At 68.1% G+C, this 56,487-nt stretch carries 53 protein-coding genes, 1 tRNA gene, 1 pseudogene and 1 riboswitch (1 of these 56 only partly in view); of the genes and pseudogenes, 30 read left to right on the top strand and 25 right to left on the bottom strand.

The features are described 5' to 3' along the window. The 3 genes from AB4112_RS32460 to AB4112_RS32450 form a co-directional block, all read right to left on the bottom strand. A protein-coding gene (locus tag AB4112_RS32460) for a xanthine dehydrogenase family protein molybdopterin-binding subunit (RefSeq protein WP_309799698.1) crosses the window boundary here: on the bottom strand, positions 1-962 show its 5' portion. Its footprint begins 1,405 nt before the window's first position; the window shows 962 of its 2,367 coding nt (coding positions 1-962); the start codon lies at positions 960-962; its stop codon lies off the left edge, out of view. Positions 963-975: 13 nt separating this feature from the next. After that, complete coding sequence (locus AB4112_RS32455) at positions 976-1,467, bottom strand: (2Fe-2S)-binding protein (RefSeq protein ID WP_309799697.1); 492 nt, start codon at positions 1,465-1,467, stop codon at positions 976-978. Between the two features lie 153 nt (positions 1,468-1,620). Beyond that, complete coding sequence (locus tag AB4112_RS32450; protein ID WP_441725965.1) at positions 1,621-2,403, bottom strand: SRPBCC family protein; 783 nt, start codon at positions 2,401-2,403, stop codon at positions 1,621-1,623. Positions 2,404-2,578: 175 nt separating this feature from the next. On the opposite strand from AB4112_RS32450, the gene AB4112_RS32445 reads away from it, so the two are divergent. Genes AB4112_RS32445 through AB4112_RS32435 form a run of 3 tightly spaced genes read left to right on the top strand, consistent with a single transcriptional unit; the run spans position 2,579 to position 5,262 of the window. Next, entirely contained in the window at positions 2,579-4,027 is a 1,449-nt protein-coding gene (locus AB4112_RS32445) for a sodium:proton antiporter (RefSeq protein ID WP_309799693.1), read from the top strand. Positions 4,028-4,031: 4 nt separating this feature from the next. Then, positions 4,032-4,607 (top strand): GrpB family protein, encoded by a 576-nt coding sequence (locus AB4112_RS32440; RefSeq protein ID WP_309799690.1) that lies wholly within the window; start codon positions 4,032-4,034, stop codon positions 4,605-4,607. Further along, the gene (locus tag AB4112_RS32435) at positions 4,594-5,262 is read left to right on the top strand and encodes a class I SAM-dependent methyltransferase (RefSeq protein WP_309799688.1); all 669 of its coding nucleotides are present in this window, start codon (positions 4,594-4,596) and stop codon (positions 5,260-5,262) included. The genes AB4112_RS32440 and AB4112_RS32435 overlap by 14 nt, the downstream gene beginning before the upstream one ends. Here AB4112_RS32435 and thiQ read toward each other — a convergent pair. The 3 genes from thiQ to thiB are packed head-to-tail and all read right to left on the bottom strand — an operon-like array spanning position 5,259 to position 8,647. After that, positions 5,259-5,987, bottom strand: a complete 729-nt coding sequence (gene thiQ / locus AB4112_RS32430) for a thiamine ABC transporter ATP-binding protein (RefSeq protein WP_309799686.1) — start codon at positions 5,985-5,987, stop codon at positions 5,259-5,261. The two genes, AB4112_RS32435 and thiQ, sit on opposite strands and share 4 nt — an antisense overlap. Continuing rightward, positions 5,974-7,620, bottom strand: coding sequence for a thiamine/thiamine pyrophosphate ABC transporter permease (gene thiP / locus AB4112_RS32425; protein WP_309799685.1), 1,647 nt, complete (start codon positions 7,618-7,620; stop codon positions 5,974-5,976). Before thiP ends, thiQ begins: the two co-directional genes overlap by 14 nt. Before the next feature lie 22 nt (positions 7,621-7,642). Next, the gene (gene thiB / locus AB4112_RS32420; RefSeq protein WP_441725959.1) at positions 7,643-8,647 is read right to left on the bottom strand and encodes a thiamine ABC transporter substrate binding subunit; all 1,005 of its coding nucleotides are present in this window, start codon (positions 8,645-8,647) and stop codon (positions 7,643-7,645) included. A gap of 56 nt (positions 8,648-8,703) precedes the next feature. Then, positions 8,704-8,808, bottom strand: a riboswitch (TPP riboswitch). Between the two features lie 163 nt (positions 8,809-8,971). Here thiB and AB4112_RS32415 point away from each other — a divergent pair. Further along, positions 8,972-9,640 carry a peroxiredoxin gene (locus AB4112_RS32415; protein WP_309799679.1) on the top strand — a complete coding sequence of 223 codons (669 nt, stop codon included), beginning with the start codon at positions 8,972-8,974 and terminating at the stop codon, positions 9,638-9,640. Between the two features lie 21 nt (positions 9,641-9,661). Here AB4112_RS32415 and lepB read toward each other — a convergent pair whose 3' ends face one another. The 7 genes from lepB to AB4112_RS32380 form a co-directional block, all read right to left on the bottom strand. Continuing rightward, complete coding sequence (gene lepB, locus AB4112_RS32410; protein ID WP_441725955.1) at positions 9,662-10,351, bottom strand: signal peptidase I; 690 nt, start codon at positions 10,349-10,351, stop codon at positions 9,662-9,664. Beyond that, complete coding sequence (locus tag AB4112_RS32405; RefSeq protein ID WP_441725953.1) at positions 10,348-11,286, bottom strand: acetamidase/formamidase family protein; 939 nt, start codon at positions 11,284-11,286, stop codon at positions 10,348-10,350. The genes lepB and AB4112_RS32405 overlap by 4 nt, the downstream gene beginning before the upstream one ends. Before the next feature lie 74 nt (positions 11,287-11,360). Further along, a complete protein-coding gene (locus tag AB4112_RS32400) occupies positions 11,361-12,212 on the bottom strand; it encodes a carbohydrate ABC transporter permease (RefSeq protein WP_309799673.1) in 852 nt (283 codons plus the stop codon). Between the two features lie 4 nt (positions 12,213-12,216). Next, positions 12,217-13,140: a carbohydrate ABC transporter permease gene (locus AB4112_RS32395; protein WP_441725950.1), complete on the bottom strand. Its 924-nt coding sequence runs from the start codon at positions 13,138-13,140 to the stop codon at positions 12,217-12,219. Positions 13,141-13,286: 146 nt separating this feature from the next. Further along, positions 13,287-14,555, bottom strand: coding sequence for an ABC transporter substrate-binding protein (locus AB4112_RS32390; RefSeq protein ID WP_309799668.1), 1,269 nt, complete (start codon positions 14,553-14,555; stop codon positions 13,287-13,289). A gap of 34 nt (positions 14,556-14,589) precedes the next feature. Then, the gene (locus AB4112_RS32385; RefSeq protein WP_309799666.1) at positions 14,590-15,765 is read right to left on the bottom strand and encodes an aminotransferase class I/II-fold pyridoxal phosphate-dependent enzyme; all 1,176 of its coding nucleotides are present in this window, start codon (positions 15,763-15,765) and stop codon (positions 14,590-14,592) included. Further along, complete coding sequence (locus AB4112_RS32380) at positions 15,758-16,498, bottom strand: FadR/GntR family transcriptional regulator (RefSeq protein ID WP_309799664.1); 741 nt, start codon at positions 16,496-16,498, stop codon at positions 15,758-15,760. The genes AB4112_RS32385 and AB4112_RS32380 overlap by 8 nt, the downstream gene beginning before the upstream one ends. 299 nt (positions 16,499-16,797) lie before the next feature. On the opposite strand from AB4112_RS32380, the gene AB4112_RS32375 reads away from it, so the two are divergent. The 9 genes from AB4112_RS32375 (at position 16,798) to AB4112_RS32335 (ending at position 24,851) form a co-directional block, all read left to right on the top strand. Next, positions 16,798-17,112 carry a co-chaperone GroES gene (locus AB4112_RS32375; protein ID WP_309799662.1) on the top strand — a complete coding sequence of 105 codons (315 nt, stop codon included), beginning with the start codon at positions 16,798-16,800 and terminating at the stop codon, positions 17,110-17,112. A gap of 36 nt (positions 17,113-17,148) precedes the next feature. Further along, positions 17,149-18,777, top strand: coding sequence for a chaperonin GroEL (gene groL / locus AB4112_RS32370; protein ID WP_309799660.1), 1,629 nt, complete (start codon positions 17,149-17,151; stop codon positions 18,775-18,777). 196 nt (positions 18,778-18,973) lie between these two features. Then, entirely contained in the window at positions 18,974-19,291 is a 318-nt protein-coding gene (locus AB4112_RS32365) for a hypothetical protein (RefSeq protein ID WP_441725944.1), read from the top strand. 108 nt (positions 19,292-19,399) lie between these two features. Then, positions 19,400-20,236 (top strand): lytic transglycosylase domain-containing protein, encoded by an 837-nt coding sequence (locus AB4112_RS32360; protein WP_309799656.1) that lies wholly within the window; start codon positions 19,400-19,402, stop codon positions 20,234-20,236. 96 nt (positions 20,237-20,332) lie between these two features. Next, complete coding sequence (locus AB4112_RS32355; protein WP_309799654.1) at positions 20,333-20,797, top strand: hypothetical protein; 465 nt, start codon at positions 20,333-20,335, stop codon at positions 20,795-20,797. Between the two features lie 144 nt (positions 20,798-20,941). Continuing rightward, positions 20,942-21,580, top strand: a complete 639-nt coding sequence (locus AB4112_RS32350) for an OmpA family protein (protein WP_309799653.1) — start codon at positions 20,942-20,944, stop codon at positions 21,578-21,580. Positions 21,581-21,723: 143 nt separating this feature from the next. Next, positions 21,724-22,692: a thiamine pyrophosphate-dependent dehydrogenase E1 component subunit alpha gene (locus AB4112_RS32345; protein ID WP_309799652.1), complete on the top strand. Its 969-nt coding sequence runs from the start codon at positions 21,724-21,726 to the stop codon at positions 22,690-22,692. Positions 22,693-22,704: 12 nt separating this feature from the next. Then, a complete protein-coding gene (locus AB4112_RS32340) occupies positions 22,705-23,736 on the top strand; it encodes an alpha-ketoacid dehydrogenase subunit beta (protein WP_309799650.1) in 1,032 nt (343 codons plus the stop codon). Next, the gene (locus AB4112_RS32335) at positions 23,733-24,851 is read left to right on the top strand and encodes an acetoin dehydrogenase dihydrolipoyllysine-residue acetyltransferase subunit (RefSeq protein ID WP_441725938.1); all 1,119 of its coding nucleotides are present in this window, start codon (positions 23,733-23,735) and stop codon (positions 24,849-24,851) included. The genes AB4112_RS32340 and AB4112_RS32335 overlap by 4 nt, the downstream gene beginning before the upstream one ends. A 10-nt stretch (positions 24,852-24,861) precedes the next feature. Here the strand turns inward: AB4112_RS32335 and AB4112_RS32330 are convergent, their stop codons facing one another. Further along, a complete protein-coding gene (locus tag AB4112_RS32330) occupies positions 24,862-25,386 on the bottom strand; it encodes a GNAT family N-acetyltransferase (RefSeq protein WP_441725935.1) in 525 nt (174 codons plus the stop codon). A gap of 228 nt (positions 25,387-25,614) precedes the next feature. Between AB4112_RS32330 and AB4112_RS32325 the strand changes: the two genes are divergently transcribed. The 4 genes from AB4112_RS32325 (at position 25,615) to AB4112_RS32310 (ending at position 30,269) form a co-directional block, all read left to right on the top strand. Further along, complete coding sequence (locus AB4112_RS32325; protein ID WP_441725932.1) at positions 25,615-27,111, top strand: ankyrin repeat domain-containing protein; 1,497 nt, start codon at positions 25,615-25,617, stop codon at positions 27,109-27,111. Positions 27,112-27,309: 198 nt separating this feature from the next. Beyond that, positions 27,310-28,341: an ABC transporter substrate-binding protein gene (locus AB4112_RS32320; protein ID WP_441725929.1), complete on the top strand. Its 1,032-nt coding sequence runs from the start codon at positions 27,310-27,312 to the stop codon at positions 28,339-28,341. A 182-nt stretch (positions 28,342-28,523) separates the two neighbouring features. Then, positions 28,524-29,378 carry an ABC transporter ATP-binding protein gene (locus AB4112_RS32315; RefSeq protein ID WP_441725926.1) on the top strand — a complete coding sequence of 285 codons (855 nt, stop codon included), beginning with the start codon at positions 28,524-28,526 and terminating at the stop codon, positions 29,376-29,378. 24 nt (positions 29,379-29,402) lie between these two features. Then, positions 29,403-30,269, top strand: a complete 867-nt coding sequence (locus tag AB4112_RS32310; protein ID WP_441725923.1) for an ABC transporter permease — start codon at positions 29,403-29,405, stop codon at positions 30,267-30,269. Positions 30,270-30,300: 31 nt separating this feature from the next. On the opposite strand, the gene AB4112_RS32305 is transcribed toward AB4112_RS32310, so the two are convergent. Genes AB4112_RS32305 through AB4112_RS32295 form a run of 3 tightly spaced genes read right to left on the bottom strand, consistent with a single transcriptional unit; the run spans position 30,301 to position 32,994 of the window. Then, on the bottom strand, positions 30,301-30,930 hold the full coding sequence (locus AB4112_RS32305) for a C39 family peptidase (protein ID WP_441725920.1): 630 nt from the start codon (positions 30,928-30,930) through the stop codon (positions 30,301-30,303). A gap of 7 nt (positions 30,931-30,937) precedes the next feature. Further along, the gene (locus tag AB4112_RS32300) at positions 30,938-32,326 is read right to left on the bottom strand and encodes a sensor histidine kinase (protein ID WP_441725918.1); all 1,389 of its coding nucleotides are present in this window, start codon (positions 32,324-32,326) and stop codon (positions 30,938-30,940) included. Then, entirely contained in the window at positions 32,323-32,994 is a 672-nt protein-coding gene (locus tag AB4112_RS32295) for a response regulator (protein WP_309799632.1), read from the bottom strand. Before AB4112_RS32295 ends, AB4112_RS32300 begins: the two co-directional genes overlap by 4 nt. A gap of 242 nt (positions 32,995-33,236) precedes the next feature. Between AB4112_RS32295 and AB4112_RS32290 the strand changes: the two are divergent. Together AB4112_RS32290 and AB4112_RS32285 are read left to right on the top strand one after the other, a co-directional pair. Next, a pseudogene (locus tag AB4112_RS32290) lies at positions 33,237-33,413 on the top strand (DUF6538 domain-containing protein); the annotation flags it as partial. A 102-nt stretch (positions 33,414-33,515) separates the two neighbouring features. Then, a complete protein-coding gene (locus AB4112_RS32285) occupies positions 33,516-34,853 on the top strand; it encodes a site-specific integrase (RefSeq protein WP_441726030.1) in 1,338 nt (445 codons plus the stop codon). Positions 34,854-34,863: 10 nt separating this feature from the next. Here the strand turns inward: AB4112_RS32285 and AB4112_RS32280 are convergent, their stop codons facing one another. From AB4112_RS32280 to AB4112_RS32255, 6 genes are all read right to left on the bottom strand, one after another. Continuing rightward, positions 34,864-35,562 (bottom strand): DUF4145 domain-containing protein, encoded by a 699-nt coding sequence (locus AB4112_RS32280; RefSeq protein WP_441725914.1) that lies wholly within the window; start codon positions 35,560-35,562, stop codon positions 34,864-34,866. Between the two features lie 101 nt (positions 35,563-35,663). Beyond that, entirely contained in the window at positions 35,664-36,434 is a 771-nt protein-coding gene (locus AB4112_RS32275; protein WP_441725911.1) for a hypothetical protein, read from the bottom strand. A 404-nt stretch (positions 36,435-36,838) separates the two neighbouring features. Then, entirely contained in the window at positions 36,839-37,402 is a 564-nt protein-coding gene (locus AB4112_RS32270; protein ID WP_441725908.1) for a hypothetical protein, read from the bottom strand. A 352-nt stretch (positions 37,403-37,754) separates the two neighbouring features. Then, positions 37,755-38,021: a hypothetical protein gene (locus AB4112_RS32265; protein WP_441725905.1), complete on the bottom strand. Its 267-nt coding sequence runs from the start codon at positions 38,019-38,021 to the stop codon at positions 37,755-37,757. Positions 38,022-38,039: 18 nt separating this feature from the next. Then, positions 38,040-39,131 carry a hypothetical protein gene (locus tag AB4112_RS32260; protein WP_441725902.1) on the bottom strand — a complete coding sequence of 364 codons (1,092 nt, stop codon included), beginning with the start codon at positions 39,129-39,131 and terminating at the stop codon, positions 38,040-38,042. Positions 39,132-40,219: 1,088 nt separating this feature from the next. Continuing rightward, positions 40,220-40,831: a recombinase family protein gene (locus AB4112_RS32255; protein WP_441725899.1), complete on the bottom strand. Its 612-nt coding sequence runs from the start codon at positions 40,829-40,831 to the stop codon at positions 40,220-40,222. Positions 40,832-41,978: 1,147 nt separating this feature from the next. Between AB4112_RS32255 and AB4112_RS32250 the strand changes: the two genes are divergently transcribed. After that, a complete protein-coding gene (locus AB4112_RS32250) occupies positions 41,979-42,521 on the top strand; it encodes a hypothetical protein (protein WP_441725896.1) in 543 nt (180 codons plus the stop codon). Positions 42,522-43,118: 597 nt separating this feature from the next. Here AB4112_RS32250 and AB4112_RS32245 read toward each other — a convergent pair. After that, a tRNA-Gln gene (locus AB4112_RS32245) sits at positions 43,119-43,192 on the bottom strand. 193 nt (positions 43,193-43,385) lie between these two features. Between AB4112_RS32245 and AB4112_RS32240 the strand changes: the two genes are divergently transcribed. From AB4112_RS32240 to AB4112_RS32215, 6 genes are all read left to right on the top strand, one after another. Beyond that, complete coding sequence (locus AB4112_RS32240; protein WP_309799630.1) at positions 43,386-44,432, top strand: Ppx/GppA phosphatase family protein; 1,047 nt, start codon at positions 43,386-43,388, stop codon at positions 44,430-44,432. Between the two features lies 1 nt (position 44,433). Further along, the gene (locus AB4112_RS32235) at positions 44,434-45,180 is read left to right on the top strand and encodes an RlmE family RNA methyltransferase (RefSeq protein ID WP_309799628.1); all 747 of its coding nucleotides are present in this window, start codon (positions 44,434-44,436) and stop codon (positions 45,178-45,180) included. 65 nt (positions 45,181-45,245) lie between these two features. Beyond that, a complete protein-coding gene (gene guaB, locus AB4112_RS32230; RefSeq protein WP_309799625.1) occupies positions 45,246-46,706 on the top strand; it encodes an IMP dehydrogenase in 1,461 nt (486 codons plus the stop codon). A 214-nt stretch (positions 46,707-46,920) separates the two neighbouring features. Further along, positions 46,921-48,948, top strand: a complete 2,028-nt coding sequence (locus tag AB4112_RS32225) for a prolyl oligopeptidase family serine peptidase (protein ID WP_441725891.1) — start codon at positions 46,921-46,923, stop codon at positions 48,946-48,948. Positions 48,949-49,232: 284 nt separating this feature from the next. Beyond that, positions 49,233-49,811, top strand: coding sequence for an NUDIX domain-containing protein (locus tag AB4112_RS32220; protein WP_441725888.1), 579 nt, complete (start codon positions 49,233-49,235; stop codon positions 49,809-49,811). A gap of 2 nt (positions 49,812-49,813) precedes the next feature. After that, entirely contained in the window at positions 49,814-50,722 is a 909-nt protein-coding gene (locus AB4112_RS32215; protein ID WP_441725885.1) for a LysR family transcriptional regulator, read from the top strand. A gap of 2 nt (positions 50,723-50,724) precedes the next feature. Here the strand turns inward: AB4112_RS32215 and AB4112_RS32210 are convergent, their stop codons facing one another. Continuing rightward, the gene (locus AB4112_RS32210) at positions 50,725-53,055 is read right to left on the bottom strand and encodes a xanthine dehydrogenase family protein molybdopterin-binding subunit (protein ID WP_441725882.1); all 2,331 of its coding nucleotides are present in this window, start codon (positions 53,053-53,055) and stop codon (positions 50,725-50,727) included. Between the two features lie 211 nt (positions 53,056-53,266). On the opposite strand from AB4112_RS32210, the gene secG reads away from it, so the two are divergent. The 4 genes from secG to AB4112_RS32190 all read left to right on the top strand — a co-directional run. Next, positions 53,267-53,587 carry a preprotein translocase subunit SecG gene (gene secG / locus AB4112_RS32205; protein ID WP_441725879.1) on the top strand — a complete coding sequence of 107 codons (321 nt, stop codon included), beginning with the start codon at positions 53,267-53,269 and terminating at the stop codon, positions 53,585-53,587. Between the two features lie 102 nt (positions 53,588-53,689). Continuing rightward, entirely contained in the window at positions 53,690-55,318 is a 1,629-nt protein-coding gene (locus tag AB4112_RS32200; protein WP_309799618.1) for a CTP synthase, read from the top strand. Positions 55,319-55,338: 20 nt separating this feature from the next. Next, positions 55,339-56,181 (top strand): 3-deoxy-8-phosphooctulonate synthase, encoded by an 843-nt coding sequence (kdsA, locus tag AB4112_RS32195; RefSeq protein WP_441725876.1) that lies wholly within the window; start codon positions 55,339-55,341, stop codon positions 56,179-56,181. Between the two features lie 111 nt (positions 56,182-56,292). After that, positions 56,293-56,487: helix-turn-helix domain-containing protein (locus AB4112_RS32190; protein WP_441725873.1), on the top strand; the 195-nt coding region annotated here is incomplete at its 3' end.

The following is a 56,487-nucleotide window of genomic DNA, read 5'->3' as shown; positions in this document are numbered from 1 at the left end:
GTGGTGTGGACGCGCAGGGCCAGGAACTTGCCGTCCTGGTCCATCGCCAGCTCGGCATGGGTGACATGGTCGCGGCCATGCGCATCGGCCAGGAAGCTCTCGCTGCGCTCACCGGTCCACTTCACCGGCCGGCCGACCTTCTTGGCCGCCCAGACGCAGACCGTCTCCTCGGCATAGATGAAGATCTTCGATCCGAAGCCGCCGCCGACATCGGGCGCGATCACCCGCAGCTTGTGCTCCGGCGCGATGCCGATGAAGGCGGACAGCACCAGCCGCGCCACATGCGGGTTCTGGCTGGTGGTGTGCAGGGTGAAGCTGTCCGAGCCGCGGTCGTATTCGCCGATCGCCGCGCGCGGTTCCATCGCGTTCGGGATCAGCCGGTTGTTCTCCAGGTCCAGCTTGGTGACGTGGGAGGCGCGGGCGAAGGCGGCCTCGACATCGGCCTTGTTGCCCAGCTCCCACTCATAGACCGTGTTGGCGGGGATATCGTCATGCACCAGCGCGGCGCCGGCCTTGCGGGCCGAATTGGTGGCGACGACGGCCGGCAGCTCCTCGTAGTCGACCTCGATCTTCTCGGCCGCGTCCTTGGCCTGGTCCTTGGTCTCGGCGATCACCACCGCGACATGGTCGCCGACATAGCGAACCTTGCCCTGGGCCAGCGCCGGGTGCGGCCCGGCCTTCATCGGCTCGCCGTTCTTCGACTTGACCATCCAGCCGCAGATCAGGCCGCCGATCTTGTCCTTGGCCAGGTCGTCGCCGGTGAAGATCGCGACCACGCCAGGCGCAGCCGCGGCCGCGCTGGTGTCGATGCTGCGAATCCGGGCATGCGCCACCGGCGAGCGCAGGAAATAGGCGAAGGCCTGGCCGGGACGGTTGATGTCGTCGGTGTAGTGACCGTTGCCGGTCAGGAAGCGGAAATCCTCCTTGCGGCGCAGCGGGGCGCCGATGCCGTCATGTGCCATGGTGCCGCCCCCCTCATTCTGCTGCGATGCGCTGGCCGCCGGATTTGGCGGCGCAGTCGAGGACGGCCTTGACGATGTTGTGATAGCCGGTGCAGCGGCAGATGTTGCCTTCCAGCCACTCGCGGACCTCGTGCTCGGTCGGCTTGGGGTTGTTCTGCAGCAGGTCGACCGCGCTCATCACCATGCCGGGCGTGCAGAAGCCGCATTGCAGGGCGTGATTCTCGCGGAAGGCCTCCTGCATCGGGTGCAGGGTGCCGTCATCGGCGGCCAAGCCCTCGATCGTGGTGACCGAACTGCCCTCGGCCTGGACGGCCAGCATGGTGCAGGACTTGACCGACCGGCCGTCGACATGGACGACGCAGGCGCCACACTGGCTGGTGTCGCAGCCGACATGCGTTCCGGTCAGAAGCAGTTGTTCGCGCAGAAGCTGGACGAGCAGTGTGCGCGGTTCAACCTGCCGCGTCACCGACCTCCCGTTCACCGTCAGGGTCACGGTGGTGGTCATCAATTCCTCCCAAGCTGGCATCCATCCGGCTGATCGACCCCGGCCACGGCTGTTGTTCGTGCCGCTTGCAGGCGATCGATCAGGCCACCCGGGGGGAAGGCTAGGTTTCGTCCGACCTTCGGTCAAGCCGGCCGAAGGTCGGTCGCGACGATGTCACAGATAAAGATACAGCAGCAGCAGGACGATCACGATCAGGGCGGAGATCCAGATCGCCGGGCTCAGGCCTCCGCGGCGGTCCTCGGCGACCGGTGCCGCGGCCGGCAAAGGCCGCGSCACGGCGGTTTGCGGAGCCGGCTCGGGCACCGGTCGCGGCGCCGGGATCGGCTGGGCGGAGGCCGCGGCCGGTGCCTCGGCCGGGCTGGGCGGGTTCACCACGGCCTCGGCCGGGACCGGCGGCGGGACATCGGCGATCGCCGCCGCCGCTTCCGGCAGAATCGGTGCGGCGCTGATCGGCTCGACCGCGACCGCTGCCGCGGCGGCCGGAACCGCACGGGCGCGCTGCTCCATCAGGGCTGCGAAGCGGGCGAAGAAGTCGTCGGCCATCTTCTTGGCGGTGCCGTCGATCAGCCGGGCGCCGAGCTGCGCCAGCTTGCCGCCGATATTGGCCTTCACCGCATATTGCAGCAGGGTGCCGTCGCCATCCTCGACCAGCTTGACGTCGGCGCCACCCTTGGCGAATCCGGCGGCGCCGCCCTTGCCCTCGCCGGAGATGGTGTAGCTCTCGGGCGGGTTCAGGTTGGACAGGGTGACCTGGCCGCCGAAGCTGGCCTTGACCGGCCCGACCTTGGCGGTGACGGTCGCCGTCATCTCGGTCGGCGACGTCTTTTCCAGGGTGTCGCAGCCGGGAATCGACTGGCGCAGCACCTCCGGGTCGTTGAGGCCGTCCCAGACCACCGACCGCGGCGCCGCGATCCGATGCTCGCCTGTCATCTCCATGGTCCGGCTCCCTTGTCCTGCGCGGATTGGCTCGATTCTCTCGAAGCTAGTGCGGGCCGTGCGTCGCGACAACCCTACCTTCGGTCGGATGGATCCGACAGGCCGGAAAAGGTTGGCCGCCCGGTTTCGCGCCGCCATACTCCCGCCGCCCGAAACCGGACCGAGAAGGATCTTCATGCCGGTGCTCCGACATGCCCGCCGCTCCCTCGCCTTGACCGCGGCCGGGCTCGTCGCCTCCGGGGCCAGCTTTCCGGCCCGGGCCGCGGCGGAGGGTGCCCCGCATCTCGACGGCGCGACGCTCGGCCTGGCCTGGCTGATTCCCTTCGTCGGCATCCTGCTGTCGATCGCGCTGCTTCCGCTGGTCCGGCCGCAGTTCTGGCACCATCACTTCGGCAAGGTCGCGGCCTTCTGGGGCCTGGCCTTCCTGCTGCCCTTCGCCGCCTTCCGCGGCCTCGACCTCGCGCTGTACGAGGTGCTGGCCGTGGCGCTGACCGAGTATTTGCCCTTCATCATCCTGCTGGCGGCGCTGTTCGTCGTCGCCGGCGGCGTCCGTCTCAAGGGCACGCTGGTCGGCACGCCCGCCGTCAATCTCGGCATCCTGCTGACCGGCACCATCATCGCCAGCTGGATGGGCACCACCGGCGCCTGCATGCTGCTGATCCGGCCGCTGCTGCGCGCCAATGAGAACCGGCGCTTCCGGGTCCACACCGTGGTGTTCTTCATCTTCCTGGCCGGCAACATCGGCGGCGCCCTGTCGCCGCTGGGCGACCCGCCGCTGTTCCTCGGCTTCCTGCAGGGCGTGTCCTTCTTCTGGCCGACGCAGCACCTGTTCCTGCCGATGCTGTTCTGCTCCGCGGTGCTGCTGGCGCTGTACTTCGCGATCGACACCGTGCTGTTTCGGCGCGAGCACCGGTTGCGCGAGGTGCCGCCGGAGGCGCGGGTGCCGTTCGGCCTGGAGGGCGGCATCAACCTGCTGCTGCTGGCCGGCGTGATCGCCGCGGTGCTGATGAGCGGGGTCTGGCGTCCGGGCGTCGAACTGGCCGTCTATCATGTGCCGGTGGCGCTGGAGAATCTGGTGCGCGACCTGCTGCTTCTGGCCATCATCGGCCTGTCCTGGGGGCTGACCAGCCGGGACAGCCGCAGGCTGAACGACTTCAACTGGTTCCCGATCGTCGAGGTCGGCAAGCTGTTCGCCGCGATCTTCCTCACCATCGTGCCGGCGATCGCCATCCTGCGCGCCGGCCGCGACGGGGCGCTGGCCGGGCTGGTCGACCTGGTCGGCGGCGCCGGCGCGCCCAACAACCTGGCCTATTTCTGGCTGACCGGCGGGCTGTCGAGCTTTCTCGACAACGCACCGACCTACCTCGTCTTCTTCAACATGGCCGGCGCCGACCCGCAGCACCTGATGGGCGAATGGGCGGTGACGCTCGGCGCCATCTCGGCCGGCGCGGTGTTCATGGGCGCCAACACCTATATCGGCAACGCCCCGAACTTCATGGTGCGGTCGATCGCGCAGGAGCGCGGCGTCGCCATGCCCAGCTTCTTCGGCTACATGGCCTGGTCCTGCGGCATCCTGCTGCCGCTGTTCGCGCTGGTGTCGCTGATCTTCTACGCCGGGGCGTGACGGCATGGGTGGTGACAGGATTCCTCGGCCCCGGTCCATCGAAGTCGTCGACTACGACCCGTCCTGGCCGGCTGCGTTCGAGGCGATCCGGGCCGGGTTGGAGGGCCTGCTCGCGGGGCTGGTGCTGGAGATCCACCACATCGGCAGCACCGCCGTGCCCGGCCTCTGCGCCAAGCCAAAGATCGATGTTGACATCGTGCTGCACTCAGCCGCGGCGGTCCCCGAGGCGATCGAGCGGATGCAGGCGACGGGCGACTACCTCTATCACGGGAATAGGTACCAGGACGGCATGTGGGCCTTCACCACCGGCCGAGGCTCGCGCGGGCAGCGGCTCTATCTGTGCGCCCCGGACACGCAGACGCATCTGCACCGGCTGCTGTTCCGCGACCATCTCCGCCGCCATCCCGAGGCGGCCGCGGCCTATGCCGCGCTGAAGCGGAAGCTGGCGACCGAGACCTGGGATGACTGGGATCACTACACCGGCGGCAAAGGCCCCTTCGTCGCCGAGATCGTGCGGCGGGCGACGCTGGAAAGGGGCGATCTGGGCCCGATGACCAGGGGTTCCGATGTACGACTATGACGCACAGTACCGCCGCCTGCGCGACGCGGGATCCCCGGGATGGGCGGGCGATCAGTATCAGCGGGGGCAGGCCCGGCTGACGGAAGCGCTCGACCGGCTGGAGCGCGAGGGCGCATTCCCGCTGCTGCCGGCCCGCATGCTCGAGCTCGGCTGCGGCAACGGCAGCTCGTCCTTCCTGATGGCGCGGAAGGGATACGAGGCCCATGGCGTCGACATTTCGGAAACCGCGATCGCGTGGGCCCGGGAGCGGTTTGCCGCCGCCGGCCTTTCCGCTGTGCTGCGCCAGGGCAGCGTCTGCGCGATGCCGTTCTTCGGCGACGGCCGTTTCGACATCGTGATCGACGGAAGCTGCCTGCACTGCCTGATCGGCGACGACCGGGCCTGGTGCCTGGCGGAGGTCCGGCGTATCCTGCGGCGCGATGGCGTGTTCGTCGTCAGCAGCATGTGCGGGCTGCCCAAATCCGACGACGCCCAGGCCCGGTTCGACCCGCGGACCGGCTGCCTGATCGACAATGGTGAGCCCTATCGGACCCTGAAGCCGCTGGCGGAGATCGAACTCGAGCTGTCGGCTGCGGGCTTCGCGGTGAAAGACCGCTCGGTTGCCGTCAACCCGTGGTGGGACCACGCCACGCTGGTCTGCGGCCGACGCGGTTAGGCCGCAGGCCCGGCATAGCCGAGGTAGTCCGCGATCTCCGGCAGCGGCGGATGGATCAGCAGCTCCGTCGCCGTGCCGGTGGCGGCGATGCGGCCATCCGCGACGAAGGCGGCCTGGGCCGCGATGCCGGGCAGGGCGTCGAGCTGGTGGCTGACCATCAGCACCGTCAGCCCGCGCTCCTGCCTCAGGCGGTCGACCAGCCCGACCATCTCGCGCCGCTGCGCCGGGCCGAGTGCCGCGAAGGGTTCGTCCAGCAGCAGGATCGGGCGGTCGCGCACCAGGCTGCGGGCCAGGGCGACGCGCTGGCGCTCGCCGCCGGACAGCTGCGCCGGCCGGCGCGCCTCCAGCCCGGCCAGGCCGACATGGGCCAGCGCCTCCGCCACCTGTGCTCTCTCGGCCGGGTTCAGGCGACCCGGATGCAGGCCGAGGGCGACGTTCTGCGCCGCGGTCAGATGCGGGAACAGGTTGTGGTCCTGGAACAGCGTCGTCACCGGCCGGGCGGCTGGGGCGGTGCCGAGCACGTCACGGCCGAGCAGGCTCAAACGTCCGGACACCGGCGCCTCGAAGCCGGCGATCAGGTTCAAGAGCGTGCTTTTGCCGGCGCCGCTGGGCCCGAACAGGATGATGAAGGCGCCCGCCGCCACCGCCAGGCTGAACCGCATCTCCATCGTCTCGTAGCGATAGACCAGGTCGTCGATGTCGATCGCCCGCTCAACCCCGTTCACGGCCACCGAGACTCCTTTCGATCAGGGCGAACAGCAGCAGCCCGAACAGCACCAGCAGCAGCACCACGGTCGACGCCTCCTGCAGCCGGTAGGCGCCGAGCAGCTGTGCCACCAGCACCGGCAGGGTCTCGTTGCCGTCGCTGCCGAACAGCGCGGCGACACCGAGGTCGCCGAAGGCCAGGCCGGTGGCCAGCGCCAGGGCGAAGCCCGCCGGCCGGCGCAGCAGCGGCCATTCCACCAGCCGCAGCCGGGCCCAGCCGGACAGGCCCAGGCTGTCGGCCAGCCGGCCATGGCGGTGCTGCGCCAGCTCGGCGGCGCCGACCAGCAGCCGCAGCACGAAGGGCAGGGCCATCAGCGCGTTGACCAGGGCGACGATGACCAGCGCCCAGCGCCGCAGGTCGGTGGTGCCGAGCAGGGTGACGAACAGCCCGGCGCCGATCGCCAGCGGCGGCACCACCAGCACCACGGTGCCGCTGAGTTCGAACAGTCGCGCCAGCCTTCGGCGCCGCCCTTGTCCAACCCCCGGGCCGATGCGCAGCGCCGCGATGCTGTGGGCCAGGGCCCAGCCGAGCGCCAGGGCGATGAGGCCGGCGCCGAGCGCCACGGCCAGGCTGCGGCCGGCGGCGCGCCACAGCATGGCGCTGGCCAGGATCGGCTTGCCGAGGCCGCCCAGCCCCTCGACCAGGATGGCCAGCAGCGGCATCACCACGAAGCCGGCGGCCAGCGCCAGCGCGGTGGTGTCGATCGCCCTGGCCGTCCGGGTGCCGCCATCGGTGCGCAGCACCGGCCGGCCGATGCCGCCCTCGTCGGCGACCCGCCCGGTCAACCGCATCGCCGCCAGCACCATCAGGGCGCACAGCGCGACCTGCAGCAGCGACAGGGCGACGGCGCGGCCGGGGTCGAAGTCGAAGCGCAGCGCCTGGTAGATGGCGATCTCGATGGTCGCCGAGGCCGGGCCGCTGCCCAGCGTCAGCACCACGGCGAAGCTGGTGAAGCACAGCAGGAAGATCAGGGCGGCGAGGCCGGGCAGCTGGCGCCGCAGCACCGGCCATTCGACCAGCCGGAACAGGTCGCTGCCGCGCAGGCCCAGCATGGCGGCCAGGCGCCAGCTTTCGGCCGGGATGGTGGCCCAGGCGGCCAGCAGCACGCGCACGGCGAAGGGCATGTTGAAGAACACATGGGCCATCAGGATGCCGGTCAGCCCGTAGATGTTCGGCCGCAGCGGCCAGCCCAGTGCCGCCGTCAGCTCGGCCAGCAGGCCGGAGCGGCCGAACAGGGTCAGGATGCCGAAGGCGCCGGCCACCGCCGGCACCACCATCGGCAGGCCGAACAGGCGCAGCAGCAGCGTCCGGCCCGGGAAGCGGCGGCGCGACAGGGCGCGGGCGACCGGGATCGCCACCGCGATGCTGATCAGGGTGGACAGCCCGGCCTGCAGCACGGTGAAGCGCAGCACCGACCATAGATAGGGGTCGGTCCAGGCCGCCAGCAGGTCGAGATCGGTCGCGGCCCGGACCAGCCCGGTGGTCGCCGCGCCGATCACCGCCAGGATGGCAAGGAGGGCGATCAGGCCGGGGAGGGAGGGGATGGGGCGGCGAGGGCGGCCGGATGTTGGGTTCGCGATCCGCGAACCCAACCCATGCGCACTCGAATTCAACTTACTTGCTCATCGCCTGCAGCCATTCGGTGATCCAGCCGGCGCGCTTGGCCGCGACCTCCTCGGACGGGTACAGCAGGGCCTTGGGCGGGGTCGGCAGCGCCTTGTAGGCGTCGGGCAGGCCGGCCGCGGTCTTCACCGCCGGGTACATCCACTGCGTCGTCGGCAGCGTGTCCTGGAAGGCGGCGGTCAGCATGAAGGCCAGGAACTTGTCGGCCAGCTCGGGGTGCTGGGCCGAGGCGAGCTTGCCTGCGACCTCGACCTGCAGGTAGTTGCCCTCCTCGAACACCGCGGCGCCGACATTGTTGTCGTTCTCTTCCATCACATGGTAGGGCGGCGAGGTCAGGTAGCTCAGCGTCATCGGCACCTCGCCCTTGCGGAACAGGCCGTAGCTCTCGCTCCAGCCCGGGGTGACGGTGAGGATGCGCGGCTTCAGCTTGGCCCAGGCTTCCGGCGCCTTGTCACCATAGACCTGCTTCACCCACAGCAGCAGGCCGAGGCCCGGCGTGCTGGTGCGCGGGTCCTGGATGGTCAGCTCCAGGTCGCTGTTTTCCACCAGGTCGCGCAGGCTCTTCGGCGGGTTCGGCACCTTGGTCTTGTCGTAGACGAAGGCGAAGTAGCTCCAGTCATAGGGCACGAAGATCGGGTCGGCCCAGGCGATCGGCAGCGAGAGGTCGTCCAGCTTGCCGGCATGCGGCGCGAACAGCCCGGTCGCCGCGGCCTCGGCGGTCAGGTTGGTGTCGAGGCCCAGCACCACATCCGCCTGGCTGGCCTTGCCCTCCAGCTTCAGCCGCGACAGCAGGGCGACGCCGTCCTCGACCGAGGTGAACTCGACGGTGCAGCCGCATTCGGCCTCGAACGCCTTCTTGATCTGCGGGCCCGGCCCCCATTCGGCGGTGAAGGATTCATAGGTGTAGACCTTCAGCACCGGGGTCTCGGCCGAGGCGGGCAGGGCCGGGGCGAGGGCGATCGCCGTCAGCAGGGTGGCGGCAAGCAGGCGCAACATGGTTCCTCCACGCGGGGGCCGCTGCCGGGGTGGAGAAATGAACCGTGTCGATGCCTGAGGCAGCGTCTCGTTCTCCCTCCGCCGGCATGACCCGGATCAGGTTCGTCGGGTTGGCGCTGGCGCGCCTCTCAGCCCCCGATCGGGCGCCCCGGCAAGACGCGCGCATCATGGGAGGGCGCCCAACCTGTGTCAACGACGGCCCCTGTCAACGCGACCCGTGTCAACCCGCCGCGCGGCGATCGGCACTTGGCGCCGCGCGGGTTTTCGTGACAGGGTTGTCGCCACGCGGTAAAATTACAAAATTAACGTTAATTGGAGGTAAAAATGGCCGGACCGCTCGCGATTGGTGAGGACGCGCCCGATTTCGAAGTCGAGACCACGGAGGGGCGGATCCGCTTCCACGAGTGGCTCGGTTCGTCCTGGGGCGTGCTGTTCTCGCACCCCAAGGACTTCACCCCGGTGTGCACCACCGAACTCGGCGCCGTCGCCCGGATCAAGCCGGAATTCGACAAGCGCGGGGTCAAGGTCATCGGCCTCAGCGCCGACCCGGTCGACCGCCATGCCGGCTGGGCGGCCGACATCGAGGAGACCCAGGGCCACGCCCCGAACTTCCCGGTGATCGCCGATTCCGAGCTGGTGGTGTCGAAGCTGTACGGCATGCTGCCGGCCGATGCCGGGACCACCTCGGAAGGCCGCACTGCGGTCAACAACCAGACCGTGCGCAACGTCTACGTCGTCGGGCCGGACAAGAAGATCAAGCTGCTGATCTCCTACCCGATGACCACCGGCCGCAACTTCGACGAGGTGCTGCGGGTGATCGATTCGCTGCAGCTGACCGCGAAGCACAAGGTCGCGACGCCGGCGGACTGGAAGAATGGGGAGGATGTCATCATCGTCACCTCCGTCACCGACGAGGAAGCCCGACAGAAGTACCCGGCCGGCTTCAAGACGCTGAAGCCTTATCTCCGCACTGTTGCCCAGCCGCAAGACTGACAGCTCGACTAGGTCCCGGGCTCAGTCGAGCTCGGGAACCGTCTCCGGCGGCACCAGCCAGCCGGAGTTCGGCCGCAGCCGGTAGACGACGCGGCCGACGATGTTGCCGATCGAGATCGGGCCCATCTCGGCAACACGGCTGTCCATCGAGTTGTCCCGGTTGTCGCCCAGCACGAACACGGCGCCTGCTGGCACCACGCTTTCGGAAACGTCGTCCAGCATCCCGGCATCCGACATCTCGGCGATCTCGTAGGGCCGGACGCCGCTCAACGCCTCTTCGTAGACGGACACCGGCGTCGGACCGAGGGACAGGTCCAACTCCACGCGGCCCTTCGGGCGCCGCTCCACGACTTTGCCGTTCAGGACCAGCCGTCCCGCCTTCACGGCCACCCGGTCCCCCGGCGAGCCGATGACCCGTTTGACAAAGACCGTATCCGGGCTTGGCGGCCGAAAGACGATGATCTCGCCACGGCCGGGCATGGTTCCCGCAGCACGCAGATCGGCCAGCAGGACGTCCTTTTCTCCCAGCGTCGGCATCATCGACGAACTGCCCGTCGCGTAGCTCTTGACCGGGATGCCGGCGGCGGCGAAGCGGGCGGCGATGTCGGCGCCGTCCAGCCAGTCGCCGAACGTCGCCCCGGCGGCCCGGCCCGCCGACAGAGCCAGCAGGGCGGTGCCCGCCAGCCCGATCGCCTCGCGCCGGCGCATCATCGGCGCAGCAGGTCTTTCGCCATCATCATGTGCACGCCCTTGCAGCCATTGACGGTCTGGGTGATGCGCAGGTCGCCGGCCAGGCTGCACAGGGTGTAGGCGTCCTGGCGCGACAGCCCGGCGGTCTCGCCCAGCAGCACGATCATGTCGCGCAGCGCCATCACCGCGCATTGGTCCAGGTCCGGATCCATGCCCATGGTGATGTGGTGGGTCGGGGTCTCCGCCCGCGGATAGGCGAAGGACAGGTCGTCGCGGACGATCAGCTGGAAGGTGCCTCGCAGCGCCGTCTCGATCGCGGTGATGCAGACCTCGCCGTCGCCCTGCGCGCCATGACCGTCGCCGCAGGAGAACAGGGCGCCGTCGTTGAACACGGGCAAATAGAGGGTGGTGCCGGCCACCAGCTCCTTGTTGTCGATGTTGCCGGCATGGGCGCGCGGCTGGATCGAGCTGATCCTGCCCCAGCCCTTCGGCGGCGCCACGCCCATGACCCCGAAGAAGGGGTGCAGCGGCAGGTCCAGGCCCCAGGGCAGCCGGGCGGTGCCGGCCGCGGCGTCCAGCGGGATGTTGAGCAGCCGCGCTTCCTCGAAATCGTAGGGCAGGGTGCCGGCCAGCGGCCGGATCACGTTGTAGCCCCAGTCCTGGCGCAGGGCGACGTCGAGGATCCTCACCTCCAGCACCTGGCCCGGCCGGGCGCCGCGGACGGCGACCGGCCCGGTCAGGATATGGCCGGGGGTCGACCGGTCGCAGCGTTCATGGATCTGGTACAGCTCGGGGGGGACGTGGAAGTCGCCGCCCGGCAGCACCTCAGGCGGGCCCGACACCGAATCGATCACCACGGTGTCGCCGCTGTCGACGGTCAGCACCGGCTCCCGCGCGGCGTCGAAATAGCCCCAGGCGCAGGTCTCGGGCGAGGCAGGCAGGTGGTGCTGCGGCATGGTCGATTCCCCCTGGGATGATGATCCCACGCTCGGTCTTTTTCGCGCCGGATTCAATCCCTGAGGAGACAGACTTAGCCCTTCACCGCGCCGGCGGTCAGTCCTTGCACGAGATAGCGCTGGATCACCGCGAAGAAGATGCAGACCGGGATCAGCGCCAGCACCGAGGCCGCGGTCATCTGGCCCCAGTCGACGCCGAACTTGGCGACGAAGGTCAGCAGGCCGACGGCGAAGGTCTTCTGGCTGTCGGAGTTGATCAGCATCAGCGCGAACAAGAGCTCGCTCCAGGCCGCGGTGAAGACGAAGCCCAGCGTCGCGCCCATGCCCGGCAGGGTCAGCGGCAGGATCACCCGGCGCAGCGCCTGGAAGCGGTTGCAACCGTCGATCATCGCCGCCTCTTCCAGCTCCTTCGGGATCGAATCGAAGAAGGACTGCATCAGGAAGGTGGCGAAGGCGACGTTGAAGGCGCTGTAGATGACGATCAGCCCCATCAGGTTGTTGGTCAGGCCCAGCGGCGCCATCAGGCGGTAGACCGGCGGGATGATCATCACCAGCGGGAAGGTCTGGGTCAGCAGCAGCACGAACATCACCGCCGGCTTGGCCTTGAAGCGGAAGCGCGAGAAGGCGTAGCCGGAGGCCGAGGCGCAGACCGTCACCACCGCCGCCGTGGCGATCGAGACGATGACGCTGTTGATGAAGTAGCGCGGGAAGTTGCTGCTGGTCAGCACCGACCCGAAATTGCCCAGGGTCCATTCCGACGGCCAATAGGTGATACCTTCGGAGAACAAGAGCTGGGTCGGCGTGACCGAGATCTTGATTAGCCAGTACAGCGGGAACAGCGCGAACAGCAGGTAGGCACCGATGCCGAGATAGAAGCCGGTGCCGGTGGCGAGGCGGCCGAAGGGCGAGCGTCCGACGACGTTCATGGTCTCATTGCCCCGCGAGCAGGCTCTTGCGCATCCGGATCAGGATGCCGGCATAGAGCAGGAGGAGAAGCAGCAGCACGGTCGCGATGGCCGAGGCGTAGCCGAAGTCGAGCCGGGTGAAGGCCTGGGCGAAGATGTAGGTCGACAGGATGCTGGTGGAGTTGGCGGGGCCGCCATTGGTCATCACCCAGATCAGGTCGGCGAAGGTGGCGATCCAGATGGTGCGCAGCAGCACGGTGATGGCGATGGTCGGCGCCAGGAACGGGATGGTGATCTTGGTGAAGCGCTGCCACGCCGTGGCGCCGTCGATCGCCGCCGCCTCGTAGAAGTCGGACGGAATCGCCTGCAGCGCCGCCAGCAGGGTGATGGCGAAGAACGGGATGCCGAACCAGACATTGGCCAGGATCGGCCCCCACATCGCCAGGTCCGGGTCGGACAGGATGTTGAACGGCTCGGGCAGGATGCCCAGGCCGGCCAGCCAATAGGGCAGGGGCCCGACCACCGGGTTGAACAGCCAGGCGAAGACCAGGCCGGACAGGAAGGTCGGCACCGCCCAGGGCAGGAACACCAGCGCCTGCACCAGGCGCTTGCCGCGGAACGGCCGGTTCAGCAGCATCGCCAGCCCCAGCCCGCCGAAGAACTGGAAGAACAGGCTGCCGACCGTCCACCACACCGTGTTCTTCAGCGCCCGCCAGAAATTGGCGTCGTGCAGCAGCGTCTGGAAGTTCTTCAGCCCGACCCAGGAGCTCTTGAACGGCCCGAAATCCTGGAAGGCATAGGACAGCCCGACGATCAGCGGCACCAGCAGGCTGACCGTCAGCAGGATCAGCGCCGGGCTGAGATACAGCCAGGGCTCCAGCGCGTTTCCGAGCGTGCGGCGGAAGGATCCCGGGCGGGCGCCCGGGATCGCGTGGGTGGCTGTATTCATCGGTCGATGGCCCTTTCACCGTCATTGCCCGGCTTGACCGGGCAATCCAGGGGCCGCCAAGAACGGCTCTCACGGCCCCTGGATGCCACGGTCGAGCCGTGGCATGACAATGGAGAGAGGTCAGGCACTGAATTTCACCGTTATCGTCACTTCTTGCCGGCCAGGAACTTCTGCTGCGCGGCGGTGAGGTAGTCGGACCACTCCTTGGCCACGTCGGCGGTCTGCTTCTGGCCCAGCAGGGCCTCCTGGAAGCTCTGCACCGACATCACGTCGAAGAAGTAGCCGAACTCCTCGAGATGGGCCGGCCAGGGGATCGGCTGCCACTGCGGGTCGTTCAGCTCCTTGAACCAGCCGGCGTAGAGGTCGCCGGAGAAATGCGCGTCCTTCTCGGCGCCCTTGTGGATCGGCAGGACGCCGACGAACTTGGCCCATTCGATGTTCTGCTGGCTGTCGAGCAGGTAGGACATCAGCTTCCAGCTCTCCTCCTTGTGCTCGCTGTTGGCGAACATCGACCAGCCGGCATAGCCGATCGAGGGGTAGGCGTGGCCGCCGGGGCCGACCGGCATCGGCGCCACCGCGAAGTCCTCGGGCTTCATGTGGTCGAGGATGCCGATCATGGCGTCCGGATCGTTGTCCAGCATGGCGCAGGCGCCGGAATAGAAGCCGGTGACGGTCTCGTTGAAGCCCCAGTTCAGGCTGTCCTTGGGCGCTCCGCCGGCCTTGTACAGGTCGACCAGGAACTGCATGCCCTTGGCCGCGTCGGCGTCGCCGAGGGTCGAGGTGCCGTCGTCGTTGAAGAACTTGCCCTTGCCGTCCATGGTCAGCATGAAGAAGGCGGTGCCGCCGGTGCCGCCCTTGCCGCCGCGCAGGCAGTAGCCGGCCTTGCCGCCGCCCAGCGCGCCGATCTTCTTCGACACGTCCATGAACTCGTCGAGCGTCTTCGGCGGCGCGGCGATGCCGGCCTCCTTGAACAGCTTCTTGTTCCAGTACAGGCCGCGCAGATAGAAGCCGTAGGGCACCATGTAGGCGGTGTCCTTCACGGTCTTGGAGAACTGCACCGCACGCTCGCCCAGGGTCGGGGCCTCGTCCCATTTGGCGATGTAGGGGTCGAGGTTCTCGAGCTGGCCGTTGTTGGCGTAGAGCGACATCCAGCGTTCCGGCATCTCGGCGATGTCGGGGGTCTCGCCGGCCTGGACCATGGTCAGGAACTTCTCGAACGCCTCGCCCCAGGGCAGCGACACGATCTCGACCTTGATGCCCGGATTGGCGGCCTCGAACTTGTCGATCTGGCCCTTCAGGAACTCGGTCCGCTGCGGGCTGGTGATGACCTCGACCAGCTTGAGGTTGGTGTCGGCCAGCGCCGGGCCGGTGAAGGCGATCGCGGCCAGACCGGCCAAAAGCAACATCCGTTTCATTTTTGCCTCCCTGTTGAACGATGGAAAACGTGGATCAGCCGGCCGAGGCTCCGAGGGCGCGATCGAGGTCGCCCCACAGATCCTCGGTGTCTTCGAGCCCGACCGCGATGCGGACGATGCGCGGCGTCACCCCGAAGGCCGACATCGCGTTCGGCCCCTGGGCCTGGCGCAGCGACGCCTGGGCCGGGATCACCAGGCTTTCATGCCCGCCCCAGCTGACGCCGAGCTTGAACAGCCGCAGCCCGTCGACGAAGCGCGGCACGTCGACCCGCGCGTCGACCTCGAAGGAGAACAGGCCGCTGTGGCCGGTCAGCGTGGCGCCGCCCGGGTGGTTGGAGAACACCGGATGCAGCACCCGGGTGACCAGCGAATGATCGGCCAGGCGCCGGGCGATCGCCAGCCCGCTCTCCTGGTGCTGCCGCATCCGCAGCGGCAGGGTGCGCATGCCGCGGATCAGCAGCCAGGCCTCGAACGGCGACAGCTTGCCGCCGAGATACGGGTAGGTCAGGTCGTTGACCCGGGCGATGCGCTCGGCCGAGCCGGCGATCACCCCCGCCACCGTGTCGCTGTGGCCGCTGAGGTATTTCGAGGCCGAGTGGACGACCAGGTCGACCCCGTGCTTCAGCGGCTGCTGGAACAGCGGCGTCGCCCAGGAATTGTCGATGATGGTGGCCGCGCCATGCGCCTTGGCCAGCGCCGCCAGCCGGCCGATCTCCTGCAGGTCGAACACCATCGAGGTCGGGTTCTCGAGATACAGCAGCTTCGCCCCCGGCAGCGCCGCCTCGACCGCCGCGAGGTCGCCGGCGTCGACATAGTCGACGGTGACGCCGACCCGCGGCAGCAGCTTCTCGAAGAAGCGGTAGGCGTCGCCATAGACGTGGCGGGTGCACAGGATGCGGTCGCCGGCGCCGGCGATGCTGAGCACGGCGGAGCTGATCGCCGCCATGCCGCTGGCGGTGCCGCGCGCCGCCTCGGCGCCTTCCAGCGCCGCGATCTTGCGCTCGAACTCCTGCACCGTCGGGTTGTTGCCGCGGGAATAGATCGGCCGCTGGATCTGGCCCGAGAACGCCGCCTCCATCTCCGCATAATTGGCGAAGGTGAACAGCGAGGTCTGGTAGATCGGCGGCACCACCGCGCCGGACGGGAAGGCATCGTCATGCGCCAGCTGGGTGGCGGCGGCGTAGTCGTCGGCGGCGTAGTCGTCAGTCATGGTCTGGCCCGCGGTTCCGGTCGGCGTTGCGGATGTCTTCGTCGACCATGTCGATGATGGTCAGCGCGGCGTCGCGCGCCCCGTCCGGGTCGCGCCGGACGATCGCGTCGTACATCACGCGGTGATAGGGGAAGGTGCGGCCGGCGAAATCCGGCATGTCGAGCGGGTTTTCCCAGAAGCGGTGGAAGGCGTCCCGCATGCTGGCCAGGATCTGCTCGAAGATCGGGTTCTCGGTGGCACGGAAGATCGACTGGTGGAACTCCCAGTCCTGCTCCGGCGCGTCGCCGTATTTCAGGTGGTGCGCTTCCATGATGTCGAGCCGGCGGCCGATCTCGGCGACCTGCACGGGGGTCGCGCGGCGGGCGCAGATCGCCGCGGCCTCGCCCTCCAGCGCCCGGCGCACCTCCAGCGTGTGCAGCAGGGTGTCGACGTCGGAGGCGCGGTCGATGGTCAGCGGCATGTGGATGCTGGCGGTCGAGACCGCGACGCGCAGATAGGTGCCGCTGCCCTTGCGCATCTCAACGATGCCGAGGCCTTCCCAGCGCTTCAGCGCCTCGCGGATGGTCGAGCGGCTGACCTGCAGCTGCTCCGCCAGCTCGCGCTCCGGCGGCAGCCGGTCGCCCGGCTTGATGCCCGTCCGCTCGACATGCTCCGTCACCGCCACCAGCACGGCCTCGTCACGCGTCGGCGTGCGGACCGGCAGCAGCGATGAGGATCGGGGACGCAGGGACATCGGTAGGGTCGACCTTCAGAATTGGTCTGACATCCCGACCACATCTACGGGAGGAGCCGCCTCGCGTCAACCGGAACTCCGTAGCGCCGCACGCCCGCGCTAAAGGAGTCTCGATCGGGAATTCAGGAGCCTTATCAGCGGATTGGCACTCTCACGGCAAGAGTGCTGAAAATTTGTCGGCGGGCTCTTGACGGCTATTTTCGCGCTCCCCATGTCGCCCGAGCGAACCGGCGAGCCCGCATTCTCGAGGCTGCCGCTCGCGATCACATGACGAGAGATTGGCAAGATAGGAGTCCGCAATGACGTTCTGTCCGCTGCACGATCGCGTGGCCGTCCGCCGCCTCGACGGCGAGGAGAAGACCCGGGGCGGCATCATCATTCCCGACACCGCCAAGGAGAAGCCGCAGGAGGGCGAGGTCGTCGCCGTCGGCCCGGGGCTGCGGGACGAGACCGGCAAGCTGGTGCCGCTCGACGTGCAGGCCGGCGACCGGGTGCTGTTCGGCAAATGGTCGGGGACCGAGGTGAAGATCGACGGCCAGGATCTGCTGATCATGAAGGAATCCGACATCCTGGGCATCCTCGAAGGGGCCGCCGCGCAGAAGGCGGCGGCCTGATCGGAGCCGTCGGATCGTTTTTGAGGGAGTGATGAAATGGCTGCGAAGGATGTGAAGTTCTCCGTCGAGGCGCGCGAGAAGATGCTGCGCGGCGTCGACATCCTCGCCGATGCGGTCAAGGTCACGCTGGGCCCGAAGGGCCGCAACGTCGTGATCGACAAGTCGTTCGGCGCGCCGCGGATCACCAAGGACGGCGTCACCGTCGCCAAGGAGATCGAGCTCGCCGACAAGTTCGAGAACATGGGCGCGCAGATGGTGCGCGAGGTCGCGTCGAAGACCAACGACCTGGCCGGCGACGGCACCACCACCGCGACCATTCTGGCATCGTCCATCGTCAAGGAAGGGACCAAGGCGGTGGCCGCCGGCCTGAACCCGATGGACCTGAAGCGCGGCATCGACACCGCCGTCGAGGCGGTGGTCGCCGACCTCAAGGCCAATGCGCGCAAGATCACCCGCAACGACGAGATCGCGCAGGTCGGCACGATCTCGGCCAATGGCGATGCCGAGATCGGCAGGTTCCTGGCCGAGGCGATGGAGAAGGTCGGCAACGAGGGCGTGATCACGGTGGAGGAGGCCAAGAGCCTCGACACCGAGCTCGAGGTGGTCGAGGGCATGCAGTTCGACCGCGGCTACATCTCGCCCTATTTCGTCACCAATGCCGAGAAGATGCGGGTCGAGCTCGAGGATCCGTACGTCCTGATCCATGAGAAGAAGCTGTCCTCGCTGCAGGCGCTGGTGCCGCTGCTCGAGGCGGTGGTGCAGTCGGGCCGGCCGCTCCTGGTCATCGCCGAGGACGTCGAGGGCGAGGCCCTGGCCACCCTCGTGGTCAACCGGCTGCGCGGCGGCCTGAAGGTCGCGGCGGTCAAGGCGCCGGGCTTCGGCGACCGGCGCAAGGCGATGCTCGAGGACATCGCGGTGCTGACCGGCGGCACCGCCATCTCCGAGGATCTCGGCATCAAGCTCGAGACCGTCACGCTCGACATGCTCGGCCGCGCCAAGAAGGTGGTGATCGAGAAGGAGGCCACCACCGTCGTCGACGGCGCCGGTTCGAAGGCCGAGATCGAGGCCCGCATCCGGCAGATCCGGGCGCAGATCGAGGAGACCACCTCGGACTACGACCGCGAGAAGCTGCTGGAGCGTCTGGCCAAGCTGGCGGGCGGCGTCGCGGTGATCCGCGTCGGCGGCGCCACCGAGGTCGAGGTGAAGGAGCGCAAGGATCGCGTCGACGACGCGATGCACGCGACCAAGGCGGCGGTGGAGGAGGGTATCCTGCCCGGCGGGGGCGTGGCGCTGCTGCGCGCGCTGAAGGCCCTCAACGAGCTCAAGCCGGAGAATGACGACCAGCGGACCGGCATCGACATCGTCCGCCGTGCGCTGCAGGCGCCGGCGCGGCAGATCGCGGTGAATGCCGGCGAGGACGGCTCGCTGATCGTCGGCAAGGTGCTGGAGACGCCGGACTACGCTTTCGGCTTCGACGCCCAGACCGGCGAGTATGGCGACATGTACGCCAAGGGCATCATCGACCCTGCCAAGGTCGTCCGCGCGGCGCTGCAGGACGCGGCCTCCGTCGCCGGCCTCCTGGTCACCACCGAGGCGATGGTGGCCGAACTGCCGAAGAAGCCGGCCGCCGAGGCGCCGGCCCACGGCGCGGGCATGGACTACTGAGGCAACGTCCGGCCGCGGGGAGACGAGAGGCCGCCCGCCTCTCGTCGTCCGCGGCGGCAACTGAATCTCACCATCGAGCGCAACGGCGGGACGCAGACTGTTGCCGTCCAGGTCGCACCCGCCGGACGCTCGTGAACGAACGAGGAGGAGAACGGGAATGATCGGTTCGACATCGTTCATGACATCATCCCTCGGAATGCGCGTGCTGGCGGCGTACCGCTCCAGCCGCAAGGCAGGACATGATGAGTGGAGCGCCTGCGAGGCGGCGCTGGAGGTCGTCCGGCGTGCCCATCCGGAGGCCTCGGCAGATTTCGCCAACACCTTTGTTTCGGACGTGCTGCGCGAGGCCTACCCGCCGGAGCGCATCAGAGCCGCGGCGGCGCGGCCGCGGACGGCCGCCGTACCGCCTGCCCGGCGAAGCGGCCGGGACCTGCGACCGTCGGACAAGATCCATTTCCGGCGTCTGCCGGCTGCAAGGGCGACATCCGGTGCGACGCCCGATCTGCCGCGGTGATCGCGCCGGCGTCGCGCCTGCCGCCCATCACCCGTTGTGGTCGGTTCGCAACGGAGGGAAATCGCACTACCATGGCCGCCGGCGCGGTCGGCGAGGATCTGGATGCGGATGCGTGGATGGGCCCCGATCGCGATCGCCTGGACGCTGCTGTGCTGCGGCATGGCGGCCGCGGCGCCGGGCAAGGACGAGACGGTCGAGCAGGCGGTGTGCCGGCTGATCGAGGACTCCGCGACGGCGCAGAACCTGCCGCTGGAGTTCTTCACCCGGCTGATCTGGAAGGAAAGCCGGTTCCGGCCGCATGCGGTCAGCCCGAAGGGCGCGCGGGGCGTGGCCCAGTTCATGCCCGGCACCGCGAAGATGCGCGACCTGGCCGACCCCTTCGACCCCGAGACGGCATTGCCGGCCTCGGCCGCCTTCCTGGCCGAGTTGCGCGACCAGTTCGGCAATCTCGGCCTCGCCGCCGCCGGCTACAACGCCGGGCCGAATCGGGTCGCGAGCTGGATCGGCGGCCACGGCTACCTGCCGCTGGAGACCGAGGACTACGTCCAGTTCGTCACCAAGCGGTCGGCCGACGAATGGGTGCCGAAGCCGGACGGCAGCGTCCCCAGCTTCGACGGCAGCCCCAAGCCCTGCCTCGAGCTGCTGGCGTCGCTGAAGACCGAGGGTGACGACAGCGAGCTGCTGTCGCCGACCGCGCCCTGGCATGTCCAGATCGCCGGCAACTTCTCCAAGGGCCGGGCGCTGGCCGCCTATGGCCGGGTCCGCAAGCGCTACCCGCAGCTGATGGCCGACATCCAGCCGATGATCGTCGGCACCCGCATGCTCAGCATGGGCACGCGCCGCTTCTACCGGGTCAGCGTCCCGGCGCAGAGCCGGGCGGAGGGCAACCAGTTCTGCAGCCGCCTGCGCCGGGTCGGCGGCGCCTGCATCGTGCTGCGGAACTGACCGCGGCCGCCTCGGTTCCACCATCATCGCTTCTTAAACGAGACATCGACTTCCACTCGGGGCGCCGTCATTCGAATGAAAACGAAACTCGCTTTCTTGCCGATCATCGGAAGCCTGCTGGCGCTGAGCGGATGCATCGCCGCCGGAGGCGGCAGCGACATCGACGCCCGGGCGAGTGCGCTGGTCGGGCAGAAGATCGATGTGGCCACTGCCGAATTCGGCCCGGAGGATCATGAGGGCGGCTCGGCCACCCATCCCAACATCGGTACCGAGGCCGAGCCGCTGTATGTCCACAATTGGAGCCGCTACGGCAGCACCCAGCACCAGCGGTTCGTTCAGACCGGAACCGCATCGACGGGCCAGGCCCTGGTCGGCGTGATCCCGGCCGGCGGCGGGATGGCCGAGACCCCGCTGTACCAGGATCAATCCGCCCCGACCGGATATTACGAGCAGGACGGCGAGTCCTGCCTTCTCTACTTCACGACCGATCGGACCAACACGATCGTCCGATACGGCCTTCAGGGCGGATATTGCGACAGCCTGTTTGCCGACGGGGAATAGATCGGGGATGGCGACCTGCTGCGACGCCGCGCGCGGCCCCTTGAAGACGGCGGCAGCGGACCAATCCTCATTCCGACCATCTTTGGGGCCGAGTATCCCCCGAGGCCGGCGACCGTCGCACCGGACTTCCTGAGAGAGGGCATCATGCGCATCCGTCGTTCGCTGCTCGTTTTCGGCCTGGCGGGGGCCGTGGCTTCCTGCCAGAACCCCAACTACCAGAACACCGTCGGCGGGGCGGCCGTCGGCGGCTTGGCCGGGGCCGGCATCGGTGCCCTGGTTAGCGGCGGCAACCGCGGCGAGGGGGCCCTGATCGGCGCCGGCATCGGCGCGCTCGCCGGCGGCGCGATCGGCAACTACATGGACCGGCAGCAGGCCGATCTGCGGCGCAACCTGGCCGGCAGCGGCATCGGCGTGAACCGGCGCGGCGACAACCTGGTGCTGGAGATCCCGGGCGATGTCACCTTCGCCACCGATTCCGCCACCATCCGGCCGGGCTTCTATGGCCCGCTGGACAATGTCGCGGCGTCGCTGAACCAATACACCCAGACCTATGTCAACGTGGTCGGCTACACCGACAACACCGGCTCGGCCGAGTACAATCAGCGGCTGTCCGAGGCCCGGGCGCGGTCGGTGGCCGACTACCTGTCCTCTCGCGGCGTCTACGCGCCCCGGATCAACATCGGCGGCGGCGGCGAAAGCATGCCGAAGGCCAGCAACGCCACGGCGTCCGGCCGCCAGGCCAACCGCCGGGTCGAGCTGACGATCCGGCCCAACGGGCAGTGACCGGAGGGGCATTCATTCGACCAAAGGCGTAGGCCGCAACGCGACGGGTTCCCAACCCGGACGGGCACAGGCTAGGCTTCTTGCCGGACAACAAGATCCGCAACGGGTTGACGGATACAGAATCCGCAACGGGAGGAACGGCCATGCAGTTGAGTCGCGACGACCTTTTGCGTGCCTATCGACAGATGCGCCTGATCCGCGAATTCGAGGACCGGGTCCATCTCGAATTCGCCACCGGCGACATTCCGGGTTTCGTCCACCTCTATGCCGGTGAGGAGGCCAGCGCCGTCGGCGTCTGCCTGCACCTGACCGACCGGGATTCGATCGCCAGCACCCATCGCGGCCACGGCCATTGCATCGCCAAGGACTGCGATCCGGCGGCGATGATGAAGGAGATCTACGGCCGCAAGGACGGGCTGTGCGGCGGCAAGGGCGGGTCGATGCACATCGCCGACCTGTCGAAGGGCATGATGGGCGCCAATGGCATCGTCGGCGGCGGCCCGCCGCTGATCTGCGGTGCCGCGCTGGCGGCCAAGACGCTGGGCACCGGCGGCATCGCCGTGTCCTTCACCGGCGACGGCGGCTCGAACCAGGGCACCACCTGCGAGGCGCTGAACCTGGCCACGGTGTGGAAGCTGCCGGCGATCTTCGTGTTCGAGAACAACGGCTATGCCGAGGCGACGTCGAGCAAGTTCTCGGTCAGCTGCCAGGACATCGTCGACCGCGCCCACGCCTTCGGCATGCCCGGCATCCAGGTCGACGGCCACGACTTCTTCGCGGTGTGGGAGGCCGCGCGAGAGGCGGTCGACCGCGCCCGCTCCGGCGGCGGCCCGACCCTGATCGAGGTCAAGCTGAACCGCTACTACGGCCACTTCGAAGGCGATGCCCAGACCTATCGCGCGCCCGGCGAGGTCGATGCCATCCGGGCCCAGCGCGACAGCCTGGACATGTTCCGCAACCGGGTGACGGAGGCCGGTCTGCTGGAGGGCGCGCAGCTCGACGCCATCGATGCGGAAATCAAGCAGCAGATCGAGCGCGCCGTGGTCGACGCCAAGGCCGCTTCGGTGCCCGGCCCGGCCGATCTGCTGACCGACGTCTACGTCTCGTATTGAGGGAGGCAGGCCATGTCCAAGAAAAGCTTCCGCCAGGCGATCAACGAGGCGCTGGCCCAGGAGATGCGGCGCGACCCGCGCGTGATCCTGATGGGCGAGGACGTCTCCGGCGGCTCCGGCGCGCCGGGCGAGCAGGACGCCTGGGGCGGGCCGCTCGGCGTCACCAAGGGGCTGCACAAGGAGTTCGGCCCGACCCGGGTGCTCGACACCCCGATCACCGAAAGCGCCTTCATCGGCGCCGCGGCCGGCGCGGCGGCCAGTGGCCTCAGGCCCGTGGCCGAGCTGATGTTCGTCGACTTCATGGGCGTCTGCTTCGACCAGATCTTCAACCAGGCCGCCAAGTTCCGCTACATGTTCGGCGGCAAGGCGGTGACGCCGCTGACCATCCGCACCATGTACGGCGCCGGCTTCCGCGCCGCGGCCCAGCACAGCCAGTGCCTGTACCCGCTGTTCACCCACATCCCCGGGCTGAAATGCGTCATCCCGTCCTCGCCCTATGAGGCCAAGGGCCTGCTGATCCAGGCGATCCGCGACGACGACCCGGTGATCTTCTTCGAGCACAAGGTGCTGTACGACATGGAGGAGGAGGTGCCGGACGAGCCCTACACCATCCCCTTCGGCGAGGCCAACCTGGTGCGCGAGGGCGAGGACGTCACCATTGTCGCCATCGGCCGCATGGTCCAGATGGCCAAGGCCGCGGCTGACGCACTGGCCAAGGAAGGCATCGACTGCACCATCATCGACCCGCGCACCACCTCGCCGCTCGACCTCGACACCATCCTGGAGAGCGTCGAGGAGACCGGGCGGCTGGTGGTGGTGGACGAGGCCAGCCCGCGCTGCAACATGGCGACCGACATCTCCGCCCAGGTGGCCGACCACGCTTTCGCCAGCCTGAAGGCGCCGATCAAGATGGTGTCGCCGCCGCACACGCCGGTGCCGTTCGCCGCCGCGCTGGAAGACCTCTACGTGCCGAATGCCGACAAGGTGGCGGCGGCGGTGCGCACGGTGATGGGCGCGCCGGGCCGGCGGGAGGCCGCGGAATGAGCGGGACGATTCATCCCATCACCATGCCGAAATGGGGCTTGGCGATGACCGAGGGCCTGCTCGCCGCCTGGACCGCGGCGGAAGGCGCGCGGATCGAGCCGGGCACCGAGATCGTCGACATCGAGACCAGCAAGATCACCAACGCCCTGGAATCCCAGGTCGCCGGCACCCTGCGCCGGCGGGTGGCGGAGGAGGGGCAGACCCTGCCGGTCGGCGCCCTGCTCGGCGTCGTGGTCGAAGGCGAGGTGGCGGAGGCGGAACTCGACAGCTTCATCGCAGCGTTCCAGGCCGAGGCCGCGGCGGCGGCCGAAAGTGCCGCCCCACCGCCGGAGCCGAAGGTCGTCCAGGCCGGCGGCCGGGCGATCCGGGCGCTGGTGACGGGCGAGGGCGACGGCACGCCGGTGGTGCTGATCCACGGCTTCGGCGGCGACCTCAACAACTGGCTGTTCACCCAGCCAGCATTGACCGGTCGATCGGTCAATTCCATCGACCTGCCCGGCCATGGCGGATCGAGCAAGGATGTTGGTGCTGGGGATCTGGCGGCGCTGTCCGGCGCGGTGCTGGCCTATATGGACGCCGCCGGCATCGCCAGGGCCCATCTGGTCGGCCATTCCCTGGGCGGCGCGGTAGCGCTGTCCCTGGCGCTCGACGCGCCCGAGCGGGTGGCATCGGCGACGCTGATCGCCCCGGCCGGGCTGGGGGCGGAGATCAATGGCGGCTACATCGACGGCTTCATCACGGCGCAGAAGCGCAAGGACCTGAAGCCGCATCTCGAGGCGCTGTTCGCCGACCCGGAGCTGGTGACCCGCGACCTGGTCGAGGACGTGCTGAAATATAAGCGGCTCGACGGCGTCGACGCGGCCCTGAAGGCGATCGCCGGACAGGTCTTCCCCGATGGCCGCCAGGCGGTGTCGCTGCGCGACCGGCTCGGGACCCTCAAGGTGCCGGTCCAGGTGGTGTGGGGCACCGCGGACGCCATCCTGCCGGCCGCCCATGCCGACGGGTTGCCGGCGGCGATCGCGGTGCACCGCTTCGATGGCAAGGGCCACATGGTGCATATGGAGGCTGCGGCCGAGGTCAACCGGCTGATCGGGGACTTCGTCGCCGCGCATTGAGCGCGGCGGCTCAGCTCTCCGGCAGGGTCTTGTCGCCCTCGCCGAGGGGCCGCTGCATCAGCACGCTGTCGACCCAGCGGCCGAACTTGAAGCCGATCGAGGGCAGCAGGCCGGTGCGGGCGAAGCCCATCGCCTCGTGCAGCCCGATCGAGGCGATGTTCGCGCTGTCGCCGATCACCGCCACCATCTGCCGCGCGCCGGCCTCGGCGCACAGGTCGATCAGCCGCTGCAGCAGGGCCCGGCCGATGCCGTGCCCGGTCATGTCGGCGGCGATATAGATCGAGTTCTCGACGCTGTAGCCATAGGCCGGCCGGCTGCGATAGGGCCCGGCATAGGCGAAGCCGGCCACCATCCCGTCGACCTCCGCCACCAGATGCGGCAGGCCGCGGCCGATGACGTCGAGCCGCCGCCGCGCCAGCTCCGCCACGTCCGGCGGGATCTCCTCGAAGGAGGCGAGGCCGGTCAGCACATGATGGGCGTAGATCGCCTGGATCGCCGGCAGGTCGGCAGGGACTGAAGGGCGGATGAGAGGCACTGATGGAACCGGTTTGTCGTGGTGGCCGCGCACCATGGCGGGGACGCGGCCGCAGGGCAACATCCAGTTGCGACGGGCTATCAGGCGGGATAGCCTTCGGCCCGCGTGCAAGACGCATCCGGTCCGCGGGAAGGGCAGCGCCCCCTTGTGAGAGACGAACGCAGAGCTGCGTCGATCCTTCTTTCTGCCCGATGATGCGGATGCCGGGCGTGTGAAAGGAGGAGCGTCATGCCCCATCCCTATGCCCAGGACCTGCCCGCCTCGCCCGATCCGGAGCAACAGAAGAAGCGCGCCAAGGACCTGCTGAAGGCCCTGCGCGCCGGCAGCGCCGAGGCGCTGGCCCGCATCCGCTACAGCCATCCCCGGCTGGCCCATCGCGGCGATGCCGAGATCACCGCCGCCGCGAAGCTCAGCGATGCACAATGGGTGATCGCCCGCGAATACGGCTTCGCCAGCTGGCCGAAGCTGCGGGCTCATCTGGCCGGAAGCCCGCCGGAGATCGCCCGGCCGTTCGAGACCGAGCTGCAATACTACCGCGACCGCGCCGCCGGCATCCGCAGCAACCACCGCACCGGCGAGGCCGGATCGCTGCGGCTGGTGCAGCGCTTCCATCCCCGCTTCGCCGCAGTGTCGGAGGCGGAGATCCGGGCCGCGGAGTTGAGCGAGGCCGATGCCGAGCTGATCGTCGCCCGCGCCCATGGCTTTGCCGACTGGGCCGGCTTCGCCAACCGGATCGAGGCGATGAAGGCGGGGCGGGCGGAGGAACCGTTCCGCACGGCCTTCGAGGCGATCCGCAGCGACGACCGTGCGGCGCTGGCCGCAGTGCTGGCGGCGCATCCCGATCTGGTCAACACCCGCGGCACCAACGGCAACCGGCTGCTGATGCTCGCCATCTCGATGAACCGGCTGGATCAGGCCGGGGACCTGCTCGATGCCGACGCCGATCCCAATCTCGCCAACGACAAGGGCTGGGGCCCGCTGCACGACATCGCCTATGGCGGCGGCCGTGGCGACCGCGAGGCGCGGCTGGCCCTGGTCGACCGGCTGATCGCCGCCGGCGGATCGGTCGAGGCCGAGGCCTATGGCGATGGCGGCACGCCGCTGGCGGTGGCGCTGTTCTGGGGCCACACGGTGATGGCCGAACGGCTGGCGGCGGAGGTGGTCGCGCCGCTGAACCTGCGCATCGCCGCCGGGCTCGGCCGCCTCGACCTGATCGGTCTGTTCTTCGACGGGACAGGGGCGCTGCGGCCGGAGGCCGGGCACCATCGCGGCTTCTACCGGCCGCACAGCGGCTTCCCGGAATGGCACATGACCGACGCGCCGCAGGAGATCCTGGACGAGGCGCTGACCTGGGCCGCCTGCAGCGGCCGGATCGAGGCTATGGCGGCGCTGCTGGCCCGCGGCGCCGACATCGATGCGGCACCCCACAATGGGGCCGCGCTGCACTGGGCGCTGCTGAGCCATCGGGCGGAGACGGTGGAGTGGCTGGTCGGGCAGGGGGCCGATATCGACCGCCGCGTCGCCTGGGGCGACACCGCCGACGTCACCCCGCTTCACATGGCGGCCGGCTGGGCCGACGACCTGCGCGGCGCCCGGCTGCTGCTGGCGCGCGGCGCCGACCCGGCGGTGCGCGACCGCACCTATGACAGCACGCCGCTCGGCTGGGCCGAGCATTTCGGGCATCCTGAGATCGCGGCGCTGCTGAAGGGCGAGACCCCTGCCTGACCGGGCTTCGGCAACGATCCGCCTGCCGGATCGGGTGGATCGTTGCCGATCCGATATCCCGATCGTATGAAAGCTGACTGAAAGCTTCGCGCCGTCATCGTGTCGCCATCGCGCCTCGGGGCCGGCTTCGGCTGCCACCCCGGGGCAGCGCCGGCCCCGGGTGGTCCAGGGCCGCAAGAGAGATCGGGAGGAGACACGATGGTGCGCCATCATTCGAGAAGCCTCGCCTGCGCGCTCGCCTTCGGCGCCGTGCTGGCATCGTCCGGTGCGGCCTTGGCCGAGGACAAGATCACCATCATCGTCGGCGGCATGGAGAAGCAGATCTACCTGCCGGCCGTGCTGACCCAGCAGCTGGGATACTTCAAGGACGAAGGGCTGGACGTCGAGCTGCTGAACAGCCGCGCCGGTGTCGAGGCCGAGAACGAGCTGATCGCCGGCGCCGTGCAGGGTGTGGTCGGGTTCTACGACCACACCGTCGACCTGCAGGCCAAGGGCAAGTACATCCAGACCATCGTCCAGTTCAGCCAGGCCCCGGGCGAGGTCGAGATGGTCTCGTCCAAGCTGGCGGACCAGATCAAGTCCCCGGCCGACTTCAAGGGCCAGACCCTCGGCGTCACCGGCCTCGGCTCCTCCACCGACTTCCTGACCCAGTACCTCGCCGTGCGCGGCGGGCTGAAGGCGGGCGACTACACGCTGCTGCCGGTCGGCGCCGGCAACACCTTCATCGCCGCGGTGAAGCAGGAGCAGATCGCCGCCGGCATGACCACCGAGCCGACCATCGGGCAGCTGCTGAAGACCGGTGACGCCAAGATCCTGGTCGACATGCGGACGCCGGAAAAGACCGCGGCGGCGCTGGGCGGCCCATACCCGGCCGCGTCGTTCTACGTCCAGTCCAGCTGGGCCGAGGGCCACAAGGAAGAGGCCCAGAAGCTGGCCAACGCCTTCGTCAAGACGCTGCGCTACATCTCCAGCCACAGCGCCGAGGAGATCGCGGCCCTGATCCCGAAGGACTACTATGTCGGCGACAAGGACTCCTATGTCCGCGGCCTGGCCGAGGGCAAGGCGATGTTCACGCCGGACGGCCGCATGCCGGATGGCGGCCCGCAGACGGTGCTGAAGGTGCTGCAGGCCTTCAGCAAGAACGTCCAGGGCAAGGAGATCGACCTGTCCAAGACTTACACGACGGAATTCGTCGACGCGGCGGCCAAGACCCTCGGCTCCGCCCAGTGATCCGTTCCGGCCGGGCGTGATCGCTTCGGCGATCCGCCCGGCCGCCCCGACGACCTCTCATCGTCGCCCGTTCCTCTTCCTCGTCATCCCCGCGAAAGCGGGGATCTCCAGACGGTCCAACCGCCGAAGAGATTCCCGCTTTCGCGGGAATGACGGGAGGGAATGCGCGCGGAGGACCCGCCATGTCTCTCTCCGTCTCTTCTGCATCCTCAGGCCCAGTCCCGGTCCTGAACGCGATCCCGGCGATCGAGCTGGTCAATGTCAGCCGCCGCTTCGTCACCCCCGACGGCCGCATGCTGACCGCGCTGCGCGACTTCAACATGACTGTCGGGCGGGGGGAATTCGCCTGCGTCGTCGGCCCGACCGGCTGCGGCAAGTCGACCACGCTGAACCTGGTCACCGGCCTGGCCCGGCCCAGCGCCGGCGAGGTCCGGCTGATGGGCGCGCCGATCACCGGCATCGACCCCGGCATCGGCTTCGTGTTCCAGGCCGACGCGCTGTTCCCATGGCGCAGCGTGCTGGACAACGTCGCCGCCGGGCCGCTGTTCCGCGGCGAGAAGAAGAAGGCCGCCTATGAACGGGCCCGCGACTGGATCGCCCGGGTCGGTCTGTCCAAGTTCGAGGGCCACTATCCGCACCAGCTGTCGGGCGGCATGCGCAAGCGCGTGGCCCTGGCCCAGACCTTCATCAACGAACCCAAGATCCTGCTGATGGACGAGCCGTTCAGCGCGCTCGACATCCAGACCCGCACGCTGATGCAGGACGAGCTGCTGGCGCTGTGGTCCGGCTCCGGCGCCTCGGTGATCTTCGTCACCCACGACCTGGAGGAGGCGGTGGCCCTGGCCGACAAGGTCTATGTGCTGACTGCGGGCCCGGCCACGGTCAAGGCGGTCTACGACATCGCCCTGCCGCGGCCGCGGGTGATGAGCGAGATCCGCTACGAGCCGGAGTTCATCGAGATCGCCCGCGTGATCTGGGACGACCTGCGCGAGGAAGTGCAGATCGGCCAGCAGCGCGCCATGGGCCAGGCCCACTAGGGCGGAGGGGGAGGAGACATGACCATGACCATCACCGCGACCCATGGCGGTGCGGCCGTGCCGACCGCCGCCGAGATCGAAGCCGGCATCCAGGCCCGGATGCGCCGCCGCCGCCTGCTGGTGATCACGCTGCGCATCGCCATCCTGGTCGTCGCCCTGGGCGGGTGGGAGATTTCCACCCGGGCCGGCTGGGTCGACCCGTTCTTCTTCGCCATGCCGTCCGGCATCGCCGATCAGATCTGGACCTGGATCACCGAAGGCACCTCCCAGGGACCCTTGTGGTACGAGATCCTGGTGACGCTGGAGGAGACGACCATGGGCTTCGCCATCGGCGTGGCCGGCGGCGTCGCCTGCGGCATCCTGCTCGGCCGCAACAAGCTGCTGGCCGACGTGTTCAGCATCTACATCAAGATCGCCAATTCGGTGCCGCGCGTGGTGCTGGGGTCGATCTTCATCATCGCGCTCGGCCTCGGCATGCCGTCCAAGGTGGCGCTGGCGGTGGTGATGGTGTTCTTCGTCGTCTTCGCCAACGCCTTCCAGGGCGTGCGCGAGGCCGACCGGGCGATGATCGCCAACGCCCAGATCCTCGGCGCCTCCTCGTTACAGATCACCCGCTCGGTGGTGATCCCCTCGGCGATGAGCTGGATCCTGGCCAGCCTGCATGTCAGCTTCGGCTTCGCCCTGGTCGGCGCCGTGGTCGGCGAATTCCTGGGCGCGCGGCACGGCGTCGGCCTGCTGATCGCGACCGCACAGGGCGCCTTCAACGCCAACGGCGTGTTCGCGGCGATGATCATCCTCGCGGTGCTGGCGCTGGGGGTGGAGTACCTCATCACCATCGTCGAGAACCGGCTGGTGAAGTGGCGCCCGGCGCCCTTCAACGAGCACGCCTAAGTCGCAGCGCGCCGGGGCAGTGCCATCTCCCTCAGGGCAGGATGGCGATGCCCCGGCCGGCGAAGAAGCGGTCGAAGGTCTCGACCGGCAGGGCCACGGCCTCGCGGGCGGCGCGGTCGTGGCCCGACGGGTTGTGGAACACCAGCCGGCCGTCTTCGAAGCCATGGACCAGGACCAGGTGCCCGCCCTTGGCGGGCGCTTCGCTTTCGGGCCGCCGGATCGACGGGTGCACCGACGCGATGAAGAACTGCGCCCCGCGCAGGATGCCGGGAATGCCGCGGGCGGTGATGCCGGTGACGATCTGGGCGGACAGGCCGAACTCCGCCCGCACGAAGGCGACGAAGGGGGCGTAGATCAGGCCCTTGATCGCCTCGCCCTCGACGACGTAGCCGCCATGGGCGGTGGCGCCGCGGGCCAGCTCCAGCAGTGGCGGCGCCCGGCCGGTGCGTGCGGCCAGCACCATCTTCAGGCAGGCCATGCCGCAGATGTGGTCGGCCCAGCGCGCATAGTCCGCCGCGTCCGTGGCGCCGGACTTCGCCCAGTTCGGATCCTCGGCCAGCGGCAGCCGGCCGGCCAGGATGTCCTCGGCGCGGTCGGGCGATTCCCATTGCGAGAAGTAGGGCACGGGGCTGGCCGGGGCCCGCTGCGAGATATCGTCCATCCGCTGATCAATCCCTTCCGTCTTCCGCCGCCGGCAGGCGGATCTCCGCGACCAGGCCGTGGCCGCTGGCCGGGTCGCGCAGGCGCACCGCGCCCCCTGCGGTCTCCACGATTTCCTTGACGATCGCAAGCCCCAGGCCGCTGCCGGCGCCCTCGGTGCCGAGGATCCGATAGAAGCGCTCGAACACCTGGTCGCGCTCGGCCGCCGGGATGCCCGGGCCATTGTCCTCGACCCGCAGCAGCGCCATGGCCCCTTCGGCGGCGACGGCCACCGTCACCACGCCGCCGGCTGGGACGTAGCGCAGCGCGTTCTCGACCAGGTTGACCACCGCCTCGCGCAGCATGGTCTCGTCGCCGCGCACGGCGATGCCGGGATCGCCGTCGAGGCCGAGATCGATGCCGCGCTCCACCGCCAGCCCGGCCAGGGGTTCCAGGGCCTGGCGCGCCAGGTCGTGCAGGTCGATCCGGTCATGGCGCGGGCGCCGGCTGCCGGGGGCCGCGCGCGACAGCGTCAGCAGCTGGCTGGCCAGATGCGCCAGCTGGCCGGCACTGCGCTGCAGGGCAGTCAGGGCCTCGGTCCGGGCCGGCTCCTCCGGCTCGCGCAGGGCATAGCTGGCCTGGGTGTTCAGCAGCGCCAGCGGCGTGCGCAGCTGGTGGGCGGCGTTGGCGACGAAGCGGCGCTGCGCCGCCATCTGGCGCTCGACCCGCTCCATCAGGTGGTTCAGCGCCCCGACCAGCGGCCGCAGCTCGGTCTGCACCGAATCGACCGCGAAGGGCATCAGCTCGTCCGGCCGGCGGCGCTGCACGGCGTTGCGCAACCGCAGCAGCGGTGTCAGCCCGCGCGCCAGGCCGATCAGGGCCAGGATGCCGGCCACCAGCAGCAGCAGGCTCTGCTGCCCCAGCGCCCGCAGCCACAATTGCCGGGCCAGCGCCGCATGGCTGTGCAGGGTGACGCCGACCGCGACCTCGACCGGGCTGGCGGCCCCGGCGCCGACCACCGGATGGCTGATGGCGATCAGCCGCAGCCCCTCGTCGCGATAGGGCTGCTCCAACGCGGCGGGATCCTCGCCCTCGGCGGTCATCGCCGCCAGCGGCAGGTCGGGATAGCCGGTCAGCAGCCGGCCCTCGGCGGTCTGGACGCGGTAGTAGACCCGGTCCTGGTTGCCGGTGGCGAACATCTCCAGCGCCACCGGCGGGATCAGCGCCTCGATCACGCCGCGGTCGACCCGGGTCTGCTCGGCGATGGCCCGGGCCGAGGCCAACAGCATGCGGTCGGTCACCAGGTCCGCCGTCGCCGCCGCGCCGCGATAAGTGGTCCAGACATTGACCGCGACCACCCCGGCCAGGGGCACGATCAGCCACAGCAGCAGCTCGAGGCGAAGGCTCCTGATCCTCATGGATCCTCGTGGCGCAGCAGATAGCCCAGGCCCCGCAGGGTCACGATGCGGACGCGGCCGCCTTCCAGCTTCTTGCGCACGCGGTGGACATAGATCTCGATCGCGGTCGGGTCGGCGTCGTCGTCGAATCCGAATACGCTCTCCGACAGCTTGGTCTTGCTGACGGTCTGGCCGGATTTCAGCAGCAGCTGCTCCAGCACCGCATGCTCTCGGGGCGTCAGCAGCAGCGCGCGTTCGCCCAGGCGGAACTGCCGCAGATTGGTGTCGAGCGAGAGGTCGCCGCAGCTGATCACCGGGCTGGTCCGGTCATGCGCCCGGCGCAGCTGGACCCGGATCCGCGCCTCCAGCTCGGCGATCTCGAACGGCTTGGCCAGATAGTCGTCGGCGCCCTCGTCCAGCCCGGTGACGCGGCCGTCCAGGCTGGCATTGGCGGTCAGGATGATCACCGGGGTGCGGCTGCCGCGGCGGCGCATCCGCCGCAGCACCTGCAGCCCGTCCAGCTTGGGCAGGGTCAGGTCGAGGATGACCAGGTCGTAGTCCTGCACGCTGAGGACATGGTCCGCGTCCTCGCCGTCGGCGACGCAGTCGATGGTGTAGTTGTCGCGCCGCAGCAGCTTGGCGAGCCATTCCGCCAGCTCGGCATTGTCTTCGACCAGGAGCAATCGCATGGCGCCACAGCGCCACCGGGCGGGGCGCGCGTCAAGCTCTGGAATGGGATGGGCCGGAAAAGCGAAAGCCCCGCTGGGGGCGGGGCTCTGGTCCAATGACCGGGTGTTTGGCTGGGGGACTAGGAGCCCCATCGACCCGATCACCAACCTCATCAACAGATTGGAATATCTTGCATTTCGGCCACATATGCAACAGGAATGTGTAACGTCAGCGTGTAACGTTAGCCGGGATCGGGGGCCTAATGGCCGACCTACGCTTCCTCCTCCAGCGCCGTCAGTCATGGTACCTGAGGGCGACAGTACCTAGCCATCTGCGGAAAGCGGAGGGGCGCGCGGAGTGGGTCATCTCCCTCAAGACTCGGGACCTGTCCGTTGCGCAGCGAGAGCGATGGGCCTGGGTGTCCTCCTTGCAGGCCCGTTGGGTGGACATGGAGGCCGGCCGGTCTGTGCCCGCGAAGCCCGCCCGAGGGACCACAGCGGTTCAACCTGGGGCGTCACCCTCTGCCATCTACCAGGAGACGTTGCGGTGGGCGCGGGAAGCCTTCCCTGAAACCGAGGGTTATGAGGGTGGGCCTGATGATGCCGACGATCCGAGCGAGGCCGGGCTCGAGTTGGAGGCCGAACCGCTGGTTGAACGCTTGCAGCGGGAGAAGTTTGAAGGCGTCCCCGCCAATCTGACGGTAGAGGAAGAAGCCCGCCTGGGTGCCCTGAGCGCGCGCCTTTCGGAACTGCGACAGGGTGAGCCTGCCGCGCCCCCGGCTCAGTTCATGCCCACGGTGAGCGAACTTGCCAAGGCCTACCACCAGGAGCGGCAGCGAGACCCGAGGTCCGCCTTGAAGGGCCAAACGGTGGGTCAGGAGGAGGCCGTGTTTCGCCTGTTCTCGTCATTCTGGGGGGACAAGCCGCTTGCCCGTGTTCGCCCACGGGATGCCGTCCAGTTCTTCGACAAGGTGGCCCGCCTCGATCCTCACTGGGGCCGGTCACCGGACACCAAGAAGCACTCCTTCACGGAACTTCTTAAGCTGCACGGGGAGGGGCCAAAGGGACTCTCGAACAAAACGATCAATCGATACGTCTCGTCCCTGACCGGTTTGTGGGATTGGGCGAAGAAGCGGGAGGCGGTGGCGGGGGCGAACCCCTTTGAGGAACAGTTTCGCAAGGTGGTGAAGTCGCAGAAGACGCAGCGCATCGCGTTCTCGCCGGACCACATCACGGCCATCCTCAGGGCCTCAAGTAAGGGCCGCCAGGATCTCTACCGGCGGCCCATGTGGTGGGTCACTCGCATTGCCTTGTTCACGGGCATGCGGCTGAATGAGATATGCTCGCTGGACCGGGAGGACGTTCGGCAGGAACATGGGGTGTGGGTCTTCGACATCACCGAAGCCAAGAGCGAGGCCGGGGTGCGCGTGGTCCCGGTCCATTCGGAGTTGAACCGGCTGGGCTTGCTGGACCATCTGCCAGAGGCCGGCCCGATCTTCCCCGAGTTGGCCCCCGCCGGCCCCGACAAGAAGCGCTCGTGGTACCTGTCGCGGGCCTTCACCGTCTTGCGCAGGGCCGCCAAGGCCTCGTCAATTGACCCCAGGACGGGAGAGGATCGGCTGGTCTTCCACTCATTCCGGCGGAACGTCATCACCTGCTTGGACCGTGCCCGCATCCCAGACGGCGAGATAGCCCAGGTGGTCGGGCACGAGAAGAAGTCGTTCACCCTCTCGACCTACAGCGACGGGCACCTACTACGCCATCTGCGGGACGAGGTTGTGGAGAAGATTGCGTACCCGGAAGTGCCCGCCGATGCCCTGGAGGAGGGCAAGCCGGTGCCTGGGAAGATCCGCCCGAGGTTGGAGCGGCGGCCGGCGTAGGGGGCTGAGCTTACGCCTTGGGAGTTCGACGGGCAGCCCGCCTCTCCTCCATGAGCTTGACCCGAGACGGCTCCGTGTAGAGGCGAGTAAGCAGCGCCACGGTGAAGTCCAGAAGATCCTCCGCATCCTGCTTGGTGAGGTTTCCACGATGCGCCCCGTCGTTCCCGTCCTGGTGGACGCATGACGCAAGGCCTCGCAGGTCCGCCGGGAGCATCCCGTTGTCGAACAGCCACGGGAGGCGCCAGCCCAGGTCATAGCGAGCCTTCCTGTTCATGCCCGGCGGGTCTTCCGTGGGAAGGAGGTCGCGGGTCGCATTGTCGAGGCAAACGCGAAACATCGCGGCAGCAGCGTTCCAGCACTCGACTGCCAGGCAGGTCGCGCCCTCAGTGAAGGCCTTCCCAATGTCGGGTGTCACGTGATCCGGTGGAGCGAACCGCACCCGGTCTTTGATGCTGATGACGCCCTCTACTTCAAAGACCTGATTGATGGCTTGAAGTTCGAGCAGTTTGTGTGAAGATGTATAGTTCGTGTCGTCGGGATGCTTGAGCGAGACGACGTAGATCGTCCCCTTGCGGCAATTCCGACAGACGGCGTACAACTCATGCCAATGCTGCCAGTCGGATTGGGTTTTCTTGTAGGTCGCTGCCTCGACATCGAGAGTATGACTATTCGCCCCGCAGCGGGGGCAGTTGGCAACCAGCGTGGCCAAATCCGTAGCTCCAAACACCCAGCCGAAATGCGGCCGACCGTTGTACCAGCACCGGGCGGGCTGCGGCTACAAGACCCTCCCGCCCACTCGCTTTAGGTGCCCTAGAACGGCAGCGCCATGGCCACCACATCGCCCAGTTTCACGGGTTCTAGGACGGGTGCCGGCGCTTTGGCGCCCTTGCCCTTCCCACGCCTAGCCTGTGCCAGGGGACGCGGCGCCCGACCCTGGCTGTCCAGTCCATGGGTTTGGCGATAGACGTGGGCTTCGGCCCGGCTGTGTTCCCGACCCTCGGCGTCCGCTTCCTCGGCCGGCGTGCCTGCGGCGATCTCGGCGGCAATCCACTCACGCCACCGCGCCACGCGCACCGAAGCCTCGGCCCGGTCGGCGGCCTCAAGAGCATCGGCGTGCGCCCTTTCGGCGGCCCGTGCGGCGTTCTTCGGCTGGCCGTACCGAGCTGCGGACCAGCCGCTACGGTTCACGATGCCAGTCTCCCGCTCGCCCTCTCCTCGGGCCATCGTATCGGCCAGCCGGATGTTGTCGCGGCGGAGGTCTGTCCGGTCGCGCCCGCTGTAGCGCACCTGACTGCGCGCAGGGGCGTTCAGGATCAGCCGAGCAACGGCCACCATGCGACCCCCGACGTTGACCTTAACGGCGGGCTGGCGGTTGCTCGCGGTGCCGGTCTGGGCCAGTGACCAGTTGATGGAGATGCCGGCGGTGACCAGCTTGTCGAAGTCGGCCCGGTCGAGCACGGCCTTACCGGCCCCGTTGGCCAGCGTAACGGTCGCGATCTGGCGGCCTCGGTTGTCGATGCCAAAATCCGGGACGCGGCGCCGGCGGTGGGTCGAGGTCGAGGCGGTGGTGATGTCGGTCATGGGTGATGGTCTCTCTTGTGGGGGCTCGGCGGTGTGCCGATCCATGGTGTGGGGGGGTGGGGACGCGGTGAATTCGCCGCCCCTGGCGATGCCCTCCAAATCGCTCAGGGAGCGCGCTACGGACTCGCTAGGAGTTTCGGCTACGCAGGTGGCGGCGATGCCGGGGATAGCGCTGGGTGAGTCCCCAGCGTCGATTGGCGGGCCATCGCAACGGCCTCCTTCCGGGCGCCGGTAACGGCGGCCCCAGCGGACTCATTGGCGATCTCGATGCCGCCCGCGCGGTAGTCGTCGGGGGCTCGTCAATGAGCGCGGTGGCGTAGACATGGGGAAGTCCTGTCGGGCGGCATGCAGCCGGCATCAGGCGCCCGGCCGAGGGGCGGCTTGAGGGCAGCGATGGGGTGTGGTCAGAACAGGTCGGTGTCGTCGGTGGCGGGACCTTGAGCCATCGCAGCCGCGCGGCGGGCCTCCATCGTCTCGAACTGCTTGGTGCGTACCCAATCGGGCAGCTTGCGGCGACCGGCCTTCATGATCCGAGACGCGGCTTTCATCGCGGCGGCGTCGCTTAGTCGCTCGACGTGCCGCTCCTGAATAGCAGCTAGCTCGGCCACAGCCTCGGAATCCTTGGCGACCAGGGCGCCGCGCCGGAACATGCCGCGCAGCTCCGCGACCTTGGCCCGCTCGACGTTGGCCCGCTTGGTTTGGGCGGCGAGGATGAGATAGTCGCACTGAGCTTCATTCAGATCGAAGACAGTGGTCTTGCGCTGGGCGCCGCTGCCGATGGCCACCATCGCATCACGGCGATGCAATGGTCCCAGGGTCTCCAGCATCGCGAGGTGGCGCTTGATCAGCACGCGGACGGAACGGGCGTGGGCATAGCCCAGAGCCTCGGCGAGGACGGTATCGGGAGCCAGGACCGGCTCATCGGCGAGCAGGGGGGGCTGGGCGCACAAGATGATCTCGTTGCTCATTGGTGGTGGCCTCCTTCGGGCCGGCAGTAGGGCACCGCTCCGGGTCTCCGGGCGGGTCGGTGGGATGGGGGATGGGTCGAGGATTGGCGTCGTGGCGCGGCACCAATGGGCAGCTAGGCGTGCGCCAGGACGGGCGGTAGCGGGTCGGTGTCAGCCCTTATGGGCGTTGTTCTTAGAGCGCCCCCCAAAGACAGGGATAGGGGTTGGGGGAAGGCGATGCGTAGGGTGATCCATGTTCATGGTCATCCCTAGTCACTGTACCCATGTTGAGTAGATGAGAAGGGTGTGCCCATGGTGACGCTGGTAGCAGGGGGAGATGAGAGAGGGGGGCGTCTGATGATCTCTTTCAGGTTCAGTCTTTGGTAACCGGTATCGTCTGCCCTGTGACCTCTCGGCACACGTCCAGCATTACGGCCTGGGCTGTGTCAGCATGGGGCTGGGCGACAATCACTGCGTCATGCAGACCAAGGGCTGTGATGCCACGGGCGTTGAGGTCGAGGATCACGCGGACGAGGATGTCGCTCTCGGTTCGCATCAGCGCATGGCCGAGGTTTCGATAGAGCCATCCAGTCCGTTGTTCATCGTACTGGCCCCCGGCCCGCCATGGCGCGTCGAGCAAGGCCCGGTGTCGCTTCTCTCAGGCAGCCGCTACGGTCCCGATAGAGGTCGCCCAAGGGAACAGCGGGCGCAGACCCATGGTCATCTTGTCGGGGCGCCCGGTCTTGAACAGCGTAGCGGATGCGAACTTCTTCACTCCCTCGCGGTGGGCAGGGCCGAAGCCGTCCAGCAGGTAGAGGTCTCCAGAAGGCGGCAGCACGCCGGCCCTAGCGTACAGCAGCCGCGTTCCCATGCTGGAATAGTCGAGGGTGACGGTCGGGTGTCCGTCGATCCTGATTGCCTGTCGCTCGGCCCGGCGCATGCTGGCCCAGAAGTATGGCCCGCCCAGCCGGCCCCCGAACTCGAACGATGACCGGTTAAAGACGCGCTGTATCCGACGAAGGGCCGGGTTGATGCGGGCTAGCTCGGAATCATCCTTCAACACGGTGATATCGGCCCGGTCGAGGTGGGAATTAATCCGCCGCATCTCGTCCCGCAGCCGCTGGGTGTCGTCGGTGTCGGGGTAGTCGACCAGCGTCCCGCTCTCCCAGAAGGACAGGTCGGGGGCGCGTAGCAGGACAATCTCTTGGTCGGGGCATAGCCCCCAGTCGGGGAACTGTAGGTCGGCCTCGGCCAGCCGCTCGGCCAGCGCTCGGGTCGGCCGCACGATGGTGCGCTTGCCGGCAGCTTGGGAACCGGACCATTCCCCCTTGTCAATGGTGACCAGACCCACGCCATGGCCGTCACCGACTTTGGGTCGGGCCATCACGTCGAGGGTCTCGGGCAGCGTCTTGCCCAGGAACCGGGGGGCGTACCGGCCGGGCTTACGCCCCAGCTTGGATGTGTCGAGGGACAGCCGGACGCCGGGCAGCACGGCATCATCGGGCGCATGCTCGATCTCCAGCAGTCGGTACGCCAGGTCAGCGATGATCGCGGCCACGGTGCGCTCAAATGCGGGCCGGTCACGCCCCTTGCGGCGCCTCTTGCGGAGGCAGTGCCGACCCTCCTCGGCCTCAATCTCGGCGATGATGCTGTCGGCCAGGGCGCGCGACGGTGCGGTGATCGGCAAGCGGAAGGGTTGCCAGTTGCGGGACCGGGACAGCGGGCACTCGCTGCGGTGCGGCTTGGGCATAGCGGTCTCCTACGGCGGCCCTCAGGCGGCCGTTAATGAAGATGAAGGGCGCAGGAGTGTGGTTGTAAAGGGGCCGGAACGAGACCGGCGGGGGTGATGTCAAGTCGACTTGACAGGTCTGTGAAGGGCAATCGGTGCAGATCAGCACGGCTACTTCGCCATCGAAATAAACTGGACGCTCTGCTCAGTCGGGGTTCCGGCATCACTTCTCCAATCTTTACGCTCCAGAACACGCCACCAAACGAAGAGGCATTCCGCAATAACGGAACAATGGGACGGCCTGCCGGCGCCTAGAGAGCCTTTTGGACACGGGCCGGCCAAGCCTGAGCGGCATATTTATTGGTCCGATGCCCTGATAGGTCTGCCCGATCAATGGGTTAGAGCCGACCAGCAATCAGCGCCGTACCGGGCCAGGGGCTAAGTGATCGATTTATTCGGCCAAGGCTCGACCAGCAGGGCGACCACGGCCAGGGCCACACGGGCCACAAGGGTGCGGATTGCCTGGGTTGCAGGGTCATACCCCTCAACCGCTGTGGTGCTCCCGGCATACCCGGCAAACTCTCCGGAACACTCGACCCGCAGGCGCCAAGGCCATGGGTCGGGCCAGCAGCGGACAGCAGGGCGGCACCGCAGGGTGGTCGTAGCGGTCCGGTCTTCTAAGGTCGGTGTATACTCGGCCAAGGCTCGACCAGCAGGGGCCACCTTGACGGGTCGACGGAGGCTTTTTGGACCACGGCCAGCGTCGCGCCAGGACTCCTAAAGGCGGGGTTCATCGTCCGACACTGCGTTGGGGCTAAGGGACGGGTATATCCCCCTCGACCCGCTTAACCTCTTGATAGGACTGCATAAAGGGCGTCTCAGCGTCATAGCCGAAGCGCCCTTGCGGAAACCGTCAGGCCGAGCCTCGGTCGCGGACGGTGGGGCTTGGCGCGGGGTTTGGAAGCGCAGCCTCGGCCGTTCGACAGGGGCTCAGCTACGAGTTTGGAAGCGCAGCAGGACCTAAACCATTGAGGTAAAACAAGAAAGGGCGCCTCAGCGTGACAGCCGAAGCGCCCTCGGTGGTCGGACGGTGGGGCTAGGGTGTCTATTTACTCGGCAGCGGCCTCGACCAGACGGCACCGCGCCACGGTCTGGCGTGACGTGTCGAACTCACGGCCCAGGGATGACACGCTCTCACCCCCGGCCAGCCGCCGGCCAATCTCGGCCTTCTGCGCCTCGGTGACAGCCTTCGGTCGCCCCAGGGTTTTCCCCTCGGCCACCGCGCGAGCCATCCCGGACTGCGTCCGCTCGATCAGAAGGTCACGCTCGAACTGGGCCACGTGGGTCAGCACGCCCATGGTCATCCGGCCCGCCGAACTGGTCAGGTCCATCCCGCCCAGTTGGAGGCAGTAGACCTTGATGCCGTCACCGGCCAGCCGCTCGACCGTGGCCAGGACATCCATCGCGTTGCGGCCGAGCCTGTCCAGCTTCGTCACGATCAGCACGTCGCCCCGTTCCATCCGCTCGATGAGCTTCCCGAACATCGGCCGGGCAGCAGCAGGGGTCGACCCGCTGATGGTCTCGGCCAGGATGCGGTGCGGCTCCACGGTGAAGCCGGCGCCAGCGATCTCTCGCACCTGATTGTCGGTGGTCTGGTCGGTGGTCGACACGCGGCAGTAGGCGAAGACGCGGTGGCTGGTGCGGGCGGCGGTGCTGGTCATGGTCGGGCTCGATCTCGTCAGGGTGTCCAAAAAGGGTAAGTGGAGAATGGGCATGCCCAAAAGCATTGTCAATACCATTTTGGGCATGGTGCGGAGACGGGTGCCCATACCCTCCGATTTTGGCCACCTCATGCCTTGGAGATGCACTGCCTTGCGAGCGGGCGCGTGATGGCTGAAACTATCGGCATTGCTCATGCTGGATTGTGATTGGAAAGAGCTTCGCCCCTCGCCGGGAACACCATGAGGGAGCGGGCGACCCGAGGCGATATTGGGAGGGACGAGGTGCTCCATTGGCTCACCTATCAATGGCAGCTGTCACGCCTACACAGGGAACGACGTAAGACTCTGAAGTTCTACCGAGAGAAAATAGAGGCCGCTGAGGCCAGTAGGCAGCAGACGGGCGACATTATCGGAGAGGCCATATTTGAACGAGAAGCCATGGATACGAGGGTTGGCAGGCTTCAGACTGTCTATCTGACAGAAGTAGCGGACCGTTTGCATGTCGAGCGTCCGGGGGCATCGGCATGGATCGAGTCTGATGTCACCGGAGAGCGCTATCTGAATGCAGGTGCAATACGTGATCTTCGGACGAAGATCCGAGAGGAGCGCCGTCAAAGTTCAGAGCTTGCTCTCGTGTGGGCGGGCGCAGCGACTGGTATTATTGGGGCTCTCACCGGCCTCGTCGCTGTTCTTCGTAACTAGCATTGCCACGCTGTCTTTCTGTGAGACGGGCCACCCGCACCCGGAGACGACCGTACGTGTCACCGTAGGTCTAGGCCGGGCGCCGTGAGGGTGACTAGGTGTGAGGGTAGCGGCGGGCATCGGCGGCCGTCCTAGGCAGCACTCGGTCTGGCAAAAGTTGCACGAGGGGGGTACGGGGGGTGATCCACTCATACGCATACATTAAGATGAGCTCTCAGGCTTCTCCGCTATTTTAAGCGCAACTCTTAAGTATGGCCACGTCAGTACAAGCAATTATCTTCCGGGTGCCCACACGCTCCCGTATTCTTGATAGCAAGTGGCGACCTGTACGAGTTGCCGAGACTGTAGGGGGAAGCATGGACATCGAATTAATCTTCGCTGCCATTGACATCTTCTTTGGGTGCGCCTCCGGGCGGCTCAAAAGTGCCAACAAGGTGTAGCCCAGATGGCTAAACGCAGCCCCCTGGGTGACCTGAGTCGCCGCCTTCCGACCCCACCTGAGGTCAAGAGCACCCTCAATAGTCTGAGAGAGGCACCCGATCAGGTGGCGGTGATTGTCGGAACATCAATAGTAGAGGCCTTGTTGGAGAGATTAATCATTGGCTGGATGAAGCATAAAACTAAAGATCTTGAGTCAAGGCTCTTTGGAATGAAAGGTCCTTTGTCGGACTTTAATTCCAAGATACTGATATCCGTTGCATTTGGCATTATAACCCCAGGAATGGGTGAGGAACTTCATAGGCTTCGGGCGATTCGGAATGTGTTTGCTCATGCGAAACAGCATGTTACTTTTGATACTCCGGAGATATCCGCCGAAGCAGATCGTTTTATTATGTTAAATGCTATGAGTAAGCATGCAATTGACGAAGGACGAGAGGATGTTCCGCTGAATGGCAAGGCTGGTTTTCTTTATATCTGCCAAGTTATGTGTATTATCATTGACGGATGGCACGATAAATACTTTGGATCTCGTCTTATGGAGCGATGATTAATCGATGGGACAGGATTGAAATATATCCTCACTTTGGCGATCTCTTTCCTGGCCATCCCCCAGAGACACGATCGGCGCCCCCTAAGGGACGCCGCCGGTGCTCATCAGATGCCCTATGGGGGCGCAGCTACGGCCCCGACCTCCTCCGGGGCTCGCCCTGCGCGCTGCGCGCCGCCGCGACGCAGAGGGACGCGGTCAGGCACCCCACCCCGGTCCCGATGAAAAGCCCGAGGAGGAAGGCGAGGCCGGTCACTTGGCAACCTCCTCCGGGGGCGTGGGGGTGGCCTCGCTGGTCACCGGCCGGGGCCGTTGGGGGAAGCACCCGAGCGCGAACTCGGCGCAGGTTTGACAGGCGTTGGAGAAGATGCGCTCCCCGCCATGGGCGAGGCAGGGCGCGGTCGCAGCGGTGGTCTCGGTAGGAACACGCATTATTCGATCAGCCTTCGAAGGGCGCCGACTCGATCGGCTGCCCGGTTCAACGAAGGGCTCCCACGGGCTTGGCTGAGCGTGACCCGGTGCCGTGTAACGGCAACGTGTAACGTCAGCCCCCGAAGGGGCCGACTAAGTCGTTGAAAAGGCTGGTGATGCCGGAATTGGCTGGGGGACTAGGATTCGAACCTAGGCTGGCGGAGTCAGAGTCCGCTGTCCTACCACTAGACGATCCCCCAGCAGCCGGCGGGAGGGTGTCTACCCCAGCGATCCGCCCGTGTAAAGGGTTCCGTGCGCGGCTGGCTGTCATATCCGAAACGGATGCGACGGCGCGGGCATTTCCTCTTTCGTCACGGCTGCGCTACAGTTCCATGAATGGGATGGAGGCGCCGTTCGAAGCCAGACGGACGGGCCATGGAAGGATTGTCAGTGGTGGAGTCGATCGCAATCACGGAGGCCACCGCGGCCGGCGATCGACGTCGGACGCCAGCGAGGTCGGAACCGCTCTACGCCGCGGTCGATCTCGGCACCAACAACTGCCGCCTGCTGATCGCCCGCCGCACCGCGGACGGGTTCGAGGTGGTGGACGCCTTCAGCCGCATCGTCCGGCTGGGCGAGGGCGTGGGCGCGACCGGCCGGCTGCAGCCCGCGGCGATCCACCGGACCATGGCCGCGCTGCGCATCTGCGCCGGCAAGATCCGGCGGCAGAACGTCATCCTGTCGCGCGCGGTGGCGACCGAGGCCTGCCGCCAGGCCAGCAACTTCCCGACCTTCCGCGACCGGGTGCGGCGCGAGACCGGCATCGAGCTGGAGATGATCCCCGCGGGGGAGGAAGCCCGGCTGGCCGCCGCCGGCTGCGCCCCGTTGCTGGACCCCGCGGTGCCGCATGCGATCATCTTCGACATCGGCGGCGGGTCGACCGAGCTGACCTGGCTGGAATTCGATTCGGACGGGCATGCGGTGACGCTCGACGCCGTCAGCATCCCGTTCGGCGTGGTCTCGCTGGCGGAGCAGCATGGCGGCCACGAGGTCTCGGCCGAGACATATGAGGCGATGAGCGCCGCCACCATGGCCGCGCTGGCCGAATTCGAGGCCCGCAACAACTTGCGCGGCCTGATCGCCCAGGGCCGGGTGCAGATGATCGGGTCCTCCGGCACCGTGACCACGCTGGCCGGGGTGCATCTCGGCCTGCCGCGCTACATCCGGTCCCAGGTCGACGGCTGCACCCTGACCTTCGAGGAGGCGCGGGGCGCCAGCCGGATGCTGCTGGGCCTCGACTATGCCGCCCGGGCCGCCTATCCCTGCATCGGGCGCGACCGCGCCGACCTGGTCCTGGCCGGCTGCGCCATCCTGGAAGCCATCTGCGAGACCTGGCCGGTCGGCCGGTTGCGGGTCGGCGACCGCGGCGTCCGCGAGGGCATCCTGTTCGACCTGCTGGCGGAGGCGCAGCGACGCCACGCCGCGAAACCATCCGGGTGAGATGAAACCTCCGAAGAAGCCGGGCATCGGCGCCAAGAGCGGCGGGCCGAGCGGCCGCGGCAGCCGTGGCCTCAGCGTGCGCGTGAAGACGGCGAAGACCCGCACCCTGTCCTCGACCCTCTGGCTCGAGCGCCAGCTCAACGACCCCTATGTCGCCGAGGCCAAGCGCCTGGGCTATCGCTCGCGCGCGGCGTTCAAACTGCTGCAGCTCGACGACAAGCTGAAGCTGCTGCGCCGCGGCCAGCGCGTGGTCGACCTCGGCTGCGCCCCCGGCGGCTGGGTCCAGGTGGCGCTGGAGCGGGTGGGGCCGCAGGGCAAGGTGGTCGGCATCGACTATCTCGCCATGGGCCCGGTGCCGGGCGCGATCATTCTGCAGATGGACTTCCTCGACCCGCAGGCGCCGGCCCGTCTCAAGGAGGCGCTGGCCGGCCCGGCCGACATCGTGCTCAGCGACATGGCCGCGCCGACCGTCGGGCACCAGATGACCGATCATCTGCGAATCATGGCGCTGGCCGAAACCGCGGTCGAATTCGCGGTCGATGTGCTGGCGCCGGGCGGCGCCTTCATCGCCAAGCTGTTCCAGGGCGGCGCGGAGAAGGAGCTGCTCGACATCCTCAAGCGCAACTTCGCCAAGGTGCGCCACGTCAAGCCGGCCGCCAGCCGCCAGGACAGCGCCGAGGTCTACATCGTCGCGACGGAATTCCGCGGCCGGCCCCACGATCCGCGCGACGCAACGCAGGCCCACTAGATCTGCGCTTCACAAGCGGGAGACCAGGGTTATATTGCGGTGCTTCCAGCCTTTGGGAGCCCTAGATGCAGTTCCGCGACGCCCTGACCTTCGATGATGTCCTGCTGGTCCCGCAGGCCTCGTCGATCCTGCCCGCCGACGCGGACACCCGGACCCGGCTGACCAAGCGGATCGAGCTGGGCATCCCGCTGCTCTCCGCCGCCATGGACACCGTCACCGAAGCGCCGCTCGCCATCGCCATGGCCCAGGCCGGCGGCATCGGCGTCATCCACCGCAATCTCGACATCGAGCGCCAGGCCGAGGAAGTGCGAAAGGTCAAGCGCTTCGAGAGCGGCATGGTGGTCAACCCGATCACCATCGGCCCCGACGCCACCCTGGCCGAGGCGCTGTCGCTGATGGACCGCCACGGCATCTCCGGCATCCCGGTGGTCGAGCAGAACGGCAAGCTGGTCGGCATCCTGACCAACCGCGACGTCCGTTTCGCCACCAACCCGAACCAGCCGGTGCGCGAGCTGATGACCAAGGAGAACCTGGTCACGGTGCGCGAGGGCGTGGACAAGGCAGAAGCCAAGCGCCTGCTGCACCAGAACCGGATCGAGAAGCTGCTGGTCGTCGACCAGGACTACCGCTGCATCGGCCTGGTCACAGTCAAGGACATCGTCCGCGCCCAGCTGCACCCCAACGCCTGCAAGGACGAGCAGGGCCGGCTGCGCGCCGCCGCCGCCACCGGCACCGGCGACAAGGGCATCTCCCGCGCCGAGGCGCTGTTCGACGCCGGGGTCGACGTGCTGGTGCTGGACACCGCGCACGGCCATTCCGAAGGCGTGCTGAAGAGCGTGGAGCGGGCGCGGCGCCTGTCGAATTCGACCCAGATCATCGCCGGCAACGTGGCTACGGCCGACGCTGCCCGCGCGCTGGTCGATGCCGGGGCGGATGCGGTCAAGGTCGGCATCGGGCCGGGCTCGATCTGCACCACCCGCATGGTCGCCGGCGTCGGCGTGCCGCAGCTGACCGCGGTGCTCGATGTGGTCGAGGTCTGCCGCAAGCTCGACATCCCGGTGATCTCCGACGGCGGCATCAAGTATTCCGGCGACCTGGCCAAGGCGATCGCCGCCGGCGCCAATGTGGTGATGCTGGGCTCGCTGTTCGCCGGCACCGACGAGGCGCCGGGCGAGGTGATCCTGTACCAGGGCCGGTCCTACAAGAGCTACCGCGGCATGGGCTCGCTCGGTGCCATGGCCCGCGGCTCGGCCGACCGCTACTTCCAGCAGGAGGTGTCGGACACGCTGAAGCTGGTGCCGGAGGGCGTCGAGGGCCGGGTGCCGTACAAGGGGCCGGCCGCCAACGTCATCCACCAGCTGGTGGGCGGGCTGAAGGCGGCAATGGGCTACACCGGCAGCCGCACCATCGCCGACCTGCACCAGCGCGCCGAATTCGTGCGCATCACCAATGCCGGCCTGCGCGAAAGCCATGTGCACGACATCACCGTGACCCAAGAGGCCCCGAACTACCGTCCGGGCCTCTGAAGGCTCTCCTCGTTCTGTCATTGCCCGGCTCGACCGGGCAATCCAGGGGCCACCAAGAGCCGCTCCGGCTGCCCCAGGATGCCACGGTCGAGCCGTGGCATGACACTGGAGGATAATCGGAAACTGGAGCATCGAGCCGGCGACGATGCTGGTCCCGGCTTGCAGCCCACCCTATGTTGCTCGACCTGTGCTCCCGCAATCCGGCAAGGTCGACATGGATACCCAGACCGATCCCTATCTCTGGCTCGAAGACGTCGACGGCGCCAAGGCGCTCGACTGGGTGCGGGCGCGCAACGCCGAGACCGCGGCACGCCTCGCCGAGACGACGGATTTCGAGCGCATGCGCAGGCAGATGCTGGAGATCCTCGATTCCGAGGCGAAGATCCCGCATGTCGTCCGCCGCGGCGACCGCTACTTCAACTTCTGGCGCGACGCGGCGCATCCGCGCGGCCTGTGGCGGCGCACGACGCTGGCCTCCTTCCGCACCCCCGCGCCGGTCTGGGAGGTTCTGCTGGACCTCGACGCCCTGGCCGAGACGGAGGGCGAGAACTGGGTCTGGCACGGTGCCGACTGCCYGGAACCCGATTTCCGGCGCTGCCTGATCGCCCTGTCGCGCGGCGGTGCCGACGCTCATGTCGTGCGCGAATTCAATCTCGAGACCCGCAGTTTCGTGCCCGACGGCTTCACGCTGCCGGAGGCGAAGAGCCGGTTCGGCTGGAAGGATGCCGACACCATCTATGTCGGCACCGATTTCGGCCCGGGGTCGCTGACCCGCTCCGGCTATCCCCGCATCGTCAAGAGCTGGCGGCGGGGGCAGGCCCTGGAGGAGGCCCGCACGGTCTATGAGGGGCAGGAGGACGATCTCGCGGTCGACGCCTTCCACGACGCTTTCCCCGGCTTCGAGCGCGACTTCGTCGCCCGGCGGATCGACTTCTACACCAGCCAGCTGTTCCTGCTCGGCGACGACGGCGCCCTGACCCTGATCGACGTGCCGGAGCATGCCGAGGCCGGCGCCCATGGCGAGTGGCTGTTGGTGACCCCGCGCACGGAGTGGCAGGTCGGCGGCAGGACCTATCCCGGCGGCGCGCTGCTGGCCGCCCGCTTCGACGACTGGCTGGCCGGCGACCGCGCCCTATCGGTGCTGTTCGAGCCGAGCGAGACCACGGCGCTGTCGAGCTATTCCGGCACCCGCAACCATCTGGTGCTGCAGATCCTCGACGATGTGAAGAGCCGGGTGGAGATCCTGACCCCGGAGGAGGGCGGCTGGCGGCGCCGGGTGCTGGAGGGGCTGCCCGAGGCGGCGACCATCGCCCATGTCGCCACCACGCCGCACCAGGACGACGAGATCATGGTGCTGGCCTCTGGCTTCCTTGACCCCGACACGCTCTATCGCGGCGTCGCCGGCGCCGCCGGCTTCGAGGCGCTGAAGCAGGCGCCGTCCTTCTTCGATGCCTCGGGCTTCGCGGTCGAGCAGCATTTCGCCGCCTCGGCCGACGGCACGCGGGTGCCGTATTTCGTGGTCGCGCCCAGGGACCTCAAGCGCGACGGCAGCGCCCTGACGCTGCTGACCGGCTATGGCGGCTTCGAAGTCCCGCTGCTGCCGCATTACGTGCCGGGCGAGGGCCGGCTGTGGCTAGAGCGCGGCGGCGTCTACGTCGTCGCCAACATCCGCGGCGGTGGCGAATACGGACCGCGCTGGCACCAGGCGGCGCTGCGCGAGAATCGGCCGCGCGCCTATGAGGATTTCGCCGCGGTGGCGAAGGATCTCGTCGCCCGCGGCATCACCTCGGTGCCGCATCTCGGGATCGAGGGCGGCAGCAATGGCGGCCTGCTGGTCGGCAACATGCTGACGATGTATCCTGAGCTGTTCGGCGCCGTGGTCTGCGCCGTGCCGCTGCTCGACATGAAGCGCTACACCAAGCTGCTGGCCGGCGCCTCCTGGGTGGCGGAATACGGCGACCCCGACGTCCCGGAGGACTGGGCCTTCCTGCAGACCTTCTCGCCCTACCAGGCCCTGCGCGAGGGTACGGCCACGCCGCCGGTGCTGTTCCTGACCTCGACCCGCGACGACCGGGTCCATCCCGGCCATGCCCGCAAGATGGCGGCGAAGATGATCGCGATGGGTGCCGACGTGCTCTATCACGAGAACATCGAGGGCGGTCACGGCGCCGCCGCCAACAACGCGCAGACCGCCTTCAACCAGGCCCTGATCCACGCCTTCCTCCGGGAGAAGCTGAGGTAGGGAGTCCACCGAGGCCCGTCATCCCGTGCGCGCTGCAGCACGCAGTGATGCTGCGCAGACACGGGGTCTCTTCACGATTTCGATGAGATTCCCGCTTTCGCGGGAATGACGGCGGGGTAACCAGGCGCGGTAGCCCATCAGTTTTGAATGGAGCCTATTCATCTCTAGGGTGCTCCCGGGACCACCTCCGCCGAGGATGATGCCGCCCTCTCCCACAGCCCTCGCGGAGGTATCTTGGCATCTCTCTCCCTCGTGCTCCCTGCAGCTGTGCCGGGATGCGCCTGATGCAGGACCGCATCCGGATCAAGTCGGTCGAGACCCTGTCCGACGACTGGTACCTGCTGAAGAAGACCACCTTCGACTACCGGCGCAAGGACGGCAGCTGGCAGACGCTGAACCGCGAGACCTACGACCGCGGCAACGGCGCCACCATCCTGCTCTACGACCCGCGGCGGGGGCGGGTGCTGCTGACCCGGCAGTTCCGCTTCCCGGCCTATGTCAACGGCCACCCCGAGCCGCTGATCGAGGCCTGCGCCGGGCTGCTCGACGACCGCGACCCCGAGACCTGCATCCGCCAGGAGGCGGAGGAGGAGACCGGAGTCCGGGTGGCGGCGCCGCGCCGGATCTTCGAGGCCTTCATGAGCCCGGGCTCGGTGACCGAGCGGCTGGTGTTCTTCGTGGCCGAATACAGCCCGGCGGACCGCACCTCGGAAGGCGGCGGGGTGGCGGCGGAGGGCGAGGACATCGAGATCCTGGAGCCGACGCTGGCCGAGGCGCTGGCCATGGTCGCGCGCGGAGAGATCATGGACGGCAAGACCATTCTCCTGCTGCAATACGCCCAGCTTCATCGACTCTTGGACTGAACGTGACCACCGGCGAGCCGAACTGGGACGATATCCGCATCTTCCTCGCCGTCGCCCGGACCGGCAGCCTGACCGAGGCCGCGCGGCACCTGCAGCTGAGCCAGCCCACCGTGGGCCGGCGCCTGCGGGTGCTGGAGGGGCAGGCCGGCGCCCGGCTGTTCGACCGGCTGCCGAATCGCCTGCAACTGACGGCGCTAGGGCAGGCGCTGGTCGAGTCGGCCGGCAGCATGGAGGCGGGGGCGGGGGCCCTGGCCCGCCGGCTGCGCCAGTCCGCGGCGACGGGGCAGGAGCCGGTGCAGGTCACCGCCACCAGCTCGGTCTCGCTGTTCGTCACCACCCATCTGCAGGGGCTGCTCGCCGAAAGCGGCCGCGTCATCGCCCTGGGCAATTCGCGCGCCCAGGCCAACCTTGCCCGGCGCGAGGCCGACATCGCCCTGCGCATGCGCCGGACGCCGGAGGAGGGGGATCTGGCGGCGCGCCGGATCGGGCGGATCGGTTTCGCGCTCTACGCCGCCCGCAGCTACGCCCAGCACCACGGGCTGACGCCGGATGGCAGCCTGGCCGGGCTGCCCTTCATTGGCCTGCCCGAGCCCGAGCGGTCGCCCTCGCAATCCGCCTGGCTCGACGGCGTCGCCCGGCAGGGCACCATCCTGTGCCGTCTCGGCGAGGTCTTCCTGCGGCACCGGGCGGTGGCTGACGGGCTCGGCGTGTCGCTGCTGCCCTGCTTCCTCGGCGATGCCGACGACCGGCTGCTGCGCCTCGGCGAGCCGGTGCCGGAGCTCGCCGAGGAGGTCTACCTGATGCTGCACGCCGAGCTGCGCCGCGACCCCGGTGTCCGCGCCGTCGCCGAAGCGCTGGCCGGCCTGTTCCGACGCGAGCGCGGCGCCCTCGACGGCACCCGGCGCGGCTGAGCCTACTCCGCCGCCTGGCGCTGGCCGCGGCTGTGGATCAGCTGCCACAGCACCTGCGGCGTCGCCGGCATGTCGACATGCTCGACCCCCAGCGGCGACAGCGCGTCGACGATGGCGTTGATCACCGCCGGCGGCGCCCCGATCGCCCCGGCCTCGCCGGCGCCCTTCAGCCCCAGCGCGTTGGTGGTGCAGGGGATCTCGTTGTACTTGAAGGCGATCAAGGGCAGGTCCACCGCCCGCGGCATGGCGTAGTCCATGAACGAGCCGGAGAGCAGCTGGCCGCTGTCGCTGTCGAACACCGTGCTCTCGAACAGCGCCTGGCCGAGGCCCTGGGCGATGCCGCCATGGACCTGGCCCGCAACCATCAGCGGGTTCAGCACCCGACCGAAATCGTCGACCACGGTGTAGCGCAGGATCTCCAGCGCGCCGGTGTCGCCGTCGATCTCGATCTCGATGATGTGGGCGCCGTTGGGGAAGGTCGCGGCCGGCGGGGTGAAGCTGCCGCGATCCTCGAAGGCGATCTCCGACCCGCCGTCGGTTTCGGTCTGTGCGGCGATGTCGGCCAGGGACATCGACCGGTCGGTGCCGACCACGGTGAAGCGCCCGTCGGCGAAGGCGATGTCGACCGCCGCCGTCTCCATCAGGTCGGCCGCGCGCAGCTTGGCCTTCTCGCGGATCTTGATCGACCCGTCCTGCACCGCGGCGCCGCCGACCGGGACCGAGCGCGAGCCGCCGGTGCCGTTGCCGGTGCGCACCAGGTCGCTGTCGCCCTGGACCACGGTGATGCGGTCGGGCTCGACCCCGAGATGCTCGCCGATCACCTGCTTGTAGGCGGTCTCGTGGCCCTGGCCGTTGGTCTGGGTGCCGATGTAGACCGTCACGCTGCCATCGCGTCCGACCTTGATGTCGGCGCTCTCGTCCGGGCCGCCGGCGCAGGCCTCGACGTAAGTCGCGATGCCGAGGCCGCGGAACTTGCCGCGGGCGGCGGAGTCGCGCCGGCGCTGCTCGAAGCCGGCATGGTCGGCGATCCCGGCCGCCTCCTCGAGGTTGCGGGTGAATTCGCCGCTGTCATAGGTGACGCCGGTGACGGTGGCGTAGGGCATCGCCGAGGGCGGGATATAGTTGCGCCGGCGCAGCTCGATCGGGTCGATGCCGAGCACCCGCGCCGCATGGTCGACGATGCGCTCGACATTGTAGGCGGCCTCCGGCCGCCCGGCACCGCGATACGCATCGACCGGCTGGGTGTTGGTGAACACGCCGCGCACCCGCTCGTAGACGCCCTGCAGGGTGTACAGGCCGTTCAGCATCTGGGCGCCGCCGGCATTGGTCGGGATGTACGGCGCGAAGTTCGAGAGATAGGCGCCCATGTTGGCGATCATGTCGACGCGCAGCGCCAGGAAGCGCGCGTCCTTGTCGACCGCCAGCTCGACCGTGGTGACGTTGTCGCGGCCATGGTCGTCACTGACGAAGGCCTCGGTCCGCTCCGAGGTCCACTTCACCGGCCGGCCGAACTTGCGCGCGGCGTAGAGGGTGGCCGGGTACTCCGGATACATGAACATCTTCATGCCGAAGCCGCCGCCGACATCGGGGCTGCGGATCAGGAAGTCTTCCTTCGGCCGCTTGAAGATGTCGTCGGCCAGCATGTCGCGCAGCAGATGCACGCCCTGGCAGGCGACGTAGAGCACGAAGCGGCCGTCGGTGGCGTCCCAGTCGGCGTGGCAGCAGCGCGGCTCCATCGGCGAGGCGACGACGCGGTTGTTGACCAGGTCGAGTTTGATCACCCGGTCGGCCTGGGCGAACAGCGATTCGACCTGGTCCTTCTGGCCGAACTCCCAGTCGAAGCACAGGTTGTTCGGCGCCTCGTCCCAGATCGCGGGACCGCTCAGGGTGCGGGCCGGGTCGACCGCGGCCGGGAGCGAATCGTACTCGACCTCGATCGCCTCGGCGGCGTCCTTGGCCTGCTCGACCGTCTCGGCGACGATCAGGGCCACCGGCTCGCCGACATGGCGGACCCGGCCGCGGGCCAGGATCGGGCGTGGCGGCAGGGCCTGGTCGCTGCCGTCACTGTTCTTGACCGAGGCGTAGCATTTCAGCTCGCCGATGCCGTCGGCGTCGAGGTCACGGATGGTGACGATGCCGATCACCCCCGGCATGGCCGCGGCCGCCGCGGTGTCGAGGCTGCGGATCTCGGCATGGGCGAAGGGGGAGCGCAGGAACACGCCCTGGGCCTGGCCCGGCGCCGAGACGTCATCGGTGTAGCGGCCGCCCCCCTTCAGAAGGCGGGGATCCTCGCTGCGGAGCATGGGCTGCCCGATGCCGAACTTCGTCGCCACGATCTACTCCTCCCGAGCGCGTGAATCAGGTTAGGATCGGCCCGGACGCCCTGAGCGTCAATGCCATGTCGGACAATAGCCGCGCCAAAACGCAACACTGCGGTGCGCGGGCCAGCGACGGGGCTAGCAATGGGGGAACGTCTTCGCTACATAGACGCCATCGCCGGCTGCAGGGCGCAGCCGGCCTTTTTCGTTTGTCGACAGGTGCCCCGTGCAGCAGGTCTTGCTCGTCATCCACGTTCTGATCGCCATTTCCCTGATCGGGGTCATCCTGATCCAGCGGAGCGAGGGCGGCGGCTTGGGCATCGGCGGCGGTGGCGGTGGGCTGGTGTCGATTCGCGGCCAGGCCAACCTGTTGACCCGCGCCACGGCCGGCCTTGCGGGCGCCTTCATGGTGACCAGCATCGTCCTGGCGATCATGGCGGGCACCCATCGTGCCGGTTCCGCGATCGTCACCGAGCAGCCGGCCTCGACCCAGTCGGCGCCGGCCAGCACCGCGCCGGCGGCCCCGACGGTCCCCACGACGGAGTAATCCGTCACCACATCTTTCGCGTCGAGGCGGCCCACCACGTTGATAGGTAGTGGGCCGCCTCGCTGTTTTTGGCTGGACGAATCTGGGATAGGGTGAGCTTCCATGACGCGGTACATCTTCATTACCGGCGGCGTGGTCTCCTCGCTTGGCAAGGGACTGGGTGCCGCAGCACTCGGGGCACTGCTTCAGGCGCGGGGATTCAAAGTCCGGCTCCGGAAGCTCGACCCGTATCTCAACGTCGATCCGGGCACGATGAGCCCGACCCAGCACGGCGAGGTCTTCGTCACCGATGACGGGGCCGAGACCGACCTGGATCTCGGCCATTACGAGCGCTTCACCGGCGTCTCCGCCCGCAAGAGCGACAACGTCACCACCGGCAAGATCTACTCCAACGTGATCGCGCGCGAACGCCGCGGCGACTATCTGGGCGCGACCGTCCAGGTGATCCCGCACGTCACCGATGCGATCAAGGACTTCATCCGGTCTGACATCACCGACGAAGACTTCATCATCTGCGAGATCGGCGGCACGGTCGGCGACATCGAGAGCCTGCCCTTCCTCGAGGCGATCCGGCAGTTCGGCAACGAGGTCGAGCCGGAGAACGCGCTGTTCCTGCACGTCACGCTGCTGCCCTACATTCCGGCGGCGGGCGAGCTGAAGACCAAGCCGACCCAGCATTCGGTCAAGGAGCTGCTGTCGGTCGGGATCCAGCCGGCGATGCTGCTGTGCCGCGCCGACCGGCCGATCCCGGCCAATGAGCGGCGCAAGATCGCCCTGTTCTGCAACATCCGGCCGGAGCGGGTGATCGCCGCCCTCGACGTCGACACCATCTACAGCGTGCCGATCTCGTATCACGAGGAAGGCTTCGACGATCAGGTCCTGGCCTATTTCGGCATGGAGCAGCCGACGGCGCCGGACCTGTCGCGCTGGTCGAACATCGTCCACCGCGTCCGCGCGCCGGAGGGCGAAGTCACGATCGGCGTGGTCGGCAAGTACACCTCGCTGATCGACAGCTACAAGAGCCTGGCCGAGGCCCTGGCCCATGGCGGCATCGCCAACAACGTCAAGGTCAAGCTCGACTGGATGGATTCGCAGATCTTCGAATCCGAGGATGCGGTCTCCCATCTCGAGCATGTCCACGGCATCCTGGTGCCGGGCGGCTTCGGCGAACGCGGGGCCGAGGGCAAGATCCGCGCGGCCCAGTTCGCGCGTGAGCGCAAGGTGCCGTATTTCGGCATCTGCTTCGGCATGCAGATGGCGGTGATCGAGGCTGCGCGCCACATGGCCGGGATGCCGGCGGCGAACTCCACGGAATTCGGCCCGACCAACGAGCCGGTGGTCGGGCTGATGACCGAATGGACCCGCGGCAACGCGCTGGAGGTCCGCCGCACCGACGGCGACCTCGGCGGCACCATGCGCCTGGGCGCCTATCCGGCGGCGCTGGTGCCCGGCAGCCGGGTGCAGGAGATCTACGGCGTGACCGAGATCAGCGAGCGCCACCGCCACCGCTACGAGGTCAACATCAACTACCGAGAGCGGTTGGAGCAGGCGGGGTTGTTCTTCTCCGGCCTGTCGCCGGACGGCGTGCTGCCGGAGATCGTCGAACTGCCGGACCATCCTTGGTTCATCGGCGTGCAGTTCCACCCGGAGCTGAAGTCGAAGCCGTTCGATCCGCACCCGCTGTTCACCGATTTCATCCGCGCGGCGATCGAGCAGAGCCGGCTCGTCTGAGCATTCGAGGAACAGAGATCATGACCGCCGCCCACGCCGTTTCCGTCGGCAACGTCACCTTCGCCAACGACCGCCCGCTGACCGTGATCGCCGGCCCGTGCCAGCTGGAGAGCCGTGCGCACGCGCTGGAGATGAGCCAGGCGCTGGTCGAGATCACCTCGAAGCTCGGCCTCGGCCTCGTCTACAAGACGTCCTTCGACAAGGCGAACCGGACCTCCGCCGTGGCCGAACGCGGCCTGGGCATGGCCAAGAGCCTGCCGATCATGGCCGAGATCCGGGAAAGGTTCGGCTGCCCGGTGCTGACCGACATCCACGACGCGGCGCAATGCGCCCCGGTGGCCGAGGCGGTCGACATCCTACAGATCCCGGCCTTCCTATGCCGCCAGACCGACTTGCTGCTGGCCGCCGGCGCCACCGGCCGGGCGATCAACGTCAAGAAGGGGCAGTTCCTGGCTCCCTGGGACATGAAGAACGTTGCGTCCAAGATCGCCAGCACCGGCAACGACAAGATCCTGCTGACCGAACGCGGCGTCAGCTTCGGCTACAACACCCTGGTCAGCGACATGCGGGCGCTGCCGATCCTGGCCCAGACCGGCTATCCCGTGGTGTTCGACGCCACCCATTCGGTGCAGCAGCCGGGCGGGCAGGGGACCAGCTCAGGTGGCCAGCGCGAATTCGTGCCGGTGCTGGCCCGCGCCGCGGTCTCGATCGGCGTCGCCGCCGTGTTCATCGAGACCCATCAGGACCCCGACCACGCCCCCAGCGACGGCCCCAACATGGTACCGATCAGCAAGCTCGAGGCGCTGCTGACCACGCTGCTGGCCCTCGACCGCATCGCCAAGGCCGACCCGGTCCGGATCTGACATCCTCAGCGCCCGTCATTCCCGCGAAAGCGGGGATCTCTTTACGGGAAACGGAAAGAGATCCCCTGACTTCACAAACGAAGTGCAACACCCTTTGAAGGGGGTGTTGCGATGGGACGAAGCTACCGACAGTTCAGCCTCGAGGACCGGTGTGAGCTTGCCCGCCTTTACGCCGCCGGAGCCTCGCTCCGGCAAATCGCTGCAGCTCTGGATCGCGCGCCATCGAGCGTGTCTCGGGAGCTGAAGCGCAACAGCGGCGCCGCCGGAGACTACAAACCAGCCTATGCCGGCCAACAAGCCGGCGCC

Origin of the sequence: Inquilinus sp. 2KB_23 (assembly GCF_052115705.1) — a bacterium.
Taxonomy (GTDB): domain Bacteria; phylum Pseudomonadota; class Alphaproteobacteria; order DSM-16000; family Inquilinaceae; genus Inquilinus; species Inquilinus ginsengisoli_A.
The sequence above is the reverse complement of the archived record's forward strand: the minus strand, read 5'-3'. Positions and strand labels throughout refer to the sequence as shown.

Coding starts and splice junctions, on each gene's coding strand:
- AB4112_RS32455 (WP_309799697.1), bottom strand. CDS start 1,467: ATGACCACCACCGTGACCCTGACGGTGAACGGGAGGTCGGTGACGCGG.
- AB4112_RS32445 (WP_309799693.1), top strand. CDS start 2,579: ATGCCGGTGCTCCGACATGCCCGCCGCTCCCTCGCCTTGACCGCGGCC.
- AB4112_RS32440 (WP_309799690.1), top strand. CDS start 4,032: ATGGGTGGTGACAGGATTCCTCGGCCCCGGTCCATCGAAGTCGTCGAC.
- AB4112_RS32435 (WP_309799688.1), top strand. CDS start 4,594: ATGTACGACTATGACGCACAGTACCGCCGCCTGCGCGACGCGGGATCC.
- thiB (WP_441725959.1), bottom strand. CDS start 8,647: ATGTTGCGCCTGCTTGCCGCCACCCTGCTGACGGCGATCGCCCTCGCC.
- AB4112_RS32415 (WP_309799679.1), top strand. CDS start 8,972: ATGGCCGGACCGCTCGCGATTGGTGAGGACGCGCCCGATTTCGAAGTC.
- lepB (WP_441725955.1), bottom strand. CDS start 10,351: ATGATGCGCCGGCGCGAGGCGATCGGGCTGGCGGGCACCGCCCTGCTG.
- AB4112_RS32405 (WP_441725953.1), bottom strand. CDS start 11,286: ATGCCGCAGCACCACCTGCCTGCCTCGCCCGAGACCTGCGCCTGGGGC.
- AB4112_RS32400 (WP_309799673.1), bottom strand. CDS start 12,212: ATGAACGTCGTCGGACGCTCGCCCTTCGGCCGCCTCGCCACCGGCACC.
- AB4112_RS32395 (WP_441725950.1), bottom strand. CDS start 13,140: ATGAATACAGCCACCCACGCGATCCCGGGCGCCCGCCCGGGATCCTTC.
- AB4112_RS32390 (WP_309799668.1), bottom strand. CDS start 14,555: ATGAAACGGATGTTGCTTTTGGCCGGTCTGGCCGCGATCGCCTTCACC.
- AB4112_RS32385 (WP_309799666.1), bottom strand. CDS start 15,765: ATGACTGACGACTACGCCGCCGACGACTACGCCGCCGCCACCCAGCTG.
- AB4112_RS32380 (WP_309799664.1), bottom strand. CDS start 16,498: ATGTCCCTGCGTCCCCGATCCTCATCGCTGCTGCCGGTCCGCACGCCG.
- AB4112_RS32375 (WP_309799662.1), top strand. CDS start 16,798: ATGACGTTCTGTCCGCTGCACGATCGCGTGGCCGTCCGCCGCCTCGAC.
- groL (WP_309799660.1), top strand. CDS start 17,149: ATGGCTGCGAAGGATGTGAAGTTCTCCGTCGAGGCGCGCGAGAAGATG.
- AB4112_RS32365 (WP_441725944.1), top strand. CDS start 18,974: ATGCGCGTGCTGGCGGCGTACCGCTCCAGCCGCAAGGCAGGACATGAT.
- AB4112_RS32360 (WP_309799656.1), top strand. CDS start 19,400: ATGCGTGGATGGGCCCCGATCGCGATCGCCTGGACGCTGCTGTGCTGC.
- AB4112_RS32350 (WP_309799653.1), top strand. CDS start 20,942: ATGCGCATCCGTCGTTCGCTGCTCGTTTTCGGCCTGGCGGGGGCCGTG.
- AB4112_RS32345 (WP_309799652.1), top strand. CDS start 21,724: ATGCAGTTGAGTCGCGACGACCTTTTGCGTGCCTATCGACAGATGCGC.
- AB4112_RS32340 (WP_309799650.1), top strand. CDS start 22,705: ATGTCCAAGAAAAGCTTCCGCCAGGCGATCAACGAGGCGCTGGCCCAG.
- AB4112_RS32335 (WP_441725938.1), top strand. CDS start 23,733: ATGAGCGGGACGATTCATCCCATCACCATGCCGAAATGGGGCTTGGCG.
- AB4112_RS32325 (WP_441725932.1), top strand. CDS start 25,615: ATGCCCCATCCCTATGCCCAGGACCTGCCCGCCTCGCCCGATCCGGAG.
- AB4112_RS32320 (WP_441725929.1), top strand. CDS start 27,310: ATGGTGCGCCATCATTCGAGAAGCCTCGCCTGCGCGCTCGCCTTCGGC.
- AB4112_RS32315 (WP_441725926.1), top strand. CDS start 28,524: ATGTCTCTCTCCGTCTCTTCTGCATCCTCAGGCCCAGTCCCGGTCCTG.
- AB4112_RS32310 (WP_441725923.1), top strand. CDS start 29,403: ATGACCATCACCGCGACCCATGGCGGTGCGGCCGTGCCGACCGCCGCC.
- AB4112_RS32305 (WP_441725920.1), bottom strand. CDS start 30,930: ATGGACGATATCTCGCAGCGGGCCCCGGCCAGCCCCGTGCCCTACTTC.
- AB4112_RS32300 (WP_441725918.1), bottom strand. CDS start 32,326: ATGAGGATCAGGAGCCTTCGCCTCGAGCTGCTGCTGTGGCTGATCGTG.
- AB4112_RS32295 (WP_309799632.1), bottom strand. CDS start 32,994: ATGCGATTGCTCCTGGTCGAAGACAATGCCGAGCTGGCGGAATGGCTC.
- AB4112_RS32275 (WP_441725911.1), bottom strand. CDS start 36,434: ATGACCGACATCACCACCGCCTCGACCTCGACCCACCGCCGGCGCCGC.
- AB4112_RS32270 (WP_441725908.1), bottom strand. CDS start 37,402: ATGAGCAACGAGATCATCTTGTGCGCCCAGCCCCCCCTGCTCGCCGAT.
- AB4112_RS32260 (WP_441725902.1), bottom strand. CDS start 39,131: ATGCCCAAGCCGCACCGCAGCGAGTGCCCGCTGTCCCGGTCCCGCAAC.
- AB4112_RS32255 (WP_441725899.1), bottom strand. CDS start 40,831: ATGACCAGCACCGCCGCCCGCACCAGCCACCGCGTCTTCGCCTACTGC.
- AB4112_RS32250 (WP_441725896.1), top strand. CDS start 41,979: ATGGCTAAACGCAGCCCCCTGGGTGACCTGAGTCGCCGCCTTCCGACC.
- AB4112_RS32235 (WP_309799628.1), top strand. CDS start 44,434: ATGAAACCTCCGAAGAAGCCGGGCATCGGCGCCAAGAGCGGCGGGCCG.
- guaB (WP_309799625.1), top strand. CDS start 45,246: ATGCAGTTCCGCGACGCCCTGACCTTCGATGATGTCCTGCTGGTCCCG.
- AB4112_RS32220 (WP_441725888.1), top strand. CDS start 49,233: ATGCAGGACCGCATCCGGATCAAGTCGGTCGAGACCCTGTCCGACGAC.
- AB4112_RS32200 (WP_309799618.1), top strand. CDS start 53,690: ATGACGCGGTACATCTTCATTACCGGCGGCGTGGTCTCCTCGCTTGGC.
- kdsA (WP_441725876.1), top strand. CDS start 55,339: ATGACCGCCGCCCACGCCGTTTCCGTCGGCAACGTCACCTTCGCCAAC.